Source organism: Microvirga sp. M2, from assembly GCF_047497095.1.
GTDB lineage: Bacteria > Pseudomonadota > Alphaproteobacteria > Rhizobiales > Beijerinckiaceae > Microvirga.
In genome coordinates this window covers 353,186-410,856 of the sequence record NZ_CP134064.1, presented here as the reverse complement: position 1 = coordinate 410,856, position 57,671 = coordinate 353,186, and the positions used below count along the sequence as shown (strand labels likewise).

At 62.1% G+C, this 57,671-nt stretch carries 43 protein-coding genes and 2 pseudogenes (2 of these 45 running past the window's edge); 30 read left to right on the top strand and 15 right to left on the bottom strand.

The window, feature by feature from the left end; all coding sequences use genetic code 11:
* The 5 genes and pseudogenes from istB to RE429_RS21620 form a co-directional block, all read left to right on the top strand.
* A pseudogene (istB, locus tag RE429_RS21640) lies at positions 1 to 211 on the top strand (IS21-like element helper ATPase IstB); it begins 576 nt to the left of the window's first position.
* A 58-nt stretch (positions 212 to 269) separates the two neighbouring features.
* Positions 270 to 905 (top strand): plasmid pRiA4b ORF-3 family protein, encoded by a 636-nt coding sequence (locus tag RE429_RS21635; protein WP_414471407.1) that lies wholly within the window; start codon positions 270 to 272, stop codon positions 903 to 905.
* 23 nt (positions 906 to 928) lie between these two features.
* Positions 929 to 3,508, top strand: a complete 2,580-nt coding sequence (locus RE429_RS21630) for an RHS repeat-associated core domain-containing protein (RefSeq protein ID WP_414475405.1) — start codon at positions 929 to 931, stop codon at positions 3,506 to 3,508.
* Positions 3,509 to 3,526: 18 nt separating this feature from the next.
* The gene (locus RE429_RS21625; RefSeq protein ID WP_414475404.1) at positions 3,527 to 3,748 is read left to right on the top strand and encodes a hypothetical protein; all 222 of its coding nucleotides are present in this window, start codon (positions 3,527 to 3,529) and stop codon (positions 3,746 to 3,748) included.
* Positions 3,749 to 3,780: 32 nt separating this feature from the next.
* Entirely contained in the window at positions 3,781 to 4,047 is a 267-nt protein-coding gene (locus RE429_RS21620) for a hypothetical protein (RefSeq protein ID WP_414475403.1), read from the top strand.
* 141 nt (positions 4,048 to 4,188) lie between these two features.
* Here RE429_RS21620 and RE429_RS21615 read toward each other — a convergent pair whose 3' ends face one another.
* Positions 4,189 to 4,881 (bottom strand): GntR family transcriptional regulator, encoded by a 693-nt coding sequence (locus RE429_RS21615; protein WP_414475402.1) that lies wholly within the window; start codon positions 4,879 to 4,881, stop codon positions 4,189 to 4,191.
* A gap of 280 nt (positions 4,882 to 5,161) precedes the next feature.
* Here RE429_RS21615 and RE429_RS21610 point away from each other — a divergent pair, with 280 nt between their 5' ends.
* From RE429_RS21610 to RE429_RS21565, 10 genes are all read left to right on the top strand, one after another.
* Positions 5,162 to 5,413 carry a LamB/YcsF family protein gene (locus tag RE429_RS21610; RefSeq protein WP_414475401.1) on the top strand — a complete coding sequence of 84 codons (252 nt, stop codon included), beginning with the start codon at positions 5,162 to 5,164 and terminating at the stop codon, positions 5,411 to 5,413.
* Between the two features lie 60 nt (positions 5,414 to 5,473).
* Entirely contained in the window at positions 5,474 to 7,063 is a 1,590-nt protein-coding gene (gene pxpB / locus RE429_RS21605) for a 5-oxoprolinase subunit PxpB (protein ID WP_414475400.1), read from the top strand.
* Entirely contained in the window at positions 7,060 to 8,841 is a 1,782-nt protein-coding gene (locus RE429_RS21600) for an acetyl/propionyl/methylcrotonyl-CoA carboxylase subunit alpha (protein WP_414475399.1), read from the top strand. Before pxpB ends, RE429_RS21600 begins: the two co-directional genes overlap by 4 nt.
* A complete protein-coding gene (locus RE429_RS21595) occupies positions 8,838 to 10,664 on the top strand; it encodes a dipeptide ABC transporter ATP-binding protein (protein ID WP_414475398.1) in 1,827 nt (608 codons plus the stop codon). The genes RE429_RS21600 and RE429_RS21595 overlap by 4 nt, the downstream gene beginning before the upstream one ends.
* A 76-nt stretch (positions 10,665 to 10,740) precedes the next feature.
* Positions 10,741 to 12,240, top strand: coding sequence for an ABC transporter substrate-binding protein (locus RE429_RS21590; protein ID WP_414475397.1), 1,500 nt, complete (start codon positions 10,741 to 10,743; stop codon positions 12,238 to 12,240).
* A 64-nt stretch (positions 12,241 to 12,304) separates the two neighbouring features.
* Positions 12,305 to 13,228 (top strand): ABC transporter permease, encoded by a 924-nt coding sequence (locus RE429_RS21585; RefSeq protein WP_414475396.1) that lies wholly within the window; start codon positions 12,305 to 12,307, stop codon positions 13,226 to 13,228.
* 5 nt (positions 13,229 to 13,233) lie between these two features.
* A complete protein-coding gene (locus tag RE429_RS21580) occupies positions 13,234 to 14,079 on the top strand; it encodes an ABC transporter permease (protein ID WP_414475395.1) in 846 nt (281 codons plus the stop codon).
* 6 nt (positions 14,080 to 14,085) lie between these two features.
* Entirely contained in the window at positions 14,086 to 15,825 is a 1,740-nt protein-coding gene (locus RE429_RS21575) for a M14 family metallopeptidase (protein WP_414475393.1), read from the top strand.
* A gap of 240 nt (positions 15,826 to 16,065) precedes the next feature.
* The gene (locus RE429_RS21570; protein ID WP_414475392.1) at positions 16,066 to 16,524 is read left to right on the top strand and encodes an IS630 transposase-related protein; all 459 of its coding nucleotides are present in this window, start codon (positions 16,066 to 16,068) and stop codon (positions 16,522 to 16,524) included.
* Positions 16,412 to 17,017 (top strand): IS630 family transposase, encoded by a 606-nt coding sequence (locus RE429_RS21565; protein WP_414475878.1) that lies wholly within the window; start codon positions 16,412 to 16,414, stop codon positions 17,015 to 17,017. Before RE429_RS21570 ends, RE429_RS21565 begins: the two co-directional genes overlap by 113 nt.
* A gap of 43 nt (positions 17,018 to 17,060) precedes the next feature.
* Here the strand turns inward: RE429_RS21565 and RE429_RS21560 are convergent, their stop codons facing one another.
* Both RE429_RS21560 and RE429_RS21555 read right to left on the bottom strand, forming a co-directional pair.
* Positions 17,061 to 19,460, bottom strand: coding sequence for an ATP-binding protein (locus tag RE429_RS21560; protein WP_414475391.1), 2,400 nt, complete (start codon positions 19,458 to 19,460; stop codon positions 17,061 to 17,063).
* 47 nt (positions 19,461 to 19,507) lie between these two features.
* Positions 19,508 to 21,682, bottom strand: coding sequence for a putative bifunctional diguanylate cyclase/phosphodiesterase (locus RE429_RS21555; protein WP_414475390.1), 2,175 nt, complete (start codon positions 21,680 to 21,682; stop codon positions 19,508 to 19,510).
* Between the two features lie 550 nt (positions 21,683 to 22,232).
* Between RE429_RS21555 and RE429_RS21550 the strand changes: the two genes are divergently transcribed.
* From RE429_RS21550 to hpnH, 4 genes and pseudogenes are all read left to right on the top strand, one after another.
* Positions 22,233 to 23,231 carry a crotonase/enoyl-CoA hydratase family protein gene (locus RE429_RS21550; RefSeq protein ID WP_414475389.1) on the top strand — a complete coding sequence of 333 codons (999 nt, stop codon included), beginning with the start codon at positions 22,233 to 22,235 and terminating at the stop codon, positions 23,229 to 23,231.
* Positions 23,232 to 23,771: 540 nt separating this feature from the next.
* Positions 23,772 to 25,713, top strand: a pseudogene (dxs, locus tag RE429_RS21545) (1-deoxy-D-xylulose-5-phosphate synthase).
* A gap of 694 nt (positions 25,714 to 26,407) precedes the next feature.
* Complete coding sequence (gene ispH, locus RE429_RS21540) at positions 26,408 to 27,334, top strand: 4-hydroxy-3-methylbut-2-enyl diphosphate reductase (RefSeq protein ID WP_414475388.1); 927 nt, start codon at positions 26,408 to 26,410, stop codon at positions 27,332 to 27,334.
* Between the two features lie 48 nt (positions 27,335 to 27,382).
* Positions 27,383 to 28,531, top strand: a complete 1,149-nt coding sequence (gene hpnH, locus RE429_RS21535; RefSeq protein WP_414475387.1) for an adenosyl-hopene transferase HpnH — start codon at positions 27,383 to 27,385, stop codon at positions 28,529 to 28,531.
* On the opposite strand, the gene RE429_RS21530 is transcribed toward hpnH, so the two are convergent.
* From RE429_RS21530 to RE429_RS21515, 4 genes are all read right to left on the bottom strand, one after another.
* Positions 28,454 to 29,152 (bottom strand): phosphorylase, encoded by a 699-nt coding sequence (locus RE429_RS21530; protein WP_414475386.1) that lies wholly within the window; start codon positions 29,150 to 29,152, stop codon positions 28,454 to 28,456. The genes hpnH and RE429_RS21530 overlap by 78 nt on opposite strands.
* A gap of 8 nt (positions 29,153 to 29,160) precedes the next feature.
* Positions 29,161 to 31,137: a squalene--hopene cyclase gene (gene shc / locus RE429_RS21525; protein ID WP_414475385.1), complete on the bottom strand. Its 1,977-nt coding sequence runs from the start codon at positions 31,135 to 31,137 to the stop codon at positions 29,161 to 29,163.
* Between the two features lie 965 nt (positions 31,138 to 32,102).
* Complete coding sequence (locus tag RE429_RS21520) at positions 32,103 to 33,494, bottom strand: aspartate aminotransferase family protein (RefSeq protein WP_414475384.1); 1,392 nt, start codon at positions 33,492 to 33,494, stop codon at positions 32,103 to 32,105.
* Positions 33,495 to 33,512: 18 nt separating this feature from the next.
* The gene (locus RE429_RS21515) at positions 33,513 to 34,049 is read right to left on the bottom strand and encodes a DUF2147 domain-containing protein (RefSeq protein ID WP_414475383.1); all 537 of its coding nucleotides are present in this window, start codon (positions 34,047 to 34,049) and stop codon (positions 33,513 to 33,515) included.
* 448 nt (positions 34,050 to 34,497) lie between these two features.
* Here RE429_RS21515 and RE429_RS21510 point away from each other — a divergent pair, with 448 nt between their 5' ends.
* Together RE429_RS21510 and RE429_RS21505 are read left to right on the top strand one after the other, a co-directional pair.
* Positions 34,498 to 35,373 (top strand): efflux RND transporter periplasmic adaptor subunit, encoded by an 876-nt coding sequence (locus RE429_RS21510; RefSeq protein ID WP_414475382.1) that lies wholly within the window; start codon positions 34,498 to 34,500, stop codon positions 35,371 to 35,373.
* Positions 35,370 to 38,420 (top strand): efflux RND transporter permease subunit, encoded by a 3,051-nt coding sequence (locus tag RE429_RS21505; protein ID WP_414475381.1) that lies wholly within the window; start codon positions 35,370 to 35,372, stop codon positions 38,418 to 38,420. Before RE429_RS21510 ends, RE429_RS21505 begins: the two co-directional genes overlap by 4 nt.
* A gap of 142 nt (positions 38,421 to 38,562) precedes the next feature.
* On the opposite strand, the gene RE429_RS21500 is transcribed toward RE429_RS21505, so the two are convergent.
* From RE429_RS21500 to RE429_RS21470, 7 genes are all read right to left on the bottom strand, one after another.
* The gene (locus tag RE429_RS21500; RefSeq protein WP_414475379.1) at positions 38,563 to 39,249 is read right to left on the bottom strand and encodes an SURF1 family protein; all 687 of its coding nucleotides are present in this window, start codon (positions 39,247 to 39,249) and stop codon (positions 38,563 to 38,565) included.
* Between the two features lie 53 nt (positions 39,250 to 39,302).
* Entirely contained in the window at positions 39,303 to 39,710 is a 408-nt protein-coding gene (gene cyoD, locus RE429_RS21495; RefSeq protein ID WP_414475378.1) for a cytochrome o ubiquinol oxidase subunit IV, read from the bottom strand.
* Entirely contained in the window at positions 39,707 to 40,333 is a 627-nt protein-coding gene (gene cyoC / locus RE429_RS21490) for a cytochrome o ubiquinol oxidase subunit III (RefSeq protein ID WP_414475377.1), read from the bottom strand. The genes cyoD and cyoC overlap by 4 nt, the downstream gene beginning before the upstream one ends.
* A 4-nt stretch (positions 40,334 to 40,337) precedes the next feature.
* Complete coding sequence (gene cyoB / locus RE429_RS21485; protein ID WP_414475376.1) at positions 40,338 to 42,341, bottom strand: cytochrome o ubiquinol oxidase subunit I; 2,004 nt, start codon at positions 42,339 to 42,341, stop codon at positions 40,338 to 40,340.
* 17 nt (positions 42,342 to 42,358) lie between these two features.
* Complete coding sequence (cyoA, locus tag RE429_RS21480; RefSeq protein ID WP_414475375.1) at positions 42,359 to 43,489, bottom strand: ubiquinol oxidase subunit II; 1,131 nt, start codon at positions 43,487 to 43,489, stop codon at positions 42,359 to 42,361.
* Positions 43,490 to 43,630: 141 nt separating this feature from the next.
* Entirely contained in the window at positions 43,631 to 44,974 is a 1,344-nt protein-coding gene (locus tag RE429_RS21475) for an MFS transporter (RefSeq protein WP_414475374.1), read from the bottom strand.
* 603 nt (positions 44,975 to 45,577) lie between these two features.
* Complete coding sequence (locus RE429_RS21470) at positions 45,578 to 45,850, bottom strand: hypothetical protein (RefSeq protein WP_414475373.1); 273 nt, start codon at positions 45,848 to 45,850, stop codon at positions 45,578 to 45,580.
* 420 nt (positions 45,851 to 46,270) lie between these two features.
* Here RE429_RS21470 and RE429_RS21465 point away from each other — a divergent pair, with 420 nt between their 5' ends.
* The 5 genes from RE429_RS21465 (at position 46,271) to RE429_RS21445 (ending at position 51,556) form a co-directional block, all read left to right on the top strand.
* Positions 46,271 to 47,059, top strand: coding sequence for a class I SAM-dependent methyltransferase (locus tag RE429_RS21465; RefSeq protein ID WP_414475372.1), 789 nt, complete (start codon positions 46,271 to 46,273; stop codon positions 47,057 to 47,059).
* Between the two features lie 69 nt (positions 47,060 to 47,128).
* Entirely contained in the window at positions 47,129 to 48,289 is a 1,161-nt protein-coding gene (locus RE429_RS21460) for an ABC transporter substrate-binding protein (RefSeq protein WP_414475371.1), read from the top strand.
* 57 nt (positions 48,290 to 48,346) lie between these two features.
* Positions 48,347 to 49,408, top strand: coding sequence for a FecCD family ABC transporter permease (locus RE429_RS21455; RefSeq protein WP_414475369.1), 1,062 nt, complete (start codon positions 48,347 to 48,349; stop codon positions 49,406 to 49,408).
* A complete protein-coding gene (locus RE429_RS21450; protein ID WP_414475368.1) occupies positions 49,405 to 50,181 on the top strand; it encodes an ABC transporter ATP-binding protein in 777 nt (258 codons plus the stop codon). Before RE429_RS21455 ends, RE429_RS21450 begins: the two co-directional genes overlap by 4 nt.
* Before the next feature lie 937 nt (positions 50,182 to 51,118).
* Positions 51,119 to 51,556 (top strand): EamA family transporter, encoded by a 438-nt coding sequence (locus tag RE429_RS21445; protein ID WP_414475367.1) that lies wholly within the window; start codon positions 51,119 to 51,121, stop codon positions 51,554 to 51,556.
* Between the two features lie 131 nt (positions 51,557 to 51,687).
* Here the strand turns inward: RE429_RS21445 and RE429_RS21440 are convergent, their stop codons facing one another.
* Positions 51,688 to 52,479, bottom strand: a complete 792-nt coding sequence (locus RE429_RS21440; protein WP_414475366.1) for an AraC family transcriptional regulator — start codon at positions 52,477 to 52,479, stop codon at positions 51,688 to 51,690.
* Between the two features lie 129 nt (positions 52,480 to 52,608).
* On the opposite strand from RE429_RS21440, the gene RE429_RS21435 reads away from it, so the two are divergent.
* From RE429_RS21435 to RE429_RS21420, 4 genes are all read left to right on the top strand, one after another.
* Positions 52,609 to 53,928 (top strand): tetratricopeptide repeat protein, encoded by a 1,320-nt coding sequence (locus RE429_RS21435; RefSeq protein ID WP_414475365.1) that lies wholly within the window; start codon positions 52,609 to 52,611, stop codon positions 53,926 to 53,928.
* A gap of 17 nt (positions 53,929 to 53,945) precedes the next feature.
* Positions 53,946 to 55,160 carry an MFS transporter gene (locus tag RE429_RS21430; RefSeq protein ID WP_414475877.1) on the top strand — a complete coding sequence of 405 codons (1,215 nt, stop codon included), beginning with the start codon at positions 53,946 to 53,948 and terminating at the stop codon, positions 55,158 to 55,160.
* A 227-nt stretch (positions 55,161 to 55,387) separates the two neighbouring features.
* Positions 55,388 to 56,143: a sulfite exporter TauE/SafE family protein gene (locus RE429_RS21425; RefSeq protein WP_414475364.1), complete on the top strand. Its 756-nt coding sequence runs from the start codon at positions 55,388 to 55,390 to the stop codon at positions 56,141 to 56,143.
* 450 nt (positions 56,144 to 56,593) lie between these two features.
* Positions 56,594 to 57,671, top strand: partial view of an ABC transporter ATP-binding protein gene (locus RE429_RS21420; RefSeq protein ID WP_414475876.1) — the 5' portion only. Its footprint extends 740 nt past the window's final position; the window shows 1,078 of its 1,818 coding nt (coding positions 1-1,078); the start codon lies at positions 56,594 to 56,596; its stop codon lies off the right edge, out of view.

The window sequence follows — 57,671 nt, the reverse complement described above, 5'->3', positions numbered from 1 at the left end:
CCTGTTCGAGCTGATCGCCGAGCGTTATGAACGACGCTCTCTGATCACAACCTGCAATCAGCCCTTCAGCACCTGGAATCAGATCTTCCCGGATCCCGCCATGACGGTCGCGGCGATCGACCGTTTGGTCCACCACGCCACCATTCTGGAACTCAACACCGAGAGCTACCGGCGCCGAACCGCGACGGAGGCCAAGAGCGCCGCTGTCTAATTGTCGTCGGACGCGTCCGGCTAGTTGACGCCGCCCCCGGTGACAGGTCCACTGGGGCATGTCCTGGAAAGATCCCAACGCCCTCCAGATCAAGATCACGCTGGCCGAGATCGACCCGCCCGTGTGGCGGCGGCTGGTGGTGCCGTGGACCTGGCACCTGGGGCAGTTGCACCTTGCGATCCAGGCGGCGTTCAACTGGTGGGATTATCACCTGCACGAGTTCCGCATTGGTGGCCTGCGCTATGGCGATCCGGAGCTGCTCGAGGACGGGGCTTTCGAGGATGACGCGCGGGTGTTCGACGAGCGTGAGGTGCGGTTGCGCGACTTCGACCGGGAGCCGGGCACCTGCTTTAGCTATCTCTATGACTTCGGGGACAGCTGGCTGCACACCGTGGAGATCGAGAAGCTGCTGGCTCTCGATGCGCCTCCTCGTTTGGGGGCCTGCATCGCAGGAGCCCGTGCCAGACCGCCGGAGGACGTGGGTGGCGTGAGTAGCTATGAGCGCTTTCTCGCCATCATGGCCGACCCGAACGATCTTGAGCACACTGAGACCCGGATCTGGTGCGGCGGCCACTTCGATCCGGAGTGGTTCGATCTGGCGCTCACCGACAAGGACGTCAGGAACGCCCTCAAGCCCAATGTCCGGCGCCGCCTGCACCAGCCTAAGCCCACACGAAAAAGTCGGTCATCGTAGTTGACGCTACCCGGACATGAAAATTGTCGTTGCACAGCCCGTTGCCGGGACCGGACGATACCGTCACCTACACCTATACGGCCGAAGGCCTGCTCGAGACCGTCACCGATCCGATCGGGCTGAGAACCCGGATCAGCGCCTGGAACGGTCGCGGTCAGCCCACCGCCGCGACCGATCCGAACGGTGTCATGACCGTCTATGCCTATGACGGCCTCGGGCGGCTGACCGGGATCGTGATCGATCCGGGCCCGCAGGAGGAGCGCTGGGCCATGGCCTATACGGCGGCCGGCGATCTCGAGACCGTGTCCGAGCCTGCGGGCCGGACCCTGGCCTTCACCTGGGACGGCGCCCGGCGCCTGGTGGGGATCGCCAACAATGGGGGCGAGCACGTCACGTATGAGCGCGACGCGCTCGGCGGCATCACCCGGCGCACGCAGGCGGGAGCCGACGGGCGCATCGTCTTCGAGGAAACCGGCGCCTTCGACGAACTGGGGCGGCTGATCCGGCAGGTGGGCGGCGAGGCGCGGGCCTGGGCCTTTACCTACGACCGCACGGACAAGCTCACCGGCCTGACCGATCCGCGCGGGCACACGATCGGGCGCGGCTATGACGGGCTCGGACGGCTCCTGTCCGAGCTCGAGCGCGACGGCGGCCGGGTCGTGCACGGCTACAACCGCCGGGGCGAGGCGACGAGCTATGCCGACCCGGGCGGGCTGACCACGGCTTACGTGCGCAACGGCTTCGGCGAGGTTATCCAGGAGGTCTCGCCGGACCGGGGCACGAGCGTGTTCGACTACGACGAGCGCGGGCTTGTGATCCGCAAAGTGGACGGGCGCGGGATCGAGTCCGTCTATGCCTACGACGCGGCGGGGCGGCCGGTGGCGCGCCGCGCCTCCGATGGCTCCCTCGTGAGCTGGAGCTACGACGACAGCCGGTACGGCAATGCCGGGCGGGGGCGGCTGACCGGCATGGCGGATGCCGCCGGCACGAGCGCCTATGCCTATGACGCCAAGGGGCGTGTGGTGCGCGAGACACGCGACATCGCCGGGGCGGTGAGCACCATCGGCTCCGGCTACGACGGGGCCGGGCGGCTTGAGCGGCTGATCTATCCGTCTGGGCGCACCGTGCTCTACGGCTATGACGGGCTCGGGCGCGTGAACGCGATCGGCCTGCAGCGCAGCGCGGGCGGGCCGGTGGAGGAACTCCTGTCCGGGGTGGAATACCTGCCGGAGGGTCCGCTGCGGAGGGCGGTGTTCGGCAACGGCATGGTGCTGGCGCGCGCATACGACCGGGAGTACCGGATCGCCGCCTTGAGCGTGACGCGGGCGGATGGATCGCGGGTGACGGAGCGGGGCTACACGGTCGGCGATGGGCTCAACCTGACCGAGATTGCGACGGACGGGGAGGGCGGGCACGACGTCCTGAGCCTGCGCTACGATCCGGCGCAGCGCCTGGCTATGGCCGGGCGGATCGGGGAGCGCTGGGCGTGGAGCTATGACGCGACCGGCAACCGGCTGGCCGAGGAGCACACGAACTTAAGCGGCCTGACGCGGCGCGCCTATTCTTACGGGCCGGGCACGAACCGGCTGGCCGCGATCGTCCGCGACGGCGCGGTCGAGCGCCGCTTCGCCTATGACGGGGCCGGGAACCTGGCGCAGGAGGATCGCGGCGCGGCCTTGGCGTATGAGTATGACGGCTCCGGTCAGCTGGCGCAGGTGCGGCTGGGGCGGCTCGCCCCGGTGCGGGCGCGCTATACTTACGACGGCCGACACCGCCTGGCGATCCGCGAACTCGTGAACGGGGTGCCGGACGGCACGATCCACCTCGTCTACGACGGCGAGGATCGCCTGATCGCGGAGACGGACGCCGCAGGCGTCACGCTCAAGGAATATGTCTGGCTCGGCGAGCTGCCCGTCGCGGTGCTCGACGGCACGTCGGATCCGGCCCATCCCGGCCTGCTTTTCGTGCAGGCGGACCATTTGGCGCGGCCGGTGCTGCTGGCCGATGCCGCCGGGGCGGTCGTGTGGCGCGCCACCTACGATCCGTTCGGGGCGGTAGCCGAGATCGTGGGCCCGGCGAGCCTGGACCTGCGTTTCCCTGGGCAGTGGTTCCAGCTCGAAACCGGCCTCGCCTACAACTGGCACCGGCACTACGATCCCACCACCGGTCGCTACATCACCCCCGATCCGCTCGGCCTGCACCGGGACCCGCAGCCACCAGGACCAGCATCGTCCGGCGGCACGGTCGGTGAGAGCTTCCGGTCCTGGCTGCAGGAACTCGGCCTGCAGGCCCGACCGGTGCCGGACCAGGGCAGCAGGGTCCCGCGTGACGGGCCCAGCCTCTACGCCTACGCCCATTCAGACCCGCTCCAACGAACCGATCTAAAGGGATTGCTGTCTCCGGGACCAATGACGCCGCGGCCGCCACGTGACAGCTTGGTGCAACGCTGTCTTATGGATCCCTCTTCAGATCGATGTGCATCCATTTTAAGAGGTTGCAAACAAGGTTGCGGAGAAGCATTTGCGGATGGAGTTGTCAGAGGCCTTACAGGTTTGAGGCAGTGTATCCGGGAGTGTATGCTTTCTCATGGCTGCCTTTACTAGAAAGACGCGGAGATAATTATGTTGGATAGGAAAACGGCTAAACTTTTAAAACTCTCGCTCGAAGCACTGCGCGATAGCCTACGTGTTCCACTTGAGATTGGCAGCGATATTGAGGATATGGCCATCCGCAGATTGCTTGGTTCTCTCGGCGCTGAAATCATAGGCACTGTTGAGGTAGAGCTCCTCCCAAGAATTCTGGAGCAACACCCAGATTTGGCATCTACAGACGATCAGGCGTAGTTCAGTCTCTTGACACTGGATTCCACTAGGGAATGACATTGCCGAATGTCGACTTAATGAAAGCTATGCCAAAAGACTTCGCGATTGAAGCAAAATGCCTCACGTTGGAAGCGCTTCAGAAGCTGCATGCCATTGCGGCTCTCGAAACAGACTGGACCTCACAGGACATGCAAGAGCTTCGACGAGCGCTCGGAAAGTTCATAGGTTTGATCGACGCGCAAATCCTCTGCGCGATCTACAAGCAATTTCCTGATCTCAACGACTTGCCCGAGGAAGAGGGCTCGCAAAAGTCATCTTAGAATGAAACGGGCCAGAGCCTAGGATCCGTTCGAGGCGGCGGCCTAGATCGTGGGACTGGCCAGCTTCGACCTGCGTTTCTCCGGCAGTGCGGCAACTCCATCAGGAACGCAGGTCATGAGCCCGTCTAAAGACGAAATGCGCTAAGCGACAACGCGCGTGTAGGCGCCCAGAATAAAGCGCTCTGCTCTCAGCAGGTAGGCTTCGAGCAGCCCGGCGGCGGCTGATGCCCTCCCAGCTTCCAGTTCGCCGACAATCGCGACATTTTGATCGATGAATGGCCCATGCAGAAATTCCGGATCCCGGAGCAGGCCGAAAACGAGTCGTAATTCTAGTGCGATTTGCGCATAGAATGTTGAGAGGCGCGGACTGTCGGCCAGTTCGACGATGGCCGCGTGGAATGCAATATCGGCGCTGCCAACGCCGAGCCAATCCCTCGCCTCGCGGCAGCGGCGCGCATCCTCGACGGCGGCGCGCATGTGTTTTGCTCCCGGATGGCCGGGATGTGCCTGCGCCAGGGCCGGACATTCGATGAAGCGCCGGACGCGGTAGATGTCGATGATCGTCGACAGGCTGGGGATGGACACGAAGACGCCGCGATTGGCTTCGTATCGCAGCAGGCCTTCCTTGGTGAGGAGGCGGAAGACTTCGCGTAATGTATTGCGGGAGACCTGCAATTCGTCGCACAGCATCTGTTCGGAGAGATGGCTGCCCGGCGTGAGCATTCCTGATATTACCTGTTCCCGAATTCGCTCAGCCACGGCTTCCGCGAGAGTCTGCGGCGGTTCGGAGACGCGCGAAGTCCTTGCGGCCCTCATGCCCGCAGAAGCGGTCAATTGTCCCTCCACTCGCTGCGGTTTGCGCGGAGCCAAGCTCATTCCTCCCGTGGAACGGATTTCGACTTCTGGGTAATGCGCTTCGCAAGCCGCAACAAGCGAAGCGAAGCCCACAAACCCGCCAAGGGGCGGATTTGATTGTGCAAAACCCTCGTGGCGTACGAACGATGTGCTTTGAACGTTTTGTAGGACACTCAATAAGTTTTGTTCAACACTATAGACAGTATTGTTCGCCTTTGTTAGCACTAGCTCGGGTTCCAGGCAAGGAAGGAGAGGGCATGTGTTGACGAGCATCGGCCTCAAGAGCGACCTGGGCAAACGTTTGGGTGCCTGGAAGATGGGTGACGATGCGGCCATGTTCGACGTGGTCGGCAGCGCTGACGTCGCCTGTGGTTTTGATGTCGGCGACTCTGCCGGCATCCTGAAGGCACTGCGCGCGGCCGCCGAGCGCATCGTGGCGCTCGCCAAGCGCCTGTGCGCGCGTCCCGAGCAGCCCGGTCCCGCCGCCCTGCCTTTTCCCGTTGGCACGTGAGCCATCATGCCGTCAGCCTTGCTCTCAGCATCTCGCGATAGCTCGATACGCATCCTTCCGGTGCGTGGCGACTGCGTTCTGGTCGAGTTGGCTCATCTCGAAGAGGCGCTGGCGCTGTTCGATGCGCTGGAGAACAACCCGGTTGCCGGCATCCGCGAGGTTATTCCGGCAGCCCGCACGCTGCTCATCGCCTTCGACCCTCATACGCTGTCCAGCGAAGCCCTGGTGGACGCGGTTGCGGCACGAGCGGGCGGCGAGCGCAAGCCGGCTTCGGGTGCGCTCGTTGAAATTCCCGTCCGCTACGACGGCGAAGATCTTGCCGAAGTCGCCGCCATTCTGAACATGAGCGCCGACGAGGTCATACGCCTGCACGCTGAAAGCGAATACGTCGCCGCCTTTACCGGTTTTGCGCCCGGATTCGTTTATCTTTCGGGCGGCGATCCGCGTCTGAACGTACCGCGCCGCAAGTCGCCGCGCACACAAGTGCCGGCGGGAGCCGTCGGTCTTGCCGGTGAATTCAGCGGCGTCTATCCGAAGGCCAGCCCCGGAGGCTGGCAGCTGATCGGTACGACGCCGCTCGCTATGTTCGAGATCGATCGCACACCCGCCTCGCTGCTGCAGCCCGGTGACCGCGTGCGTTTCCGCAACATGGCGGACGGCCATGCCTATGAAGTCAAGGACCAGGAGAAGGTCTCCGCGAAACCCGGAACGGGCGCTGGGCCAGGTCAGGCATCGGCTGCGATCGAAATTCTCTCCATGGGCCTGCCGGTGTTGTTTCAGGATCTCGGCCGCCCCGGTCTGGCGCGCCAAGGCATCAGTGTCTCGGGCGCGGTCGACCGGGTAAGCCTAAAGGCCGCCAATCGCCTTGTCGGCAACCCGGCCAATGCCGCTGCGCTCGAGATCACGCTCGGCGGTTTGAGTTTCCGCATGCGTGGCCGGGGCGTCATGGCTCTGGCGGGTGCCGAAATACCGGTCGCGATTACAGATGCAAGCGGACGGAAGATTGCCGCTCCCCATCACAGCGCCATCGCGCTCGACGATGGTGATGTCGTTTCGCTTGGAAGACCGGCGGCCGGAATGCGCTCCTATCTGGCGTTTCGCGGTGGCTTCGCCGTGACGCCGGTCCTCGGCAGCGCTGCCACCGATACGCTGGCGCAGATTGGCCCGGCGGCACTTGGTGCCGGCGACGTCATCGCCATTCGGACGGCGCCCGTGGGAGCGTTCGTATCGTCGGAACAGCTGGCATTCGCCATGCCGAGCAGTGAAGAGACGGTTGCACTGGACGTGGTCATGGGTCCGCGTACCGATTGGTTCACCGACGAGGCCGTGCAGAGCTTCCTGACACAGGAATGGTCCGTGACCCCCCAGTCGAGCCGCGTCGGCATCCGCCTGAAGGGTCAGGCGCTGGAACGCCGGAACCCCAGTGAGCTGCCGAGCGAGGCCGCCGTTCGCGGGGCCATCCAGGTGCCGGCCAGCGGCCAGCCGGTCCTGTTCCTCGCCGACCATCCGCTCACCGGCGGCTATCCCGTCATCGCCAATCTCGCCGGCCATCATCTCGATCTCGCCGGTCAAATTCCCGTCGGAGCACGCATCCGTTTCAATGCGGTCAACCGTTTCGCTCCCTACATCACTCCCGGAAAACACGCATGAAGAAGGTTCTGATAGCAAACCGCGGCGAGATCGCGGTCAGGATCATCCGAGCCTGCAAGGATTACGGCCTGACCTCCGTCGCCGTCTATGCCGACGCGGATTCCGACGCGCTGTTCGTCGCAATGGCGGACGAGGCTTACGCGTTGAACGGCACAACAGCCAGGGACAGCTATCTCGATATCGGCAAGCTGATTGCCGTCGCCAAGCGCGCCGACGCGGACGCCGTGCATCCAGGTTATGGTTTCCTGTCCGAGCGCGCCGAGTTCGCCGAGGCCGTCATCGGCGCCGGCCTGACATGGATCGGCCCCGATCCGAAGGTTATCGAGGCTCTCGGCGACAAGCTCGAAGCGCGCCGCATCGCCCAGAAGGTCGGCGCTCCGCTGGTCTCCGGCAGCGACGGCGCGATCTCCAGTTCGGCGGAGGCGCTGGCTTTCGCCAGGAATTTCGGCCTGCCGATCGCCATCAAGGCGGCGCACGGAGGCGGCGGTCGCGGCCTGAAGATCGCCCGCCGGCTTGACGAAGTCGAAGATCTGTTCCTATCGGCGACCCGTGAGGCGGTGGCCGCCTTCGGCCGCGGCGAATGCTATGTCGAGCAGTTTCTCGACCGCCCGCGGCATATCGAGGCGCAGGTGCTGGCGGACCGCCTCGGAAATGTTCTGGTCGTCGGAACTCGCGATTGTTCGCTGCAGCGGCGCAACCAGAAGCTCGTCGAGGAGGCACCCGCGCCGTTTCTGTCCGCGGAGCAGCGCGAGACGATCCATAAGGCGGCGCGCGACATCTGCGCCGAGGCGGGTTACACGGGTGCGGGTACCGTCGAGTTTCTGCTGAGCGCCGATGGTGTGATCTCCTTCCTCGAGGTCAACACCCGCCTCCAGGTCGAACACCCCGTGACCGAGGAGACGACCGGTCTCGACCTCGTCGTCGAACAGTTCCGTATTGCGGAAGGTCTGCCGATCAGCGTCACGGAGATGACCGAACCGCGCGGCCACGCGATCGAATTCCGCATCAATATGGAAGATCCGGGACGCGGTTTCCTGCCGTCGGCCGGCGAGATCACCACGTTTGCGGCTCCTGGCGGCCCGGGTGTGCGGCTCGATTCCGGAATCGCTCGCGGTTCCATCATTCCGCCGATGTTCGATTCTCTGGCTGCCAAACTGATTGTCTGGGGCGCGACGCGCGAACAGGCGATCGCCCGGGCACGCCGCGCGCTTGGCGAATTCGAGATCGGCGGCGTGCCATCCGTCCTGCCGTTCCACCGCGCCGTCATCGAGCATCCGGACTTCGCCTCGGATTTCCGCGTCCATACGCGGTGGATCGAGACCGACTTCACCGAGGCGCTGGAAGCGGCCAGCCGGCCCGTGCCGGTGGCCGATGCCGGGCTGTTGCGGGGGCATGTCGAAATCGACGGAAAACGTGTCGAGATCGGCATTCCCGATGCCTTTCTCCGTCTGCTCGGCCCGATGCCGGCATCGTCCGTCCGATCGACGGTGCAAGAGAGCGACGGGATCGATTCGGAGGCCGTGCTGGCGCCTGTGCCCGGCGTGCTTGTTCAATGGAATGTTGCCGATGGCGCTATCGTAAAGACGGGTGACGTATTGGCCGTGATGGAAGTGATGAAGATGGAGACCGCCGTAACCGCGCCGGTCCCCGGTGTTCTCACCATCCTGGCCGAAGCCGGCTCCTCTCAGACCGCCGGCGCGGTCCTCGCCCGTATCGCCGGCGAGAGCGGCGCGGCCAAGACCAGTACAGCGCAGCCCAAGCCGGAGACACGGATATGACGACACCGACGGACAATCGCAAACCGCTTCTGTCGGTCGAAGGTCTCAGCGTCGAATTCGGCGGCAATCGCGTCGTGGACGACCTGTCGTTCACGGTTCAGGCGGGAAAAACGCTCGCGATCGTCGGCGAGTCCGGCTCCGGCAAATCGGTGACTTCGCTTTCGGCCATGCGGCTTGCAGACATGATGGGCGCGAAGTTCGCGGCCGGCCGCATCCTGTTCGACGGGACGGATCTTCTCAAGGCATCTCAGAAGGAGATGCGGTCGATCCGCGGCAAAGAGATCGCCATGATCTTCCAGGAGCCGATGACGTCCCTGAATCCGGTCTTCACCGTCGGCGACCAGATCTGCGAAGTGCTGATGCTGCATGAGAAGATGGGCAAGGCCTCCGCGATGGCCGAGGCCCGCCGCCTGCTCGACATGGTGCGCCTGCCCGATTCCGCAGCGCTTCTCGGCCGCTATCCGCACCAGCTTTCCGGCGGCATGCGGCAGCGCGTCATGATCGCCATGGCGCTCGCTTGCCGGCCGAAGCTCCTGATCGCCGACGAGCCGACCACGGCGCTCGACGTGACGATCCAGGCGCAGATCCTCAACATCATGCGTGATCTCCAGACGACGCTCGGCATGGGCATGGTCTTCATCACTCACGATATGGGCGTGGTCGCCGAGATGGCCGATGACGTGGTCGTCATGTGGAAGGGCCGAAAGGTCGAGGAGGGGGCGGTCAGAGAGATCTTTGCCAATCCGCGCCATCCCTATACGCAGACGCTTCTCTCCGCCGTTCCCCGTCTTGGCAGCATGGCCGGGGAAGAGTTTCCGAAGCGGATGCCGCTGACGGTTCTTCAGAACGGCGAGCCGACGACGGTCGGCGAGGAGCGCGTGCAGAATACGGCGAAATATGACGAAAAGCCTCTCCTGTCCGTCAAGGACCTGTTCGTCCGGTTCGACATGCGCAAGACGATCCTCGGCAAGGTGACCCATCGCCTGAGCGCCGTCTCGAAGGTCGGCTTCGACATTTACCCGGGCGAGACGCTGGCGCTGGTCGGTGAATCCGGGTCCGGCAAATCGACGATCGGTCGCACGATCCAGCAGCTGCAGACGGCCATCTCGGGCGAAATCTCGTTCAATGGAAAGAGCTATTCGTCCATGTCGGCGGCGGAGCGCTTCCGGATGCGACAGGAGGTTCAGTACATCTTTCAGGACCCCTTCGCCTCGCTGGATCCGCGTAAGACGGTCGGTTTCTCGATTGCCGAGCCGATCAACACGCATGGCCTTATGTCGGATCGCAAGGCGGTCCAGCGCCGCGTCCATCAGCTGCTGGAACGCGTGGGTCTGAGCTCCGCGCACGCCGACCGCTATCCGCACGAGTTCTCGGGCGGCCAGCGCCAGCGCGTCTGCATCGCCCGCGCGCTCGCATCCGATCCGAAGCTGATCATCGCGGACGAGGCCCTTTCGGCGCTTGACGTCTCCATTCAGGCGCAGATCATCAATCTGTTCATGGACCTGCAGGCGGAGCGTCAATTGGCCTATCTGTTCATCAGCCATGACATGGCGGTCGTCGAGAAGGTGAGCCACCGCGTCGCCGTTCTCTATCTCGGCCAGATCATGGAAATCGGCACCCGCCGCCAGGTCTTTGAGAAACCGGCGCACGATTATACGCGCCGGCTGCTGTCCGCCGTACCGGTCGCCGATCCGAACGCCGAGCGCAATTCGACGCTGCTCGAAGGCGAGATCCCCAATCCGGTACGCCGCGTCGGCGATGAGCCCACGATCCTCACGCACGAGGAAATCAATCCAGGCCACTTCGTCGCGACGAGTGCCTGAACAACCGCGAAGAATCGCAACTTTCTGAGAGGAACAGGTAATGAATACAATCAAAAGACGACTAGCAGGGTCCTTCATGGCCATCGCCCTTTCCGGCGTGGCGTTCTCGGCTGCCCCCGCCCTCGCTGCGGGCAAGCTCACGGTGTCCTCGCCGCAGGACCCGGGCAGCTGGGATCCGGTCGACACCTTTTTGGTTCAATGGGCGGCGGTCGCCACCAATATCTTCGACGGACTGACCTATCGCGGCCCCGACCTGAAGCTAGTTCCCGGCCTCGCGGAATCCTGGGAAGAGCTGGACCAAGGCAAGCGCATCCGCTTCAAGCTGCGTCAGGGCGTCAAGTTCCACGATGGCGAGGACTTCAATGCCGAGGCCGTCAAGTTCACCTTCGACCGTCTGCTCGGCGAGCAGGGCGCCAAGGGCCCGCAGCGCTCCAACTATACGGCGATCGAAAGCGTCGAGATCGTCGATCCCTTCACGGTCGATATGAAGCTCAAGGCTCCCGATCCGGTTCTGCTGACCAAGCTGGCCGGCTATGGCGCGATGATCGTGCCGCCCAAGTACATCAAGGAAAAGGGCGAGGACAATTTCAACGTCAATCCGGTCGGCACCGGGGCGTTCAAATTCGTGTCCTACACGCCGAAGGTCGACATCAAGCTCGAAGCCAACCCTAACTATTGGGGCGGCGCGCCGAAGCTCTCGGAACTCGAGTACCGCTTTATCACCGAGCCTTCGACCGCTGTCGCCGAACTCCAGGCCGGTCGTGTCGATCTCGTCATCCCGCCGACGATCCCGATCGGCATGATCCCGGTTATCGAAGGGGATTCCAAGCTGCAGATCGTCAGCGTTCCCGGACCAACGGTCGACGCGCTGCGCTTCAACACCCGCGACGGCATTACCGCCGATCCGAAGGTACGCAAGGCGCTCACCATGGCGGTCGATCGGGCGACCATCGTGAAGTCGCTGCTCGCCGGCCAGGCGGCCGAGATCGCTTCGTTCCAAGGCGAGCTTTCGTTCGGTTACGACCCGGCCCTGAAGCCGCTGCCCTTCGACCCCGCAGGCGCGAAGAAGCTGCTCGCGGAAGCCGGCGTCAAGCCGGGCGCAACGGTGCAGATCGACATCCGCGGCAATGACGCGACGATGAACGAAGTCGCGCAGATCGTCGCCAGCTATCTTCAGGCCGTCGGCGTCACCGCCACGATCAAGCCCTACGAAACCAACGTTCTGTTGAATGACATCATCCCGCAAGGCAAGACCGGTGCGATGTTCCAACAGAAGTGGGGCGGCTGGACCTTCGATTACGATAACACCGCCTATTCCATGTACCACTCGGGCGAGCGCTGGAATCCGTATGACAAGGACGACAAGCTGGACAAGCTCCTGGAATCCCAGCGGCCGCTGACCGATCGTGCCGAGCGTGAAAAGATCCTTCGCGAGATCGCGGCTTATGCCGCCGACCGCGCGCTGGAACTGCCGCTCTACAATACCAAGGCGATCTACGGCGTCAGCAAGCGCGTCAAGGGTTTCGTACCGGCGCCTGACAACCGCATGAAGTTCACCGACGTCACGGTGGAATGATCCGAATCCGGCGCCGCCGCCAGGAAGGCGGCGGCGCTCCCTTTTCCGTTTCGGGAACAAAAACGTGGCCGGCTTCCTCATCAAACGCTTGCTTCAGGCGATCTTCATCGTGATCGCCATCACCCTTCTCGTATCCTTCGCCATTCGCCTGACGGGCGATCCGGCCGTGACGATGTTTCAGGGCGGCGGCAGCATGACGGAGGATGACCTCGCGCGCATCCGGCAGGCACTCGGTGTCGATAAGCCGTTCCTCGAACAATACTATCTATTCCTGAAGGGGCTCATGACCCTGGATATGGGGCGCAGCTTCGCCGGCAATGCGCCCGTGACGACGCTGATTGCTCAGGCGCTTCCCGCGACCCTGCTGCTCGCCTTCATCTCGATCACGGTTTCGATCGTGCTCTCCATCCCTCTCGGCATCAAGGCGGCGACGGCGCGCGGGAAGTGGGCGGACCAGGTCGTGCGCATCCTGTCGCTTGTCGGCCTGTCCTTCCCGAACTTCTGGCTTGCCACCATGCTGGTGCTGCTGTTCGCCATCACGCTCAATCTCCTGCCTCCGAGCGGCATGGTCGGCCTTTCGAGCTATATCATGCCGGCCCTCACCATGGGGATCATCCTGACGGCCACGAACGTGCGCCTGGTACGGACCTCGATGCTGGAAACGTTGCAGTCGCAGTACATCATGGTCGCCCGCGCGAAGGGCCTGAGCGAAACCAAGGTCCTTTACAAGCATGCGCTCCGCAACTGCGCCATTCCGCTCATCACCTATTTCGGCATCCAGTTCGGCGGTCTTCTCGGCGGCATCGTCGTCATCGAGCGGGTGTTCAACTGGCCCGGACTCGGCACGCTGGCATTCGATGCCGTCGGGGCGCGGGACTTCCCGGTTCTCCAGGGCGTGATCACCGTTCTTTCGTTGATGATCGTCGGCATCAATCTTCTGGTCGACATCGCCTATGGCTTGATCGATCCCCGCATCCGCACGGAGTAACCGGCATGGCCGCAACCCTGTCCCGTTCGTCACGGTTCATGAGTGTCGAATTCATTCTTGGCGCACTTCTCACCAGCGTCATCTGCCTGGCCGTGCTGTTTTCCGACCTGTTGTTTCCCGGCGGCGCCGATAAGATCGATCTGATGGCACGCCTGGCGAGGCCCTTCACCTCGGCTGCCCACCCCCTTGGCACGGATCCGCTTGGCCGCGACGTGCTGGCGCGTGTCGTGATGGGCGGCAAGATTTCGCTGCTCGTCGGCATCACGTCCGTCGCCGGAGCCGTCGTGTTCGGAGTGATAATGGGCCTTATCGCCGGTTACTACCGTGGCTTTTGGGATATGCTCGTGATGCGCTTCGCGGACATCCAGCTCGCGATGCCGTTTATCCTTCTGGCCATCACCTTCACGGCCATTGTCGGCGGCAGTCTGACCAACACGATCATCCTGCTGATCGTGTCGCAATGGGTGCAATACGCCCGCCTCGTGCGGGGCTCGGTGCTCTCCTTGCGCGAGCGTGAATTCATTCTATCGGCCCGCGCCATCGGCGTGAGGGATTGGCGCATCATCTTCCAGCACCTGCTGCCCAATCTGCTTGGCCCCGTCATCGTGCTGATGACCCTCAATGTCGCGACGAACATCCTGCTCGAGAGCAGCCTGACGTTCCTGGGCATGGGCGTCGATCCCACCATCCCGAGTTGGGGCGGAATGCTGGCCGACGGACGCACCTATCTCCAGATCGCCTGGTGGGTCAGCGTCTTTCCAGGCTTGGCCATCATGCTGACGGTGCTCGGCCTGAACCTGCTTGGGGACTGGCTCCGCGACAGCCTCGATCCAATGGGCAGAACAAGGTAATTCTTGATGAGTGAGATTTTTTCCAAGTCCTTCGAGCGCAGTCTCGAACAGCTCGTGGCGCGCGCGGTTCCGGGACAGTCCTTCGAAGCGTGGACCTTCGACGATACGAGAAGCCGGCGGACAGCAGAAAAAGCGCTGGCGGACAAAGGTGTCACCGCACGTATCCGAAGCGCCTACAAGCCGCTTCTCTTTGCATTTCTCGAGGATATCGATCTCGTCGGCGTCACCGCGATCGAGATTCGCTATCCTGTGCATCCCGCGGCTCCTGCCAATCGATTCCGTCTCGAGGCCTATCCCCTTGCCGCGCTGGTCGGCGAGGCGAAGATCGTGTTCCTGCCCCGCGAGGACAACGAACTCTGTTACGACGTGATCCTCACCCGTGCCGGCTCGCCCGAGATGCTGAAGGTGCTCGTGCCCAACCGCGTTCACTCGGATATCGTCGGCGAAATGAACCTATCGCCGACCGGCTGGCTCCGGTTCGCCGGCGATGAGCAGGGCGAGCGGCTGGAGACCGATTACGAGCGCTTGTTCGAGACCACCGTCCAGGCAATAGCGGGTCACGAATGGGGCAACGAAGAGCCTTACTTCCCTGAGCTCAACATTCGCGTCGTCCATCCGGCGGAAGACCTGCCGCTTCCCGTCGGCGACGAGGTCGTCAGCCTGCGAGAGGCGATGCACGAGGACTTGTACTTCTCGCTGCTGGAATTCTTTCAGAAGAAGTCGGGTCGTCCGCTCGGCGACCGAGGGCTGAAGCCCGGTCAGATCGTCCCGGAGATCGTCAAGAGCGAGAGCGCCATATCGGTTCGCGTCGAGCTACGACCACTCACGACAACCTTCCATGACGGGTTGGACCAATCGGTCGATACCGCAAGCGAACCATTAGCCGCCGGACAGATTACGCGCTTGCTCTCAGATATCGGCGGCGAAGAGTTCGATGCACTTTCGCGTTCGGGCAGGAATCTGTCGGGCCGCTATCTCAAGGGCGGCGATGCCGCGGTGATGATCAGCGGCGGACAACACCCTAACGAGACGACCGGTATCGTCGGCGCTATTCGCGCCGCTCGCCTGCTCAAGCAACGCGCGAATGCGCATTTCACCGTCTCGCCGTTGGAAAACCCCGACGGATATGCACTGCATCAGCGCCTGCGCGTCGACAATCCGCGGCATATGCACCATGCCGCCCGCTACACCGCGCTCGGCGACGATCTGGAGTATCGAACGGAGGAGAACGCGGGCGTCCATCTCAACGAAAAGTTCATCCGCCTCAAGGCGCAGCAACTGAGTGGCGCCGGGTTGCATGTGAACCTTCATGGTTATCCGGCGCATGAGTGGACACGACCGCTTTCCGGCTATGTGCCGCGCAACTTCGCCATGTGGACGCTGCCCAAAGGTTTCTTTCTCGTTATGCGGCATCACGCCGGGTGGGAGGCGGCAGCCGAGGCGGTGTTGGACCATGTGACGCGCCATCTCGGCGCCATTCCGGGCCTCTTGGACTTCAACGATCGCCAGATCGCGCTCTACGAGATCCACGCGGGCGAAACCGGCTTTCGCGTCATCAACGGCTTTCCATGCCTTTCCTCGGTCGACGATCGGCATACGGTGCCGCTGACGCTCATCACCGAGTATCCTGATGAGACGATTTACGGCGACGAGTTTGTAGCAGGGCATACTGCGCAGATGGAAACAGTTCTTTCTGCCTATGAGGCATGGCAGAAACTGCAATCACAAAGCCTTACATCGGTTTGAGCCGCGCCTAGAGCATCGGACCCAAAAGTGGATCTGCACTTTTGGGCTCGATCCGATGCTCTCCTTTTAGATGAGCGCATCGTTTGAGCGGCCCCAGCGGGCCGCGCTAGCGAAAACCGGGTCCACTTTTCCGCACGATGCTCTAGAGCAACGGCAGTTCTGACGGAGTCGTTGGGGCTATGCGGCGTGGCGACTTCGTGATTCACTTGTCTCAGCCCTCTTTCTGGGAGGAGATGAGCGATGACCAAGTCCTACTCGCTGGATCTGCGCCGCCGGGTGGCGCGCTTTGTCGAGGCCAGCCATTCCTGCCATGAGGCGGCCCGCCACTTCGAGGTCTCGGTCGCCTTTGTGGTCCGGCTGATGGCAGCCTATCGGGCCACCGGCAGCTTGGCGCCCAAGCCGGAGGGCGGCTGGCGCTACTCCAAGCTCGATCCGCATCGCGATTTCCTGCTCCAGCGTGTGGCCGAGAAGGGCGACATCACCATGCCCCAACTGGCCGCAGAACTGGCGGCCCGCGGCACGAAGGTCACGCCTGCTTCGATCTCGCACTGGTTCATCCGCCAGGGCTACAGCTTCAAAAAAAACGCTGCGGGCCAGCGAACAAGGACGCGCCGACGTGCGCCGGGCGCGCGAGCACTGGCGCGCCAAGCGACAGCCCCGTATGCGCCAGGAGCCGCATCGGCTCGTCTTTCTCGATGAGACCGGCACCTCCACCAAGATGACGCGTCTGCGCGGCCGCTGTCCCAAGGGGCAGCGCCTGTATGCGAAAGCGCCGTTCGGGCACTGGCTGACCCAGACCTTTGTCGCCGGGCTGCGCTGCTATGGGCTGACAGCTCCGTGGGTGATCGACGGGCCGATGACCCGGCAGATCTTTGAGACCTATGTCGAGACCCAGCTTGCGCCAACGCTGTCGCACGGCGACGTGGTGATCCTCGACAACCTGCCGGCGCACAAGAGTGAGAGGGCGGCGCAGTGTCTGAAGCAACGTGGCGCCTGGTTCCTGTTCCTGCCCCCGTACAGTCCGGACATGAATCCAATTGAGCAACTCTTCGCCAAGATCAAAGCGCACCTGCGCAAAGCCGAAGCCCGCACCTTTGACGCGCTCTGGCGGGCCATCGGAGACGTCTGCGATCGGGTCGAGGCCGAGGAATGCCGCAACTACTTCACTGCTGCCGGATATGGATTCGTCTGAACCGCCGTTGCTCTAGCATGGCCCACCGGGTCCGTACGATGCCCTATGGGCTGGCTGGTTCGAGTAGATACTCCGTTAACAGGCTATGGGTACGCGCGAGTTCGCGCGCCAGGTGTTCAACCTGGTCTGGGCCGTTTGCCGCGAGATCGGTGCTCGTAATGCGTCTCCAGCCGATGCAGATCTCATGCACCGTCTTTGCTCCCACATTCGCGGATGCGCTCTGCAAGCCGTGAGCTTCGACGCGAAACCGGTGCGTGTCGCCCGACGCAGCTGCATTCCGCAACTCGCCGACAAGATGGTTGGCATCGGAGAAAAACTCTTCCACAAGGCCGCGAACGAAATCCCGTCCGCCCAGCTGTTCCAGCTCCCTGAGCACGGCTTCGTCGATAGCGGGGGAGGGGGCGTCCGTCGAGGAAACACGCGCTGGGGCGCTTTCGGCCGGCGTTGACGTGCGCCGGGCGGCGACGTGGTCCTCGATCGCCTTGAGAAGCGTTGCTGGCTGTACGGGCTTTGTCAGGCAGGCATCCATACCTGCGCCGAGTGCCTCGGCAGCGACTTCCGGTGTAACGTCGGCCGTAAGGGCGATGATCGGAGTATGGCTGCCCTGGGGCTCGGAAAATCTGAACAGTTTGGCGGCCTCGATACCGGTCATGACCGGCATGTTGACATCCAGGATGACCAGATCGAACGATTCCTCCTCCAGTGCGCTGAGTGCGTCCTCCCCATTGCGGACGCATCGTGCCGTATGTCCGCCGCGCTCCAGAATCTTCGAGACGACCGTTCGGTTTGTCGCATTATCGTCCGCCACAAGGATCGAGAGAGGACGCGATGCGCAGGGTAGATCGATCCCGCTCGGGTCGCTCCACAACGCCTGAGCCCAAGACGTTTGCGCAGCCGCTGCAACCGAGGCCGCCTGAGCTTCGCTTCGCACGAAGTCGAGCGGCAGGATGCTGCTTGACACATGCATCAGTTCCGACGCCGTGAAGCTCCGGGACGTACCGGGGCGTATGAGAACGGGAGGGACAGGAAGGTTTGCCGTTTCGATTTCTGCGGCAAGGACGTTGTCCGGCAGGTCGCTATAGTAGAACGGCACGACCTGCCGGTTTCTGTTCCGCCAAAGCCATTCGCTTCCCTCGGACAAGGTCTGGGCGACAGGAATGTCTTCTCGGTCTCCGAGTCGGGATGCAATGGCGTGTACGAGGCTGGGCTCGTGGCAGACCAGGAGGGGTTGGATCATCTGCGACGGTTGACCGCCCGCAGCCTCCGGATCCAATGCCCTCATCGGGAGCGTAAACCAAAAGCGACTACCGTGACCTTCCCTGCTTTCAACCCCTATCTTGCCGCTCATGGCATCGACCAGTTGCCGGCAGATGGAAAGCCCGAGCCCAGTTCCGCCAAAACGGTTGATGATGGTTTCATCGGCTTGGGTGAAGCTCTCGAAGATTCGTCCAAGCCCGTGGGGCGCAATACCGATGCCGGTGTCGGATACGAGAAAGCGAACGAAAGTCTGTTTACCCTCGGTGATAGGGTGCGCCGCGAGCGTGACATACCCTTTCTCCGTGAATTTGACGGCGTTGCCAAGGAGGTTCAGTAGAATCTCTGCCAGGTGGTGCTTCGGTCCATGCAGCTGCAGAGGAGTCTCCGGAGCGATATGGATCGTCAATCGAAGCCCTTTCTGTTGAGCTTGGGTCAGAACCATCGCCCGGGCCGTGGAAAGGACTTCGGAAAGATCGAAGTCCACCTGATCGATCGGCATCTTCCCTGCTTCGATGCGGGACAGGTTCAAGATGCCGTTGATTTGCCGGAGCAAGGACTCGCCGGCTGAACCAATCGTTCGAACGATGCCGCGCTGTTCGACGTCGAGAGGTGTTCCCGACATGAGACCCGAAAGACCGATGATTGCGTTCAGCGGAGTTCTCAGCTCATGGCTGACGCTCGCAAGGAATAACGTCTTGGCTCGATTTGCCGCTTCTGCCTGCGCCTTCGCATTGGACAGCTTGCGGATCAGCGTACTTGCATAGAAAGGGAGAATGACGAGGCTCAGCAGTAGGCTTACTGAGAGATAGATGTCATTGTACCATCTCGGCGTTGTATAGATGACGATTGCAAAGCACATAACCGAGACGGCCAGCGCCACATAGAGGAACCGGACGCCAAAACGAAACCCGTTTCCAAGCGTAATCCATAGGTAAAGCGGAAAAAGGACGGCGGATGTCTCGCCAACGTAGTGAAGTTGAATGGATGCGGTGGTAAGATCACTGATAATGGCAATAGTCCGGCGGGCCATCGTTTGGTGGGGCCTGAGGAGAATATGGACGACGATGCCGACCGAGACGAATGCGAAGACAGTTGCGCTGATCAGCGCCTCGCGAGGCACCGAAGGATTGATCCAGTAAGTGTAAGCTGCGATCAGGCCCAGAAAGATGATCCTATTCAGGCTCATCTCGTGCTCGCGATCGGGGCTATACCTAAGGCGCGACAGGATACCGGCTAGCACGCGCTTTGAGTCCTCTTCGGCACACTACTCTGCCTCGATAGATGATACTGAGGATTCTCCTTGAGAAGGTTCTCGAAGACGTCGGACGGTACCGGTCGACTGAACAAGTAACCCTGAGCTTCGTCGCAGTCATGGTTGAGCAGACATGCGAGTTGAGGGCTCGTCTCGACACCCTCGGCAATCACTTTCAGATCAAGGCTTTGGGCCAGGGAGATGATCGTCCTGACGATGGCCTCGTCACGACTCCCGGCGAGGAGATTCGAGATGAACGAGCGGTCGATCTTCAACGTGTCGACTGCAAAGTTCTTCAAATAACTGAGGGAAGAGAAGCCCACTCCGAAGTCATCGATTGCGATCCTCACCCCGAGTTTCTTCAGTCTCCGGAGGATCTGCTTGGTTCGCTCGACGTCCTTGAGAAGACTGCCCTCGGTGAGTTCGAGTTCGAGGCATTGCGGATCCAGACCGGTCACCGTGAGGGTATTTTCGACAAGACCGACAATATCCTGGCGAAGAAACTGCATGGGCGACAGATTGACCGAGATGCGGAGTGGGCAGTACGGCAGGTTTTGCCATGCGGCGGCCTGGGTGCAGGCCTTCTTCAGAACCCATGCGCCGATTTCATTGATCAGCCCTGTCTCTTCCGCAATATCGATGAATGAGGCGGGCGAGGTCAGGCCGAATTCAGGCCTGACCCATCGCAAAAGCGCTTCCGCCCCTACAATCGATCCCGTCTCCAGATCGATCTGAGGCTGGAAGTGGAGCTCGAACTGTTCCCGGGTAATCGCATTACGGAGGTCGACCTCTAAACCGATGTTGTTCCATGAGATTCTGTCCAGCTCGGGCGAGTAGAACCGCAGCGTGTTCCTTCCTTCGGCCTTGGCTCGGTACATCGACAGATCAGCATACCGGAGGAGGTTCTCGGCACTCCGGCCGTCGCGCGGCGCCAGCGTGATGCCGATCGTGCACCCTATTCTGATCTCACTTTCTTCAAGCAGGAAAGGAGCAGACAGGGAATCGATGATCTTGCGCGCGAGCTCTTCCGCATCATCCGGGGACCTGATGTTCGCCTGAACGACGACGAACTCGTCACCGGACATCCTCGCAACGAGGTCGGTGCTCGATACGATTCCGAGGAGGCGGCTTGTCACCAGTTGGAGCATTCGGTCTCCTCCGGCGTGACCGAGAGCATCATTGACCGCTTTGAAGCGGTCGAGGTCGATCAGGAGGACGGCAAACCCTGCTCCTTCACCGGAGAGCTTCTGGCCGATCCACTCGTACAGCATTCTTCTGTTGGGAAGATCGGTCAGCGTGTCGTGCAGTGCAATGTGCCGCAACGTGCTTTCGGCTTGCTTTCGCTCGGTGATGTCGACCGACGTCGTCAGAACGCTTGTTTCGGCCCCCGAAAAGGCGTGCATTGACGTCTTCGTCGTCAGGAACGTCCGCTCGGCCCCGGCGATGTCGAGCAAACTCTCTTCGTAGTTGACGGACGTCTGCTGGTTCCCCCCGACGGCCTTATGAATCTGGCGACTGAACTCCGGCTTGTTGCTGCGGAGGATAGCACTCAGCCGTTTTCCCGTCAGAGCTTCTGGGGTCGAGTTGACGAAATCGGCAAAGTAGGCGTTTACGAAAACAATGCGGTCGTCCTTGTCGGTCGCGCTGATCAATGCCGGCACAGTATCAATGACCTGGGCCAGAGCTTCCCGGCTGCTGCGGACCAGCTCCTCTTGGGAGCGCTCGCTGATACGGAGCTGTTGTTCGAGGGCCTGGGCACGGCCTTTGATCTTCTGCTGCTGGCGCTGCAGCTTAAGCAGATTGCGAGCACGGGTGACGAATTCATAATGATCGACCGGGGATCGCAGAAAGTCCGTCGCTCCCGCTTCCAATGCGCTGAGCCGGAAGGCTCTGTCATCGTAAGCGGTAATTACGATAATCGGAACGTCGATCCCGTTGGAACTGTTCCTGACGTGCCTGGTGAATTCGGCGCCGTCCATGCTGGGCATTCGAAAATCTGTAATGATGAGATCAGGGGTGTTGCCTTCGAGCCATGCAAGAGCTTCCACGGGGGAGGCGAAGGCATGCACCCCTGCGCCATCCTCAATCGTCTGAGCGAGCCGGGAATAGATGTTGCGGTTGGTGCTTTTGTCATCGAGGATCAGAATAGCTGTCATGTGTCATCCTCGGCCATCCCCGGCCTGTCAGCTCGATCCAACCTCTGGTGTCGCTGAGCGTGCCCCATGAGCAACTTGGGCGGTCGACCTACCTCGTTGCTGCCGTTTCACAAGGCATGCCGCGTGTTCAAGCGCGAGCTCCGTTTGTCCCTCTCGAGAAACCCTCTGGTTATGCGCAGATCGCCGATTTCGCATTTCTTGACCCTCCTCCGAAAGCGACATGGCGATTGCCTAGAGCATATTATTCATATCGCGATTACGTAGGGATTGTATCCTGTATACTTCGTCTTCTATGAATTTGGTTAATTCAATTTCCCGTATCGAAATACCGCTGTTCGCGGACGCCAAGAAAAGAGGCTCTCTTTGATGGTTTCGCATGGTCGAAAGCGGTCGATGTTAACCAAGTCGCTCGACAAATCTTCCTAGGTGCTACCCATGCGACCGTTAAAGGATCATTATCCTTAAGGAAGGTTGCCTCCGATAGGTGTGCACCGCTCGACTGCGAGATGACACTCGCCGTTTTGATGAATTCTCTATGATGGAGAGCAGGATGCGATCGCCGTTGGTCAAAGCTGATGACCATCCCGTTTCTGACATTCAGTCCGTTACGGATCTGGAAATACCAACTCCTATCACGCCGGGGCCGATATCCGCGCCCGGCTCGGCACGACCTCACTCAACCAGCCTCTTTCTGCCATACATCGACGTCAAAATTGACTTTGAGCAGATGATCTATTGGGCGGCCATGCGTCCGAGCCAGCAACCGATGATCACGATGGAACTCCTTCGAGACATGATGTGCGTACAGGAATCGGTTCGTGCGATCGTGGAGGAGGGCAATCGCGAACAGCGTGAGCATTTAGAGTACTTCGTCGCCGCATCTCAGACACCCGGCGTCTATAACTTCGGCGGGAACTTGGCCTACTTTGCCGACTGCATCCGGCGCAGGGATCATGAGGGACTGCGGGAGTACGCCTATGCTTGTATCGACGTGGTTTATGGGAATGCGATGGCGTTCCATACGCCTCTGATCACCATTGCACTGGTGCAAGGTGATGCGCTGGGCGGTGGATTCGAATGCGCACTGTCCTTCGATGTTCTTATTGCGGAGAAAAGCGCGAAGATGGGGCTGCCGGAGGTGCTGTTCAATCTTTTCCCTGGGATGGGAGCGTTTAGCCTCTTGTCCCGCAAGATCGGTACGGCCTCTGCCGAGAAGCTCATCATGAGCGGCAATGTCTATTCCGCTGAAGAACTGCACCGGCTCGGTGTCGTCGACGTTCTTGCCGAGGATGGCCAAGGAGAGAACGCAGTCCGGGACTATATTGCGCGCAATAGGCGCAAGCATAACGCCCATAGCGCGATCTACCGCTCGAAGAGGCGGATCAATCCGCTGAAGTATGAGGAACTGCGAGACATTGTCGATATTTGGCTCGAAGCTGCAATGAAACTGGGGGAGCAGGACTTGCGTAAGATGACGCGGCTCGTCGCGGCGCAAGACCGCCGATTGGATCGACGGGAAGAGACCGTCCGACGGGTAACGTCAGGTTAGAGTGTTATGGGATGGAACGGAAGCGCGGGATCTGACGCGATGCCGCTCAGGGCGCGATCACTGAGACTTGCCGTGACCACACCGCTGTCCCAGGCCCTGCGCGGGCGCAATATCCACGCGGTTGAGAGCAGCAGTTCGATCCGGTCTGCGGCCGCGTCTGGAGTCGGTCCCTCGGCCACTACCATCCCGTGCGCGTGCTGTATCGGCGGGACGTCATCAAGGAGTGTAGCCGCTTCATGTGTCGCAGCGCTTTATGGATACAGGCGCTTCAGGCTCTCGAACGAGACCTGTACCAGATCCGGCTGGGAGACTTAGCCATACCGGGCTCTTAACCCACTGACTGCTCTGCTTCGATTATCTGATCGAGACGGCAATCCTGCATCTCAGGGTGAATGGCATGGGTTAAGCCAATCGTGCCGCCATCAGGATCTAGCTAACCTCGGCCGTAATTTACTATTTGCGCGAATTCCGATTCCGGAGCAACCTTAGGATTCTATCGTAGGCTTATTGGGTTTAGAGTCCCCAACAGGAGTCTTGCATATGTCAATGTCGCTCCTGGACACGATCGTGACGCCTGAGGATCTTCGTCAACTCTCGGAAGGGCAGCTGCGGCAGGTTGCGGACGAGTTGCGGGCGGAGACGATCGGCGCGGTGTCGGTGACCGGCGGGCATCTCGGGGCCGGGCTCGGCGTGGTCGAGCTCACGGTCGCGCTGCACTACGTGTTCGACACCCCGCGCGACCGCCTGGTCTGGGATGTCGGCCATCAGGCCTATCCCCACAAGATTCTCACCGGCCGCCGCGCCCGGATCCGCACCCTGCGCCAGCCCGGCGGGCTGTCCGGCTTCACCAAGCGGGCCGAGAGCGAGTACGATCCCTTCGGGGCGGCCCACACCTCGACCTCGATCTCGGCCGGCCTCGGCATGGCCGTGGCGCGCGACCTCGCGGGCGGGACCAACAACGTGATCGCGGTGATCGGCGACGGCCCATGTCGGCCGGCATGGCCTATGAGGCGATGAACAATGCCGGCGCCTTGCATTCGCGCCTGATCGTGATCCTCAACGACAACGACATGTCGATCGCCCCGCCCACCGGCGCGATGTCGTCCTATCTTGCCCGCCTGGTCTCGGGCGGCACCTATCGCGGCATCCGCGAGACCGCCAAGCAGCTCGCCCAGAAGCTGCCGAAATTCCTCTACGAGAAGGCGCAGCGCGCCGAGGAGTTCGCCCGCGGCTTCTGGACCGGCGGCACCCTGTTCGAGGAGCTCGGCTTCTACTATGTCGGCCCGATCGACGGCCACAACCTCGATCACCTGCTGCCGATCCTGAAGAACGTGCGCGATGCCGAGACCGGGCCGATCCTGGTCCATGTGGTGACCCAGAAGGGCAAGGGCTATGCCCCGGCCGAAGCCGCCGCCGACAAGTATCACGGGGTGGCCACCTTCGACGTGGTGACCGGGGCGCAGACCAAGGCCAAGGCCAATGCCCGGCCTACACCAAGGTGTTCGGCGAGAGCCTGATCGCCCAAGCGCGCCGGGACGACAGGATCGTCGCGATCACGGCCGCGATGCCGTCCGGCACCGGGCTCGATCTGTTCGGCAAGGAGTTCCCGGCCCGGACCTTCGATGTCGGCATCGCCGAGCAGCATGCGGTGACCTTTGCGGCCGGCCTGGCGACCGAGGGCTACAAGCCGTTCTGCGCGATCTACTCGACCTTCCTGCAGCGGGCCTATGACCAGGTCGTGCACGATGTCGCGCTCCAGAACCTGCCGGTGCGCTTCGCGCTCGACCGGGCCGGGCTGGTCGGGGCGGACGGGCCGACCCATGCCGGGGCGTTCGACCTCGCCTATCTCGGCTGCCTGCCCAACCTGGTGGTGATGGCGGCCGCCGACGAGGCCGAGCTGGTGCACATGGTGGCCACGGCCGCGGCCCATGATGCCGGCCCGATCGCGTTCCGCTATCCGCGCGGCGAGGGCGTCGGGGTCGATCTGCCGGACGAGGGCGTGCCGCTGGAAATCGGCAAGGGCCGCCTGGTGCGCCAGGGCAGCCGCATCGCCCTGCTGTCGCTCGGCACCCGGCTGGCCGAGGCCCTGAAGGCGGCCGAGGAGCTCGAGGCGCGCGGGCTCTCGACGAGCGTGGCCGATGCCCGCTTTGCCAAGCCGCTCGATACGGCGCTGATCCTCGAGCTGGCCCGCCGGCACGAGGTGCTGGTCACCGTGGAGGAGGGCTCGATGGGCGGCTTCGGGGCTTTCGTGCTGCAGCTGCTCGCCGAGCACGGCGCGCTCGATCGCGGCCGCCTGAAGGTCCGCACCATGGTGCTGCCCGACCTCTACCAGGACCACGACAAGCCCGAGCGCATGTACGCCAAGGCCGGCCTCGACGCCGCAGGGATCGTCACAAAGGTCTTCGAAGCGTTGGGAGAGGCGCAGGAACAGAAGCTCCAGAGTATTGGTCTGGGCGTGAATCGCGGCCGAAAACGAGGGTAGTGATCGACGCGCGAGCATCGAACGCGGGACGTGGGAACCGGTTCTGCGTGAAAAGGTGCTCGAAAACATAGAGCATCTCGGCGATGGGGACGTCTCCTCATCGCCCGTCTCTCGGGGGCGATCAGCAATTGGGACCTTTGCCGCCGTGGCGGATCGTCAAGGAGCGACTTGTCAAGGAGCGACTTGTCTCTTGCAGGCGACTGGACCATGACAATCTCGTCGACCACGGGCACGAATGCAATCCGATCGGTGAAACGATGGCCGCAGCGGTAGAGGCATCACGGAATGCCGTGAACGAAGCAGTAAGCATGCCTGAGTGAGGCTGTTCCATTCTACGTCATCCGCGCAATAGAGATCGAACCGAGCAATCACGAAGTTATGATTGCTGGTGCAAACGGTGCTTTGCTCAAGCGGCGCCATTCAATGGGTACGGGTGCCTTGAACTCGACGATGAGGCGACCATCACAGCCGGATGGATATTGCTTAGGTGTTTCCTCAATGAGCGTGAGGATGTCTCCGGAATAGAAGTTTGAGTGGTAGTAGAATATCTCTCGATTGATGTTACTATCGTTGTGCGAGAACGCCCATTGAATTGAATGCGAGCGCGCTACAATTGACGATAGTTAAAGGGCCACATTCCGAGGTAGAGACTTCAAGGTGGCTTTTGCATAACGTGTGCATAAGAGGATAGGATATGAAAGTTATCCTCGCCCGGCCCCGTGGTTTCTGCGCTGGCGTTATTCGTGCAATCGAAATCGTAGAGCGTGCCCTCGCGAAGTATGGTGCTCCCATCTATGTGCGGCACGAGATCGTTCACAACCGGCATGTGGTTGAAGGCCTGGAAAAGAAGGGCGCGCGCTTTGTTGAAGATCTCAGTGAAGTGCCGGACGGAGCAGTTGTGATCTTCAGTGCGCATGGTGTATCTCGGGCAGTCGTCGCAGAGGCTCACGCGAGAAATCTGCCTGCGCTAAATGCCACATGCCCTCTTGTCACCAAAGTTCATCATCAAGCCCAGCGCTATGTGGCGCAAGGTCGGACGCTCGTGCTCATCGGCCATGCCGGGCATCCGGAAGTCGAAGGCACATTAGGGCAAATTGAAGGCAACGTTCATCTGGTGCAAACCGAGGCGGATGTGGACGCGCTCAATCTGCCGGCTGAGACGCGCATCGCTTATGTGACCCAGACAACCCTCAGCGTGGACGATACCCGGTCAATTATCGCGGCTCTGGAGCGGCGCTTTTACGAGGTGGTCGGGCCTGAGACCCGAGACATTTGCTACGCAACGCAGAACCGCCAAACGGCCGTCCGGCAACTCTGTCGGATGTGCGACCTCCTGTTGGTTGTCGGCGCCCGCAACAGTTCCAATTCCAATCGTCTGCGAGAGATCGGCGAGGAGGCCGGCATCCCGAGTTATCTTATAGGAGACGAAACAGACATTGACGAGAAGTGGCTGATCAACGTCGAGGCTGTCGGGCTGACTGCCGGTGCATCGGCACCTGAGATGCTTATCGATAGGGTCATTGATGCCCTGTCCCGAAGATACCCGGTCGAGATCTCGATGCTTCCAGGCATCGAAGAGAATATCAACTTTCGCTTACCTGCTGAACTCTCAACCATTTGAGATCATTAGGATCGAAGTACCGGACCTCGCCAGAACAAGGATTTACTCGTGGGTATCCCCCTCCGTCAAATTCTTCGCATCGGTGGCTATGTGGTTCGCCAACATCTCGCGGGCCGGAGGCACTATCCGCTCGTGCTGATGCTGGAGCCTCTGTTCCGGTGCAATCTGTCCTGCGCAGGGTGCGGCAAGATCGACTATCCGGATCCGATCCTGAACAGGCGTTTGTCATTGGAAGACTGCCTCGGTGCAATAGACGAATGCGGCGCTCCGGTCGTCGTCCTTGCCGGCGGCGAACCGCTCCTGCATAAAGATCTTCCCCAGATCGTCGAAGGTGCTGTCGCACGGCGCAAATTCGTCATCATCTGCACCAATGCGCTCCTGCTGGAAAAGAAGATTCATCAGTATCGACCAAGCCCGTACTTCACCTGGTCCATTCACTTGGACGGCGACAAGGACATGCACGACAAGTCCGTGTGCCAGTCGGGCGTCTACGATCGTGCTATTGCTGCAATCAAGCTGGCTCGAGCGCGAGGATTCCGGGTAACGATCAACTGCACCCTGTTCAAGGGTGCAGATCCAGAGCGAGTCGCCCGCTTTTTTGATACGGTCATGGAGCTTGGGGTGAATGGGATCACTGTCTCGCCCGGATACGCCTATGAACGAGCCCCTGACCAACAGCATTTTCTCAATCGAAAAGCCACCAAGGAGCTCTTTCGGAGCATCTTCCGCCTTGACCGAGGCAGCAAGCGGTGGGCGTTCAACCAATCGGCGCTCTTCCTCGATTTCCTCGCTGGGAATCAAGCCTATCATTGTACGCCGTGGGGGAATCCCACACGGACGATTTTTGGATGGCAGCGCCCATGCTACCTCCTGGGCGAGGGTTACGCTAAGACCTACCGGGAGTTAGTGGAGGGAACGGATTGGGAGGCCTACGGCACGGGCCACTATGAAAAATGCGCCGACTGCATGGTCCACTCAGGCTACGAGGCATCGGCGGTCAGGGATACGGTTCGGCGGCCATGGAAGGCCGCTCGAGTCGCCTTGCGGGGAGTGACAACGCGAGGCCCGATGGTGCCGGATATCCCGCTGGACCAACAACGTCCGGCGCAATTTACTTACTCACGAAACGTCGCTGAAAGGCTTGGCGAGATTGCCGACCTCAAGATTGGGCCCGAGAAGGGGCCGACAGTGACGTAGGCCCGCCAGAGCCGCCGATGAAGCGAGCGCAAGACGCGCCAGCAATGCGATCTGGATAGGCTGCCGCACAACTCCGCGAAGGATATACTGCCAATCCAGGATCCCGTCGGCATCCAGTGCGTCGCCGACAAAAGGCGGAAGTGAGTGGTTCGCGGCGTCACAGATCACGCGAATTGCTGCAAAAGGAACTCCGCAGACGGCCGCGAATTCGGCTGCGACATGGGACTCCATATCGACCGCGGCGGCTCCTGTGGCGGAGCGAAGCGCCGCTTTCGCGACAGGAGTCCGGACAGTGGCCTCAACCCCCGCAATCTCGGCCTCGACGACATTCCGGCCCTTGACCGACAACCTTTGAGCCCAGTCCTGCGTGAGACCAGGGTGCGAGAGCCATCGCGCTTTTCCATCGACAATCCCTTGAGCGAGAACGACATCGCCGGGCGAGAGGCTTGGATCAAGACCACCGGCGATCCCGAAGCTAACCACAGCCCGATACGCACGGGGATGACGGCGCAGTTTATGGCGGAGCCGTTCCGGCGATCCTCCCGAGCAGATCGTGACGAGGTCGGGTCCTGCGATCAGGCGCGCTTCATAGGCAAGTCCGGTCACGATCAGGAGCGGCATTCTGGAGCTCACATTCCGACCCAGTCGGTTGTATCAGAGAGACCGAGCTTCAGGTTCCGGTAGCGTGCGAGCGCCCAAAGCGGGAAGAGCTTAGGATAACCATGATAACGCAAATAGAAGACCCTTGGGAAACCGGTGGCTGTGAAATGCTCTTCGGGCCAGAATCCGTCTCTCCCTTGCGTGCTGCAGAGATACTCGATGCCGCTCCCGACAGAAGGGTGCGAGGCCTCCCCGGCGGCCATGAGACCTAGGAGCGCCCAAGCCGTCTGCGATGCTCTGCTCGATGCGGGCCGGTGAACGCGGTAATCGGCACGATAGCTTTCGCCGTCTTCACCCCAGCCTCCGTCGGGATTCTGGATTCGTACGAGCCATTCTGCGGCTCTACGGATGGCCTCCGAACGTGGATCCACTTTTGCCGCGCGCAGAGAACAGAGAGCGGACCAGGTCCCGTATATATAGTTCATGCCCCAACGGCCGAACCAGCTCCCATCGTCCTCCTGCTCTGCAAGGAGATACGCGATGCCCCGAGCCAGCGGCGAGCCCCTTTCGGAGTTCTCGCCAAGTTGGGCGAGCATAGAGACACATCGAGCCGTCACGTCGACGGTCGGTGGATCAAGAAGCGCTCCATGGTCGGCAAAGGGAATGTGATTGAGATAACTGTAGGTGTTATCGGCGTCGAAGGCTCCCCATCCGCCATTCTGGCTCTGCAGGCCTATAATCCAATCGCGGCCGCGGGCAATTGGCTCGTCATAGGCGGCGGCGTCCCGCGGAGCGGACCGAGATTGGGCGCGATGCATCGCCATGACGACGACCGCGGTGTCGTCGACATCGGGGTAGTGAGGATTGGTATATTGGAATGCCCAGCCGCCAGGGCGCAGGTCGGGGCGGATCGCCACCCAATCTCCCGCTACATCAAGGATCTGGCGCTGCCTTAACCAGGTAAGACCCTTCTTCGCGCACTGCTCCGCTTCATCGTCTCCAACTTCGAGGAGCGTCTGGCAACATAGTGCGGTGTCCCACACGGGCGAGAGGCATGGCTGGCAATAGGCCTCATCGTCCTTCACGACGAGCAGGGCCTCAACTGCTTTCCGCGCCGCGACGACGTGTGGATGATCTCCTGGATAACCGAGAGCGTCGTACATCATCCGGACATTGACCATCGCCGGGAATATAGCCCCGAACCCGTTAGGGCCGTTCAGACGCTCTTCGACGAACGCTATTGCGGCCTCGATCGCACGCTGGCGCGCGCCTTTCGGAAAGACGGGCTCCACTCTATGGAGGACATCATCCGTCGCTTTGAAGAAGCCCGCCCAGAGCGACTTTTGACGCGGGCTCATCGGCAAGCCGCGCTCGCTATCCGGCGGTGCCGTGAAAAGCTCCTGGACACGGATGCCGCGCGGATTGCGCGCCTTTGGTTTCAAAGCCTGCAGAACCATGAGCGGGACGAGGACCGTGCGTGCCCAATAGGATATCTTTAGGACATGAACAGGAAACCAGTGCGGGAGAAGCATGATCTCAATTGGCATGACCGGGACCGTACGCCAGGGAAGCTCACCATAAAGAGCTAACAATGTCCGCGTGAATACGTTGCTCTGTGCAGCGCCCCCATGAGCGAGAATCACCTCACGAGCCCACCTCATATGCGGAGCAGCTGGCGGGTCTCCAATCATCTTCAGCGCGAAGTATGCCTTAACGCTTGCGCTTAGGTCGAATGATCCGCCATGGTAGAGCGGCCAGCCGCTATTTTGGATCTGTATGCGGCGCAGATATGCGGCAATCTTTTCTTCAAGGCCACTTTCCGCAGGGGTTCCAAGATAATGCCTTAGAAGAATATACTCGGCAGGAATTGTTGCATCGGCCTCAAGCTCAAATCTCCAATGACCATCGGTCTGAGCACATGCGATGAGCGATCGGCTGGCAGCTTTTATGTTCGTTTCGATCGCATCGGTCGATAATTCAATCCGGCTAGGACTAACTTGAGTCATTCGATACTCCATGTCCTTCGAGCAAGAATCATGGCATTCTCAACAGTTGAGCGTGCTGGGATCAAACGCCTGTATCGAGACGAAGTATCGGATGAGGCGGCCAATCAAATGAACCCATATGACAACAATGCTTCTATGAGACGCGAGCGACCAGCGTGGGCAGTCTCCGTTTGAAGATGAACGGCTGCTGCATCGAACGCTTGGACGCGGATGCGCCCGATACCGGAATGGCGTAGGAGCGCTTCGGCCCGAACCTGGAAGGTGTCCGCTTTCCCGGGCGCGCGGCGGGGCGACAGAGTCGGTCGAGGACAGCATCTTTACCGAGATCCCGCCTCGCCCAGGCCCGGATGCCATCAATGATATGCATCATCGTTCCATCGATGACGGTGCGGACATCGTTTGGTCGGAGTGGAAAGGCGCGGACGGAGGCGGCTAGAGCACCGGATCCGAAAGTGGATTCCACTTTTGGGATCAATGCGATGCTCCCCCTATGGAACAGCGCGTCGCTTGCTGCGAAAAACCGGGTCCGCTTTTTCGCACGATGCGCCAGAGCCGAAAGCTGCGCCGGGGGATACCTGTTGAACAGAGAATCGGCGTGCATTGCCTCACGCCGGGAGCGTGGCAGTATTTGCTTGACTGTATAGAATAGGCTGCCGGTAACAATTGGGGAGCCATTCTCGTTCGCCACTATACTGGCCATGCGCCTGCTCCTCCTGAAAGAAGTGCTGGAAGGCATGAACTATACCTTCCATACAACCTTATGTCATATCGATAAAGAGACAGGCGCAAGGACCAGTGACCTCAGGACCTCCCGCAGCGCCTGCGGCGGTTACGAGCCAGAATGTCGAGCCAGCTTTGGGGAGAGGCGGCTCGGAGAACCCGTCAAGATTGAGCGGAGAAGCGTTCGCCTCTCTGCCTCGCTAGCATCATAACGCTGTAGGCAAGTAGGCTGTTCGACCGTGCCCTCACGCGGCGCCGGCCTTCGCCTTCATCGCGTGGCCGGCGAGCGTCTTGCCCAGGGACCATGCGGCACCGGGGACGCGGTGGGAATCGGCGATCACGTCATCGAAGGCGCGCTCGATCCAGGCGCAGTCCCCCTCATCGATAACGAGGGGCGGCAGGAGCTTCACCACATGGCTCGCGTGGCTCGCTACCTGGCACAGGACGCCGTGCTCCTTGAACAGGGGAACCGTAATAAGCTGGCAGAACAGACCTTGGTTCATGGCCTCGAGGGCGCTCCAAGCAGCCTTCAGTTTGAGGGACCGCGGTGGGCCGAACTCGATTCCTATCATGAGCCCCTTGCCGTGCACCTTCTTGACGAATTCGTAACGCTCGGCCATGCGCTCGAAGGCGGCAATCAGACGCCACCCCTTCTCAACTGCATTCTCTATCAGTCGCTCCTCAGCGAGTGCATGCAGCGTTGCAAGCCCTGCGGCCATGGCGAGGTCGTTCTTCGAGAAGGTCGAGCCGTGCACGACTGCTCGGTCCATCCGGTCGAAGATCCTGTCGAAGATCCAGCGGCGGGTCAGCACAGCTCCAACCGGCACGTAGCCGCCGGAGAGCGCTTTCGCCAGGAGCACCATGTCGGGCTCGACGCCCCAATGCTCGATGGCAAGGAATTTTCCCGTACGGCCGAGGCCCGTTTGAATTTCGTCCACGACGAAGAGAGTTCCGTGGAGGCGGCACAGCTCCGCCGCACCCTTCAGATATCCATCGGAGGGCACGTTGACGCCCTTGCCCTGAATCGGCTCGACGATGAAGGCGGCGATGGTCTTCGACGCGAGCGCACGCTCAAGGGCAGCGAGGTCGTCGAAGGGGATCTCGGTGCAGTCCGGCAGGAGCGGCCCGAAGCCCCTTCGGAACATCTCGTCGCCAGTGATCGACAGACTACCGTAGGTGAGACCATGGAAGGCGTGACTAGCGAAGAGGATGCCCGGCCGCCCGGTGGCACTGCGGGCGAATTTGAGTGCGGCCTCGACGGCTTCGGCCCCTGAATTGGCGAAGAACACCTTGTCGAGATAGGGCGTGTGGGACAGAAGCCGCTCGGCGAGAAGGCCCGCGAGGGGCGAGACGTCCATCTGCACGAGGTTCGGAAGCTCTCCATTGATCGCTGAGACGAGTGCCTCGCGAATGCCCCTGTGATTGCGCCCGAGTGCGAAGACGCCCCAGCCGGACAGGAGGTCAAGGTAGCGCCGGTCGTCGCGGTCCCACAGATGAGCGCCCTGTGCCCGGTGGAAGCTTACATCGTAGCCGAGCACCTTGAGTACGCGTACCATCTGCTCGTTGAGATAGCGGCTGTGCAGGTCATAGCGGTCCTCCTCGTGAGCATGGAAGAGTGCAGCGATATCGAGACTCATTGGCGACTCCGGATCCATTTAGCGGGGCTGTACGGCGCGGGGGCGGGTGCCATCGGTGGGCTTCGGCAAAATGGTGCCGCCGGTTTCGACCGCGCGCGTCCAGATTTCGCCGTCACAGAGGAGGCCGCCAAGGATGCAGCCCTCGATCTTGAGAGTGGTCGGGCTCTGCGGTGCCAGAGTGGCGGAATAGGTCTTGCCATTGATGGCGTTGTAAACGCTGCCCTCCCACAAATTCTGCCCCTTAAGTTTCATATCCTTGACGATCTCAAGCCCCAGAAGCGGCTTGCTGCGTTGGGCCGGGTCGGGATTGTTTGAGTCGACGCCCCCCGGTGTCTTTGTCCAGACGAGTGTGCCACAATGAGCTCCGTCGCTGCCGTTGCCGCAGGGTGCGATGCGAATGCGTGCGGTCTGGTCGGCGACGATCCATTCACCGTCGATGGGCGCCGGCTTTTGGGAGGTCGCGGACGTCCTCGGCCTATTCCCGGTCTGGGCCATGGACGACGCGGTGATGAATCCCGCGAGAAAGGTCGCGGCAAGTACCTTCTGGCTGACCATGTTGGTCCCGGACCCCGCGGGTCCGCTCCGGTTGAGCCTGAGCAGATGCACGTCTGCGCAACGAAGCAGCTCTTGACCTTGTTTCTTGTAATCTCAAAGCGGCAAGCATGAGGCATGGATTCGCGTAAGGGCGGACGGAACACGGAACGACCTTGTGGAACCTTTCAGGCTATCACCAGTCATTATGCTGACGAAGCCCAATAGTTCCGGGGGAATTGTGCGGGCGCTCACTCTGTTCACGCGTCTGCAAAAAGTGGCTTGCCGCGGCAAACGGCGGCCGAGCCACGATATCTGCCTCAGCCGTTGCAGGATTGTTTAACGGGACATGAGTGGGTGCGGGATGGAACCTGCCGGTACACGGCTCAACAGGGCCCAGCATAACCGAGGAAGCTCTGCTGTCGATAAGTCCAGCCGCTCGCGCCGTCCCCTCCTGGGGAAATCGGAGCGGATGGTGGCGGCACTTTCCTTCCTATGCAGGTTGGCTCCGGTCGTCCTGACGCTATGGCCGACGCTCGGCAAGGCGCAAGACACGATGCAGGCACCGACCGTCACGGTCGCCACCGCCGCCCAGACCTGCTTCGAGGACCGCATCTTCTTCATCGGTACGCTTGTGTCCCGCGAGGAGGTGCTCGTTATTCCTCTCGTTGAAGGCGCACGGGTCAACGAGGTGCTCGTCGAGGCGGGCGAGCGGGTTCGGAGCGGCCAAGTGCTGGCGCGGCTCAGCCGGCCGGAGACACCGGGCGGCGGGTCGATCGACGTGACTGCACCTGCTGACGGCATTGTCCTGACCCGCAGTGCCCGTGTGGGTCTCATCGTCTCCGCTTCCTCCGTGGAACCCCTGTTTCGCCTCGCCCGCAATGGCGCCATGGACGTGGTGACGGGGCTTCCGGCGGGCCGCCTCGTCAACGTGCAGACCGGTCGCGCTGTGCTCCTCCAGACCCCTGGAGGGGAGATCCGCGGCCAAGTGCACCTCGTCGCGCCGGAGGTGGACCGGCAGAGCCGGCTCGCCCTGGTACGCATCAACTTTGATGGCGACCCGAGGCTGCCCTTCGGCGCGTCCGTGTCCGGCGTCATCGAGACGGGGCAGAGCTGCGGCCTGGGCATCCCGCTTTCGGCTCTCGTCTCCGAGCGCGATCAAACGCTGGTTCGGCGCGTGCGCGATGGTAAAGTAGAGAGTGTCGCGGTGCGGACCGGCCTCATTCAGGGCGATATGGTCGAGGTCGAATCCGGCCTCGCGGCCGGCGATAGCGTCGTCGCCCGCGCGGGCGACTTCCTGCGCGATGGCGATGTCGTGCGCACCGCGCCTGCAGAGGTGCAGCGATGAGGATCCCGATCTCGGCGGCGTCGATCCGCCGGCCGATTCCTGCCATTGTCCTCTTCCTCGTGCTGTTTCTGCTTGGACTGATGAGCTTCCGACAGCTGCCGGTCACCCGTCTTCCTGCGGTCGATCTTCCTATCGTGTCCGTTACCGTGCCGCTGTACGGTGCATCGCCGACGGAGATTGAAACCCAGGTAACGACACCTGTCGAAAACGCAGTGGCGGGCGTGGCCGGCGTGCGTCACATCTCCTCGACCATTACGGATGGCCTCTCGACGACGGTGATCGAGTTTCACCTTGAGAAGGACGCGACCGCTGCGGTCAACGACGTTAGCGATGCGGTGACGCGCATCCGCGCTGAATTACCCCAGGCCGTGCAGGCTCCCATCGTCCAGAGTATCGAAATCGCCGGCCTGCCGATCGTCACCTATGCGGTAAAGTCGAAGGCCCGCGGACCGGAGGAAGTCTCCTGGTTCGTCGACGAGACGGTCAAGCGGGCGCTCCTCGGGCTCCGTGGGATCGCGGGCATCAGGCGCATCGGCGGTTCCGAGCGCGAGATCGCAGTCCATCTCAATCCCCTGAAACTGGCGGATGCAGGCGTCACGGTCGTCGACGTGAACGAGCAGCTGCGTGCGGCAAACGTCAATGTAGGAGGCGGGGGAGTAGAGGTCGGAGGGCGTCGTGCGACGATCCGCACGCTTGCCGGCGTCCGCAGCGTATCAAGCCTTGCCGCCATTCCTATCGCCCTGCCGACGGGCGGCACAGTTCGCCTCGATGATCTGGGTACTGTGACGGATGGCGTGGCTGAGCCGAGGACCTTTGCCCTTCTCGACGGTGAGCCCATCGTCGCCTTCGCAGTCTCCCGGGCCCGTGGCGCGAGCGATGTCGACGTCGCTCGCGGTGTTGCGGATCGCATCGCCGACCTGCAGCGAGCGAACCCCGACTACGAGATTAGCCTCATCGACGCCCCCGTCGACTATACGGTCGGCAACTACAGAGCCACGATGAGCGCGCTCGTCGAGGGCGCGATACTCGCCGTCATCGTCGTGTTTATTTTCCTTTGGGACTGGCGCGCCACCCTGATCGCGGCGATCGCGCTACCGCTCTCAATCATCCCGACCTTCTGGGTGATGGATGTCATGGGCTTTTCGCTCAACCTCGTGACACTCCTTGCCATTACGCTCTCGACCGGCATCCTCGTCGACGACGCCATTGTCGAGGTGGAGAACATTATCCGCCACATGCGGATGGGGAAGGGCGCCTACGAAGCGGCGCTCGAGGCCGCAGACGAGATCGGACTGGCCGTCATCGCCGTGACGGCGACACTGATTGCGATCTTCGTACCCTCAAGCTTCATGGGCGGCGTCGCGGGCCAATTCTTCAGACAATTCGGTGTTACGATTGCAGTGGCGGTGTTTTTCTCACTGCTCGTCGCTCGCCTCATCACGCCGATGATGGCGGCCTATGGCCTGCCTTCCGTACCGGACATCCTCGAACGTGAGGGGCGGGTGCTGCGCGCCTATACGCGGCTCGTCGCCTGGTCGGTCCATCACAGAATCGTTACGGTTCTTATCGGGCTTGCCATCTTCGTTGCTTCAATCGCAAGTGCCATGCTCCTGCCGACGTCGCTTCTGCCTCCGCAGGATACGAGTCGCTCACTCATTGTTGTCGAGCTCCCTCCGGGTGTCGACCTCGCCGACACCCGCCGCACCGCCGATCTCATCACGCATCGTCTCAAGGCGGTGCCGGAGGTGCGCTCCGTTCTGGCTCAGGGCGGGCGTGTGCCGATCGGAACGCCGGAGGCGCGCGATGCCACCTTCGTCGTCAACTATACCCCGCGTTCCGAGCGAAGCCGCACCCAACGCGAGCTCGAAGCCGCCCTTGCGGCAGAACTCGCCAACGTACCCGATATCCGCTCCTATTTCCTCGACCCAAACGGTCTCAGGCCCGTCATGATCATCGTCATGGGCGCCGATGGCGCAAAAGTCTCGGCTGCGGCGGCTGATCTCTCGGCGCAGATGCGCCGCCTTCCCATGCTGGCCAATGTGATCTCCACCGCCTCCCTCGACCGGCTCGAGGTTCGCATCGTCCCCCGGCCTGTCGACGCCGCCGCGCTAGGGCTTCCCGCTGCGGCGCTTGCGCGCGCGATCCGTGTCACGACCGTTGGCGACGTCGAAACGAACCTTCCCCACTTCGACGCCGCCGACCAGCTGGTTCCCATTCGCGTGCGACTTGATCCGGCGACGCTCACGGACCCGCGAGAACTCGATGCCCTACGCCTTTCTCCGCCACAAGGCAGGTCGTCCGGCATGCAGCCGATTCCGCTCGCCGCAGTGGCGGACGTGGGGATCGGCCGCAGCCCGGCCTCGATTGAGCGCCACGATCGCTCCCGCAGCGTGACTGTTGAGGCTGATCTGGTCGGCGGAGCTGCGCTCGGCGACGCCATAAAGGCGATACTCGCGCTGCCCGCTGCTCGCACGCCCCAAGCTGGCGTCACCGTGCGCGAGGCGGGTGACGCCGAGGTCATGACGGATCTGTTCAAGGGCTTCTCTACCGCCATGCTGGCGGGGCTCCTTCTCGTCTACAGCGTATTGGTGCTTCTCTTCGCGAGCTTCCTGCAGCCCTTGACGATTCTCTTCTCGCTGCCGCTCTCCATTGGGGGCGCGATGCTAGGTCTGCTGGCCGTGCGCCAGCCCATCAGCATGCCGGTCTCGATCGGTATCCTGATGCTGCTGGGCATTGTGACGAAGAACGCCATCCTCCTCGTTGATTTTGGACTGGAGGCGCAGTCGCAGGGCATGAGCCCGCAGGACGCCATTGTCGACGCCGGACGCAAGCGCGCCAGACCGATCATCATGACCACGGTCGCCATGGTCGCCGGCATGGTGCCCTCCGCACTGGCCATCGGCGACGGCGGGGAGGCGCGGGCGCCCATAGCGATCGCGGTCATCGGCGGTCTCGTCGTCTCGACCCTCCTCTCGCTCGTCTTCGTTCCAGCAGCTTTCGTGCTGATGGAGGATTTCTCCCGCTTCCTGCGCCGGTTCGTTCGTTGAGCCGCGCGGGCAGCGCCTATGAGTTTGGTCCCTCGGTAGGGAACCCGCAGAAAACCTTGCGACCCGCGATGCCCGGTTCGCCCGCAACGACCTTGCGGGCCCGGCGCCCAGCCGTCGGAACGGAGTGGTATACATGAGGCCACTACTTCGGCTCGCGCGGTCCGAGCCAGCCGGGGTGCAGCCGTTCCAGGTTGACGAAGGCTGCCCCGGCGGCGGCCATCAGCGCCAAGACGCCCCAGGTGAGTGCATAGACGAGGTGATTGTTCGAAAAGGCGATCACCGTCAGCCCGGCGACGGGCAAGCCGCTTTTGCCGGGCGTGCGTTCGGCATCGATGAAGTACGGTGCGACGTTCGCCAAGTTGCGTGACGCGGCGATCGCGGCCACGTCGCGGGAGAACCAGCGGTCCGAAATCGGATCGTTGGCCTGCAAAAAGGCACCACCCGGCTCGGACAGGCGCAGGAGGCCCACCATGGTGATAGGCCCCGGGTCGCGGGGACGCCAGATGGCCGGATCGCGTTCGGTCGCGGGCACGAAGCCTCGGTTGACGAGGATTGTCGTCCCGTCATCGCGGGCCAAAGGCGTCATGACCCAATATCCGCCACCCAGCTCCGTCACCGCCTGGACGAGCGTCGAGCGATCATCAACCCAGGCCCCCGTCACAAGCACGCGGCGGTATTCGTCCGTGCCAGCCGATAGGCCTGCCCAGTCTTCCGGCCCTGGCGCAGGGGTCGGAGCCGCGTGAACCCGCGCCTCCACGCGCGCGATCAGGTCGAGCTTGTAGGCGCGGCGCTGGACCTGCCAGACGGCGAGCGAGGCGAAGCTCACCACAAGCAGAATCGCAGCGATGTCGAATGCGGCCAGCGCAGCGATGCTTCTGCCGGTCAGGGGTTTTGCAACGCCTCGCTCGGCGTCATCGGCATCATGTTCTCGTTCAGGTGGTACATGACCCATATCGAGCCAACTAGCGTGATGACAACAAGAATGAGCGTAAACAGCAGGGCCAGGAAGGTCCAGCCGCCCTCCGACTTGGTGTTCATATGCAGGAAGTAGATCATATGAACAATGATCTGTACCGCCGCCAGCGCCATGATGACGATGCCGGTCATGCGCGTGTCATTCAGGACATCGCCCATGACGAGCCAGAACGGAATGGCGGTGAGGATGACCGACAGGACAAAGCCGGTCATGTAGCTCCTGAACGTGCCCTGCGCGCCATGAGGGTGATGCTCCCCGTGCGCCTCGCTCCGACCTTGCTTCGGACCGAGCCCGGACTCGGCAACCTCACTCATTGCATGGACCCCATCAGGTAAACGAAGGTGAATACGCCGATCCAGACCACGTCGAGGAAGTGCCAGAACATGGACAGGCACATGAGCCGGCGCTGGTTCTCGGCGACGAGCCCGCGCTGGCGGACCTGAACCATCAGCGTCACGAGCCAGACGATGCCGAATGTGACGTGCAGTCCGTGCGTCCCCACCAGCGTGAAGAAGGAGGAAAGAAAGGCGCTGCGCTGAGGGGTGGCGCCCTCGCTGATCAGGTGTGCGAATTCATAAAGCTCGATTCCGAGAAAGGCTGCCCCGAGCAGACCGGTGACCGCGAGCCAGGCGAGGGTTTTGGCAACGCGCTCCTTGTCCATCTCCAGCATGGCGAAGCCATAGGTGATCGATGAAAGGAGAAGGAGACCCGTATTGACGGCGACGAGCCGCAGGTCGAACAGGTCTGCTCCCGACGGACCCGCCGCATAACTGCGGCCGAGCACGCCGAACGTGGCGAACAGGACCGCGAAGATGAGGCTGTCGCCCATCAGGTAGATCCAGAATCCGAACAGCGTGCCTCCCTCGCCGTGGGCGTGCTCTTCCTGCTGGTAGAAGACCGGTGCCGTAGCGCCAGGTGGTGGGGTCATTTCATGCATCGGCTCAGGCCTCTCCTGCGAGCTGCGCCATTCTTCGGCTTTCGATCCGGTCGACGTCCTCCGCCGGGACGTAATAGTCCCGGTTGTAATTGAACGTGTGGATGATGGCGGTCGCGATGAGAGCCACGAAAGACAGGGCGGCGAGCCACCAGATGTACCAGACCAGGGCGAAGCCGAGCACGGTGCTGAGACCGGCCAGGATAACACCTGCGCCGGTGTTCTTGGGCATGTGAATCGGCCTGAAGCCTTCCAATGGATGATCGTGACCGCGCCTCTTCATGTCCCACCAGGCATCGAGATCGTGGACCACCGGCGTGAACGCGAAGTTATAGGGCGGGGGCGGGGAGGATGTCGACCATTCGAGGGTTCGCCCGTCCCACGGGTCGCCTGTCAGGTCGCGCAGCTGCTCGCGCCGGAGATAGCTGACGACGAGCTGAACAAGGAACGCCAGGATCCCGGCCATGATGATGAAGACGCCGATGGCGGCGATCGTCAGGTACGGCTGCACGGCCGGGTCGTCGAAATGCTGCGTCCTGCGTGTCACGCCCATGAGGCCAAGGATGTAGAGCGGTGCGAACACGGTCCAGAAGCCGACCAGCCAGCACCAGAACGACGCCTTGCCCCAGAACGGGTCGAGCTTGTAACCGAACGCTTTGGGGAACCAGTACTGGACGCCCGCCAGGAGCCCAAACACCACGCCGCCGATGATGACGTTGTGGAAGTGGGCGACCAGGAACAGGCTGTTGTGCACCACGAAGTCGGCGGGCGGCACCGCGAGCAGCACGCCCGTCAGCCCACCGATCACGAAGGTCGGGATGAAGCCCACCACCCAGATGAACGGCGTCTCGAACCGGATCTTTCCTCGGTACATGGTGAACAGCCAGTTGAACACCTTCGCGCCCGTGGGGATCGAGATGATCATCGTGGCGATGCCGAAAAAGGCGTTGACGTTGGGGCCCGCCCCCATCGTGAAGAAATGGTGCAGCCAGACGAGCCATGACACGAGGGCAATCACCATCGTGGCGTAGACCATCGACGTATAGCCGAACAGCCGCTTGCTGCAGAAGGTCGATGTGACCTCCGAGAAGATTCCGAAGGCGGGCAGGACGAGAACGTAAACCTCCGGATGGCCCCAGATCCAGATGAGGTTCATGTACAGCATCGGGTTCCCGCCGTAGTCGTTCGTGAAGAAATGCGTTCCCACGTAGCGGTCGAGCGACAGGAGCACCAAGGTCACGGTAAGAACCGGGAAGATCGTGACGATGATGGCGTTACTGGCGAGCGTCGTCCAGCAGAAGACGGGAAGCTTCATCATCGTCATGCCCGGGGCACGCATCTTGACGATCGTGGCGATCAGGTTGATACCCGACAGCGTCGTGCCGACGCCTGCGATCTGGAGGCCCCAGATGTAGTAATCGACGCCGACGCCGGGGCTGTAAGCCGCTCCCGACAGCGGCGGATAGGCGAGCCAGGTGGCCCGTGAGAATTCGCCGACGAACAGGGACAGCATGGTGAGCACTGCGCCACCCGCCGTCATCCAGAAGCTGAAATTGTTCAGAAACGGAAAGGCGACGTCCCGTGCGCCGATCTGCAGCGGCATGATGTAGTTCATGATGCCGGTTACGAACGGCATGGCCATGAAGAAGATCATGATCATGCCATGGGCGCTGAAGACCTGATCGTAATGATGCGGGGGCAGGTAGCCCTCGTTTGCGCCGACCGAAAGCGCCTTCTGGGTGATCATCATGACCGCGTCGGCGAAGCCGCGCAGCAGCATCACGATGGCGAGGATGACGTACATGATGCCGATCTTCTTGTGATCGACGCTCGTGAACCATTCGCGCCACAGGTAGCCCCACTTGCCATACCATGTGATGGCGCCGAGAAGAATTAAGCCGCCGAGAGCCACGACAGCGAAGGTCGCGAGCAGAATGGGCTCATGGTAGGGAATGGCTTCGAGCGTCAGGCGTCCGAAGATGAGTTGCTTGAGATCGAGGTTCGAGAACATGCGGATACTCGTTCCAATCAGTGCTCGTGGCTATCGGTCGGCCGGTTGTTCAATTGGGCCGGCGCAGGCTCCCTGTTCGCGCCCGGAAGAGCGTTGCCCTGTCCCTGGTCGGGCTCGGTCTTGGGAGTGTTGACGCCGCCGCGACTCAAATCTTGATCCCGTGGCATCATGCCCTGGGGCTGGACGGAGCCCTGTGGCGGGCGACCCGAGGCAGGAAACGTCGCTCCGGATGGCTCGTCGCCGCTTTCCAGGCGGCGGTTGTCGTAGTCGAGACGCGCTCGGTTCGCCGCGCTCTCGTCGGCTGCGCCGCCCGTCCTGTCGATATGGTGCATTTCGCTGACGCACATCTGACCCGGCCTGACGCATAAGCCGAGAACGGCATCATAGAGACCGCTATCCACCGACCCGAAATAGCGGACCGGCTCCGCTTCGCTCGGCTTTTCGAGCTTGAGGTAGGCCTCGCGGTCGAGGGGGGTTCCGGTCGACCTCACCTTCGCCACCCACTCGTCGAAGCCGTGCTGGCTGAGGCTGAGGAAGCCGAAGGTCATGCGGGAGAAGCCCGAGCCGCTGTAATGGGCCGATTGGCCGCTGAACTCGCCCTCGTGGTTCATGACGGCGTGGAGATTCGTTTCCATGCCCGGCATGGCATAGATCATGCCTGCCAGGGCGGGAACGTAGAACGTATTCCATACGGAGGAGGACGTGATCTTGAACGTGACCGGCACGTTCGCCGGCGCGGCCATCTCGTTCAGGCTCGCGATCCCGAATTCGGGATAAATGAACAGCCATTTCCAGTCGAGCGCGACGACCTGGACCGTCAGGGGTTTCACATCGGCAGGTACGGGCTTGTTGGGTGCGAGCCGGCTAAGCGGCCTGAAGGGATCGAGCGTGTGCGTGCCGATCCAAGCCATGGCGCCCAACGCAATGATGATGAGCAGGGGCACTGTCCAGATGATCACCTCAAGCTGGGTCGAATGGTGAAAATTGGGATCGTAGGTCGAGTCCGGGTTCGACGCACGATAGCGCCAGGCGAAGATGAAGGTCAGTGCGATCACCGGCAGGATGACAAGCAGCATCAAGGCCGTCGATGCAATGATGAGATTGCGCTGCTGGACCGCGACGTCGCCAGACGGGTTCATGACGACCATGCTGCAGCTGGCGAGCAGCGCCGAGGTGGTGAGCAGAGCCAGGCCCCTTAGGACTTTGCCCTTCAGGGTTCCGCTCGGAGGGTGAGACGCATTCCTACCAAATGGATGCCTACGAAATGGATGAAACGACTTCCGCATGGTTCAAACCTGCCGGATTTCCGAGCGGGACAGGCTAAGCGCCACGAGGGTCGTGACTGCCCCCGACAGCAGATACAGGCCCACGCAGGCAAGTCCGTAACGGGCCGACAGGAACAAGACGATCAATGGTGCAAAGCCTGCCCCGAGCAGCCAGGCGAGGTCGTTGGTGAGCGCTGCGCCAGTGTAGCGGTAGCGCCGATCGAGTTGCGACGTGATGGCGCCGGAGGATTGCCCGTAGGACAGGCCGAGCAGAGTGAAACCGGCATTGACGTAGATCGTCTGACCGATCGCATTCTCCTCGACCACCAGGGGAGCGATGATGCTGCAGATGGCGAAGACAGCGATGAGACCGGCCGAGATCAGGAGGAGCCTCCGGCGGCCGATCTGGTCGGCTATGAGGCCCGAGGCCACAACGGCGCCGGCGCAGATAAAGGCGCCGGAGCATTGAACCATCAGAAACTCGCCTGCCGAACGTTGGGTGAACAGGGTAATCCAGCTGATGGGAAACACTGTGACGAGATGGAACAGGGCAAAGCTCGCCAATGGGATCAGTGCGCCGACAACGAGGACGCGCCCGTGGGTCCGCAGCAGTGGAATGATGGGCGAGGGGTCGAGCCGCCGCTGTTCGAGAAGGCGCGAAAACTCTTCGGTAGCCACCAGCCGCAGCCGCGCGAATATGGCCACAACGTTGATGGTGAACGCGCAGAAGAAGGGATAGCGCCAGCCCCAATCCAGAAAATCGGCTTCTGTCAGGTTGAGCATGAAGAACGAGAACAGGGTGCTGGCGACCATGAAGCCCAGCGGGGCGCCGAGTTGCGGGATGGAGGTGTAGAAGCCGCGTCGCTCGATGGGCGCATTGAGCGCGAGAAGCGAAGCGAGGCCGTCCCAGGCACCGCCCTGCGCGAGCCCCTGGCCGATCCGGAGAATGCCGAGGAGATACAGGGACCAGGCTCCAATCTGCGCATAGCCGGGCAAGAAGGAGATCGCCATGGTGGAGAAGCCGAGCAGGAAGAGCGCGATCGTGAGTTTAACGCCACGGCCGTACCGGCGGTCGACCGCGGTGAAGATCACCGAACCGATCGGCCGGGCGATAAAGGCCAGCGAGAACATGGCAAAGGCGTAGAGCGTCGCCGTCACGGGTTCCACAAAGGGAAAGAACACCTTGGGAAACACCACCACGGAAGCGATCGCGAAAACAAAAAAGTCGAAATACTCCGCGGCTCGGCCGATGACGACACCGATCGCGATCTCGCTCGGCGCAACCCTTTGATCGGCGGACACCAAGCGGGCGTCCCGCTCGAGGGGAGTGGAGGTGGGCTGAGATCCTTGGACCTGATCCATCGTCATCTGGGCGATAGCCTCCAGTGCGAATAGGTCAACCTCGTCGGTAGATCCGGTTCGGGCCTGTGACGACCTGTCCTCCAGTTACTCGATCTGAGGCCTCGCTGCCGTAATCCAGGTTAAGTTAACCGCAGGTTCTAGGGCCGGTGGTCGGTTCAGCAAGCCGCACTCTGAGCATTTTGGTATGCGATAGCGACTTCGAGTGCCGGAACAGGAGCAGATTGGATGGTGCGCGCAACCGTAGCAATGAGATATGGCCCCTGCGGATTGTGTTTCAAGACGATATGGGCCTGACGTGAGAAAACGCGTTTGACGTGGGAACCGGCGTCCCGTCTCCGCTTCGACGCTCTTCTGCCCGGTTGGCTGTACCCGGTCCTGGTCTCTTCCTGCATTCGCGCCGCTACGTGGGTTCCTGCCTTGCAACACACGAATTCACCCATGTTGCCGGCACGGCGCAGGACCCGACTGTGTCCTTGCGCCTGCCCCTAAGCTTGGTCCTTCTGATTGTAGGACCGACTGCATAAGAAGAGGTCATTGTCCAATGGTTCTCTCCACGTGGGATCATGTCAGGTCCTGGGATCATCTCAGGGCAGGCCCTATCGGCACAGGTTAAGGAGCTTTTGGCCCAGGATCTGCCAGGGGAGGGCGGGATAGCGCCCGCTCATGCCGGGCGATCGTATCCAGGATGAGCTGGTGGTGGTCCCGCCAGGCCACCATGGTTTCCTCCAGCAAACGCAGCAGGTCTTTCGCTCTGGCGGTCTCGTAGCCTTGCTCGACCATCCTCTGGATCAGGGCGAGTTGCTCGGCAATGCGCTGCTCGCCTGCCGCAAGATGTCGATCCGCCTGGACCAGGTCCTGGTATTCTCGTTGGAGGTCGTTCATGACGACACTCCTCAGCCATGCAGGCGGGAGCGCACGTCTCTCTCAGCCACCGGTGCCTACAGGTTCGGATCGGCCGGTGATACGGTCAGTATGCACCCCTCCGCTCCCCCGTCCAAGCAGGCTCGCGAAGTGCCTGCCCGTTGTCGAGCCATGCGCGTCATCGCTGGGAAGCCGGTTGTGGAATGAACCTTGCTCGAAAGATGGAGGCTCAGTTCCGGATCGCAGCTCGTTCGAGAACAGATCTTGTGTCGCGCACAAATACTTAGATCCACAGGATAGAACAGATCTAAAGTGAGACAAAGCTGTAATTAGAATAATTATAATCCAGTATTGCAATGTATAAATTTTGATTTACCTAGTGACATCTTTGGGGTGGCCTGTTACGCAACTGCACACGCAAACGCGACATAGAACCATTCGATGGACAAAGCCTCTCTCAATTGGTCCCTCAAGGACGATATCCGTGACTACTGGAGCAGGCGCTCGGAAACGTTCGACCTCTCGCCCGGTCATGAGATCTTCAACGAAGAGGAGCGCAACGGCTGGCTTGCGCTGTTCCGGCAGCATCTCGGTGAAGGGGCGGGCAGGCCCGTTCTGGACCTTGCCAGTGGCACGGGCGTGATCTCGCACCTCCTTCACGACCTCGGCTTTGAGGTGACGGGCCTCGACTTTTCGGACGCCATGCTGGCCAGGGCCCGCGCGAAGGCAGGTCAGCGCAACGCAAGGATTCGCTTCATCGCCGGCGACGCCGAACAGACCTTGGAGGCGGATGAAGCCTATGACGCGGTGGTGACGCGCCACCTGGTCTGGACCCTGGTCGATCCGCCGGAAGCCTTCGCGGAATGGTTCCGCGTCCTGAAGCCGGGTGGAACCCTTCTCGTTGTCGACGCCGACACGGGTGCGCCGAGAACCTTGAAGGCCCGTGCCCTGCGTTCCATGGCCAGGCTGATGGCCAAGATTTCGCCCGCTCCCCCACGGCCCGGGATGGATATGGAAACGCACAACCGCATCCTCAGGCAGGTCTACTTTTCGTCAGGGGCTCGCGCGGACCGGATTGCCGATCTCCTGCGGGCGACGGGGTTCCGGGACGTGGTCATCGACCGGAACCTGTCGGCCATCCATCGCGGCCAGTGGCGTAACATGCCTCTGCGCCAACAACTCGAACGGGCAAGCCAGGACCGCTATGCGATCCAGGCCCGCAAACCCTGAAGCTGACGCCGGCCTCGGGACTTCATTCAACCAAGGGCCTTGAACCCTTCGATTGAGGATACCACACAGATGCCAAACGCATTCCCGTCCAGGCTCGTCCAGCGTGCGATCCTGGCCCTATCACTCGCGTTGATGGCCTTGGGGCTGGCAAGCCCCGGTCGGGCCGCCGATGCGATGATCAAAGTGACCGATCTGGCAGGTCGCACGGTCACGGTGAAGAAAGGAGTCCAGCGCGCGATTCTCGGCGAGGGGCGCCTTTTCTACGCGACGGTCGTCCTCAATAAGGAGCATCCCTTCGCGCAACTGGCGGCCATCGGCGACGATTTGCCGAAATTCGATCCCGATACCTGGAACCAGTATCTGGCGAATGTACCGGATGCGAAGAACGTGACCCTCGTCAGTGCCCTCGCGTCGAGCGATTTCAGCGTCGAAAAGGCGGTCGCGCTCGATGCCGATCTCATCGTCCTGTCACTCGGATTCTACGACAAGGCCAAGGAAACGGGCATTCTCGACAACCTTGAGAAGGCCGGCATTCCGACCATCTTCATCGACTTCCGCGAACGGCCAACACAGAATGCCGTTCCCAGCATGCTGCTCCTGGGCCGTGTCTTCGACCGTCAGGATCAGGCGCAGGAATTCGTCGACTACTACACTCGGCAGATGCGCCGCATCTACAACGTCACGAACCGCCTGAAGCAGAACGAGCGGCCCCTCGTCTTCGCCGAGCAGGCAGCAGGCCTGGAGCCGGATACCTGCTGCCGCTCCTTCGGCAATTTCAATTTCGGCGAATTCGTCTCGGAAGCGGGCGGCCTGAACTGGGGATCCAAGTTCTTCTCCGGCGCGAGCGGCATGGTCAATCCGGAGAAGATCATCGTCGAGGACCCGACCTATCTGCTGATGACCGGCGCGAACTGGTCGAAGTCCAACCCCGGCAATAAAGCCGTCTGGCTCGGTTACGAGGCCCAACCTGAGAAGGCGCAGGAACAGATCCGCGGCCTCGTTCAGCGTCCGGGCTTTGCCGAGCTTTCCGCCGTGAAGAGCAAGAAGGTGATGGCGATTTACCATCAATTCTACCAGAGCCCGTACCACTTCGTCGCCATCCAGGCTTTGGCGAAGTGGATCCATCCGGACAAGTTCGAGAATCTCGATCCCCAGGCAACGTTCCGGGAACTGCACGACAAGTTCCTGCCGATTCCGCTGACTGGAATTTTCTGGACCGAGCTGAAGTAGCATTCATGGCGCGGGACCACAGTTCCGCACCGAATTCTTTCGAAGAGAGCATTCCTCATGATTGAGTTGAGCGTCGGCACGGGAGCAGGGGCGCGCTATCATCGCCGCACCCTGCAACGCTTGGCCTATGTGGCAGGAGCCATTGCCCTCCTGGCCTTGGCACTGGTCATCGATGTGTCCGTCGGCCCGGGCCATTTCTCGCCGGCGGAAGTCGCGGGCACGATCCTCAATCCCGGCTCCTATGGGGACAAGCTCGACGTCATCGTGTGGAACGTGCGCCTGCCGGTGGCCATCATGGCGATCCTCGTCGGCGCCATGCTGGGCATAGCGGGAGCCCAGATGCAGACGATCCTGAACAATCCTCTTGCAGATCCGTTCACCCTCGGCATCTCGTCGGCGGCGAGCTTCGGGGCGGCGCTCGCCATTGCCGTCGGCGTCAGCCTCGTCCCCTTTGCAGGTGCATTTCTGGTGACCGCAAACGCCTTCCTGTTCGCTCTTGCGACATCCGTGATCCTGTTCCTGTTCACGCGCATGCGCGGCGTTACGATCGAAACGTTCGTGCTGGTGGGAATCGCGATGTTCTTCACCTTCAACGCGCTTCTCGCCTTCATTCAGTATCAATCCTCCGAGACGCAGCTCCAGCAGATCATATTCTGGATGATGGGCAGTCTCGCCCGCGCCACCTGGACCAAGATCGCCGTCTGCATCGTCCTCCTGGCGCTCGTGATTCCGATCTGCATGAAACGCAGCTGGATGCTCACGGCACTGACCATGGGAGACGAGCGGGCCTCGAGCTTAGGCGTCCCCGTGGCGCGCCTTCGGCTCGAAATGCTCGCCTGCATCTCTATCCTGGCCTCGACGGCCGTAGCCTTCGTGGGAACGATCGGCTTCATCGGCCTTGTCGGGCCTCACATCGCCCGGATGCTCGTGGGAGAAGATCAGCGCTACTTCCTGCCCGTTTCCGCCGCGTCCGGGGCCATCATCCTGTCGGTCGCCTCGACGCTGTCCAAGGCCATCACGCCCGGCGTGATCTATCCGATCGGCATTATCACGGCACTCGTGGGCGTGCCGTTCTTCCTGAGCCTGATCCTGTCCGTGCGTCGGGAGAGCTGGCGATGAGCCTGACGATCAGAGACTTGAGCTTCGGCTATCGGCACTTGCCGCTGTTTGAAGACATCGAGGCGACGGACATCCGCAGAGGCGAGATTACAGCCGTCGTCGGACCGAACGGGGTCGGCAAGTCCTCCCTGTTTCGCCTGATTGCCGGGCTGCTCAAGCCTCGGACGGGTTCGATCGTCCTGGACGACATCGATCTGGTTCGGCTCAGCAGCGCCCGGCGCCACGAGGCCGTATTCTTCCTGTCTCAGCATGTGGGCATGCGGGCTGCGCTCAGCGTCTTCGACGTGGTGCTGCTCGCCCGTAAGAGCGGTCGGGGAGGGCGTGCGTCCGCCTCCGATCTCATGCGCGTCGAGGACGTTCTCGATCAGCTCGGAATCGGTCTGCTCTCCGATCGGCCGGTGACGGACCTCTCGGGCGGACAGCAACAGCTTGTCGGAGCGGCCCAGGCCTTGGTGCAGGATCCGCAGATCCTGCTGCTTGACGAGCCTACGAGCGCGCTCGATCTGAGGCGGCAGCTCGAAGTGATGGAACTCGTGCAGCGGGTGACGGAAAGCCGGGGCATCGTGACGCTGGTCGCATTGCATGATCTTGGTCTTGCAAGCCGCTTCGCCAAGCGTTTCATGCTGCTGAAGGCCGGTCGGATCGCAGCTGACGGCCCTCCGGACGAGGTCCTGTCCGGAGAAGCCATCGAGGCGGCCTACGGCGTCGGTATTCATGTGGAACGCGCATCGACCGGTACGCTCATGGTCGATGCTTATCTCCGCCGTCCTTAGGGAACCGAGACTCGGCTGAGGGCACCGCGGGCGATGTCCGCGTCACCATTGAAGTCAGTCGATCGTCGCCCAGCACGGATAAGCGGACCCGGTTTTCACGAACGTGGCCCTTCGGGCCCGCTCACAACGATGCGACCTTTCCAAGAAGGGAGCATCGGAGTGGGCATCGTTCAGTGCAGAAGGGTCGGCACGGTTCGCCGAGAGACGGGTGGTACGAGCGGCGGTCCAAGGCTCGCGAGAGTTCCGGCAGCAGCCTTCAAGGCAGCCGCCAAACGTGGAGCGTCGGCCTCCTTCGCAAGGTCCTCCGTTGCGGGTGCGGGAGGAGCCGGGACGGGGCCCCTGGCCTGAGCGAGAGCTCTCAGGAGGCTCATCTCGTCCTGAGTGATGCGACAACAGCTTGCAGGCATGAATTGCCAGGGCCGTTGCCATTCGGCACGCAGCGCCCGAACGACGCCCGCCATCGCAGCGACGAGCCGAGGGCCATCCACATAGCCGAGAGCGTCTTCGGCGCATTGATGACCCGCATCCCAGCAGGCGACATCTTGTGTCATGTAGCCGGCCGCGATAAAGCGCGTGACTGTGAGAGCAAGGATCTCAGCCTGATCCGTGCAAACGTCTGTGATTTTCGGCCGGGGCGCATGTTCATTCCTGTCCATGGGCTCTCTCGCATTGACGGGCATCAGGTTCGTGACGTGCACGGTGTCTGCCTCAGGACAGCCGAGGACGTTATGAATGTCAAGGAATAAGACAATGAAATCATTTACTTAGAAGATATCTAAACTGCCTTTGATTGAAGTGCTTCCAATCTCCGCCACGTTTCTCGTTCATACGCCAAGGCCTTCCTCCTGCGCGGTGAGCGATCATGCCACTTCATGGGGCCCGAAAGGCGGAGGCCGAGCAATACAGGATCCGCCGCCCACCCGTACGAGGTTGCATCATGAGACCAATCTTTCTGTCATGGCAGTTTTGGGCGCTGCTCTCGGCGGCCTTCGCCGCACTGACCGCCATCTTCGCCAAGATCGGGATCGAGAGCATCAACTCCGATTTCGCGACCTTCATCCGCACATGCGTGATCCTCTGCGTTCTGGCGGCAATCCTGATCGGAACGGGGCAGTGGCAGCCGCTCGGATCGGTGTCGGGCCGCAGCTATATCTTCCTTGTGCTATCCGGGCTCGCGACCGGAGCATCGTGGATCTGCTATTTCCGCGCTCTCAAGCTCGGCGACGCCGCGCGCGTGGCTCCATTGGACAAACTGAGTGTCGTCCTGGTTGCCGTCTTCGGCGCCGCCTTCCTGGGCGAGCGGCTCCTGCTGCCGAACTGGATCGGAGTCGCCTTCATCGCTGCTGGCGCGGTCCTCGTCGCCTACAAAGGCTGACGGCATTGCGGTCCTCGACCGGTTCAGCCGCCCGCTCGTCCAAGGTCCTCGCGCTGCGGAACAGCTGAGAGAAATTCCGCATCGCCGCCGGTTCATCTCATCGGAGCGGCCGAGTTCGATCGGTTGCGGTTCTATCGATCTGCCCTATCCCGGCGCATGTAGGCCTGAGGGCTCCATCCCATCCCGGTCCGAAACGCGTACACGAAAGCCGATGTCGAGCCGTAGCCGAGTTCCATGGCCGTGCGGGTCACGTCCAGACCGCCGCCCATGAGCTCGATCGCCTTGAACAGCCGCAGGCGGCGGCGCCATGTCCGCAGGCTCATGCCCACCTCCGCTTCGAAGTGGCGGGCGAGCGTCCGCTCCGACATCCCGAGTTCCGCGGCCCATGTCCTTGGGCCGCGTCGGTCGGCGGGATCCGCGTAGATCGCCTCGCACAGCGCCATCAGGGGCGATCCCCCGGGGGGCCATGCGAGCGCGCCGGGGAGGGGCTGCGCGCGCCGGAGCTGGTCGAGGATCAGGTCCGTCACACGGCCGGCATAGCCGTCATGATCCTCCTCCCCCTCGATGGCGGTGGCCTCCACGATGAGTTCCTTCAGGAGCGGCGTCACGCCGAACACGGTCGGAGCCGTCGGAAGGCCATGCCCGGCCTCATCGGCAATCCAGAGGGAGCGAAACTCCGCCCCGAGCAGAGATCCGACCCGGTGATGCAGGCCGGTCGGCAACCAGACGGCCTGCTCCGGCGAGATCACGAAGGAATGTCCCTCGACCGCCACCGTCAGCACGCCGGAGATCGCGTAGACCATCTGATTCCAGTAATGCGCGTGCTCGGGGAAGGAGTGGCGCGCCGGGATCGACTGCGCCCGCACGGTCATCGGTCGGGGTGGGGCCACGCCGGGTGGCGCCTCGATGGTCTCCCATGCCATGGCAGCCTCCAGATTGGCGGTTATTCTACACGATCTGGCAGTCTGTCAAAAGACGGACGATCAGCGGCCGACTATAGTCGGTTCAACGACGCGCCGATATGCACCCGATCTCAGTCCGAGGACCCTGCCATGACCCGCCGCGACAGCCGTGGCCTGCCCCTCTCGACCATCTTCGACCGCGCGGCCGACCGCTACCGGGAGGGCGTCGACCTGCTCCTCTCGGCCTGGCCCGGCGCTGCGGAGGCCCTGGACGAGGCTATCGCGGCCGACCCGGATTTCGCTCTCGCCTACGCGGCCCGCGCCCGCCTGCACGCTTTCCGGGGCGAACCGGCCAAGGCCAAGGCGCGGATCGCGACGGCGGAAGGGGTCGTTGCCCGGCGGGGAACGGAGCGGGAGCGCAGCCATGTGGCGATCCTGTCGCTCGCCATCAGCGGCAACTCCGCCCAGGCGCTGGAGCGGGCGCTCGCCCATGCCGACGCCTGGCCCCGGGATGTGCTGATCCTGTCGCTGCCTCTCGGCGCTTTCGGGCTCTTCGCCTTCTCCGGAATGGCAGACCACGACCAGGCGCGCGTGGATCTGTGCGAGCGCCACGCCCGGCACTTCGACGCCGACGACTGGTGGTTCCTGACCTACCGGGGCTGGTCTCATGCGGAGAACGGCAACGTCGCGCATGGTCGCGCCCTCACGCAGCGCGGCTTCGACCTGCGGAAAAACAATGCGAACGCGGCGCATGCGCTCTCGCACGCCATGTACGAGGGCGGCGCGCATGACGAGGCGGAGCGGCTGATCGCCGGCTGGCTGCCCGGCTACGACCGTGCCGGTATCCTGCATGGCCACATCGCGTGGCACGCGGCCCTCGGAGCCCTCGAGCGCGGCGATCCCGAGCAGGCGCTGGCGATCTACGCGGATTGCATCCAGCCGTCGGTGACGGCCGGGATGCCGGTCAACGTGGTCAGCGACACCGCTTCCTTCCTGTGGCGGCTGAAGGCCTACGGCCACACGGTGCCGACCGAGCTGTGGCAGGATGCAGCGGCCTATTCGGAAAATTACTTCCAGAAGGCCGGCTTTGCCTTCGCCGACGTCCACATGGCGCTCATCGCGGCGGCGACCGGAGACAAGACCGCCGTCGAGGAGCGCGTAAGGGCCCAGATGGACCTCATCGCGGCGGGCGGCCTGGCCGCAGGGCCGGTGGTGCCGGCGATCTGCCGCGCGGCGCTTTCCTTCGCGGAGGAGGATTATGCGGCCTGCGCCCGTATGCTGGAGCCAGCCGCGGCAGAGGTCGTGCGCATCGGCGGCAGCGGCGCTCAGCGCGAGATGATCGAGGACATGCTGCTCCTCGCCCTGATGCGCAGCCGCGAGACCGTGAAGGCCCGTGAACTGCTCGACCGCCGCCTGCATCGCCGCCCGTCGTCGCGCGACACGCGCTGGCACGGCCTGCTCGCAGCCTGAGGAATCTCATGTCACAGATGAATGCCGATGCCGTGACCGGGGTCGCGCCCGCAATCCGCTCCGGGAACGCCGATGTCTGGCGGCTGGCGATTGCGCAGGCGCTTGGAGGAGCCAACTCGGCGGTGGTGTACGCCACCGGCGCCATCGTCGGCAACATGCTGGCTCCCAGCAAGGCGCTGGCCACGCTGCCGATCTCCATCTTCGTGGTCGGCATGGCGGCCTGCACTCTGCCGGCAGGCGCCATCGCCCGCCGCCACGGCCGCCGCGCCGCGTTCCTGACGGGAACGGGATCCGGTGTGCTCGTCGGACTGCTGGCTTCCCTTGCGGTCGTGCGGGGCTCATTCTGGCTGTTCTGCGCCGCGATGTTCTTCGGCGGGGCCTATGCCGCCGTCGTCCTCTCGTTTCGGTTCGCGGCGGCCGATTGCGTCCCGGCAACGCGTCGCCCGCGGGCCCTGTCCACGGTCATGGCGGGCGGGGTGTTCGCCGGGGTGATCGGCCCCCAGCTCGTCACCTACACCATGGACCTGTGGCAGCCCTACCTGTTCGCGGCGACATATCTGGCGCAAGCGGCTGTCGCGGCCGTGTCCGCCCTCGTCCTGCTCGGCGTCCGGGTTCCGATGCCCACCGCCGCGGAGGCGGCCGGTGGCCGCCCTCTGAGCGCCATCGTGCGCCAGCCCCGCTTCATCACCGCCGTGATCTGCGGGGTCGTCTCCTACACGCTCATGAACTTCATCATGACGGCCGCGCCGCTGGCGATGCGCCTGTGCGGGCTGTCGCAGGAAGCGTCCAATGTCGGCCTGCAATGGCACATCATCGCGATGTATGCCCCGGGGTTCTTCACCGGACGGCTGATCACGCGCTTCGGCGCGCCCCGCGTGGTCGCCGCCGGCCTGGCCCTGACCGCCGCCTCCGCCGCCATCGGACTGACCGGGGTGGATGTGGCGCATTTCTGGCTGACCCTGATCCTGCTCGGCCTCGGCTGGAACTTCGGCTTCGTCGGTGCCTCGGCGCTCGTGCTGGAGTGCCATCGTGCCGAAGAGCGGACGAGGGTGCAGTCCCTGAACGACTTCCTGGTGTTCGGCACGATGGCGGTCGGCTCGTTCTCGTCCGGCAGCCTGCTGACCACCTACGGATGGGACATGGTGCTCCGGGTATCGTTCGTTCCCCTCGTGGTCGCGCTCGCGGCCCTCGTTTCGATGGCGTCATCCCGCGCCGGGCGAGCGGCCGGATAAGATACGCAGCTTATCAGGGCTATGAGCCACCCAATGACAATGGATCGAGTACCTGCTCGAGTGGGGAACGGAAGACGCTCTCCGGTCACGGGGTCATTAAGGTTTCACCCGAAGCAGGCTCTCACGGCCGCTGATCGGACATTCTTTCCTCCAGCCTTCGGAAAGGCCGAAGGCTGGCTATGAAACATCCGCATTGCGCCGCTCACCATCCCATGGGCCAATAGGCCATGTTCGATCTTTCCGTGTGGCATCTTCTCGCGATCGGCCTGACCTTTCTCCTTGCCGGTTTCGTCAAGGGTGTCACCGGCATGGGTTTGCCGACGGTGGCCATGGGTGTGCTGGGGGCAATCATGTCACCGGTCGCCGCGGCGGCGCTGCTGATCATCCCGTCCTTTGTCACAAATGTCTGGCAATTGGTCTGCGGTCCGAGCTTTGCCGCGCTGGTCCGCCGGCTGTGGCTCATGATGCTGGGGATCGTGCTCGGCACGCTGGCGGGATCCTCCATTCTGATGAGCGGACAGACACAATGGACGACCGCAGGCCTCGGGGCGATCCTGATGGTCTATGCCGGTTTTACCCTGGTGGCTCGGCAGATCTCCGTACCGGCCTCTTTCGAGACATGGTTGTCGCCCCTGGTCGGTCTGACGACCGGCGTCATTACCGGAGGCACAGGCGTTTTCGTCATCCCGGCTGTTCCCTATCTTCAGGCTCTTCGGTTGAGCAAAGACGATCTTGTTCAGGGCCTAGGGTTCTCCTTTACGGTGTCGACGATGGCTCTTGCCGCAGGACTGGCATGGCGTGGGGCGTTCCATCTCGACGGTTTGGCCCTATCCTCCCTGGCGATCGCGCCCGCGCTCCTCGGGATGTGGTTGGGACAGGTCGTAAGACTGAAGGTTAGCCCGGAGAGATTCCGGCGCTGGTTTCTCGCCTGCCTGCTGCTTCTCGGGGCCGAACTCATCCTGAAATCGATTCATTCAGCGTGAGGTCCAGGGCAGCCTGCTTCGGGCAACCGAGCTTTCCGCAGACGACAGCATCGGATGTGTGTTCGATTTCATGCCCAAATCCGATGCTGTAAGTCTATGGTCTTGTGTATCTTTTCGCACAGAACCGGTACCCGCTTTTGAGTTCGACGCGCTAACCCTCCATTCGGTGCAGCACGGTCGAAACAATCATGTAGTTGCCAAGTTGACGCAACTGAACTACTGTTCGAGCAGGCTTATTTTCGAGAGGGAGGGCTGCATGGCTGTGAAACGCTTGCTGAACATTCCTCCCGCGTCCGGACGCTAGGTCCGGTTCCGCGGGACATCTGATCCCGCACGCATAAGTTCATCCCCATTTTCACCGAACGTCGGGCAGCTCTCGCGCATCCGTTGGAGCCATTCGTGCTGCTCGTGCACGTATTCAGGAGAGGTGCGTCCCGGCGCAGCCTGTTCATGTCCATGACGAAGCAGACCAAGCGCGGGGATGCGACCCGCGATGTATTGAGATTCACCTTCCAGCACTGGCGGAACGAGCCGCGTTACGTGGCGCTCGTTGTCGGCACGATCATGATTTCCACGCTCGCGGACGTGTTCATGCCGGTTTTCGCGGGCCGTCTGGTGGATGCCCTTGCCGAAAGTGGCGGCAACCGCGAGGAAGCTTTGAATGCAGCGCTTGTCGCCTTCGCGATCATGACGGGCCTCGGCTTCGTCATGATCGTGATGCGGCACCTGTCGTTTTACGGCATTGTGGAGCTGACCCTCCGCATTATGGGACGTGTGGCGCAGGATGCTTTCGCGCGCGTGCAGCGCTTCTCCACAGATTGGCATGCCAACAGCTTCGCGGGCTCGACCGTGCGCAAGATCACGCGTGGCATGTGGGCGCTCGACCTCATGCATGACACGCTTCTTCTGGCGCTGTTGCCCTCGCTCACCGTGCTCGCGGGCTCCATGATCGTGCTCGGTCTGCGCTGGCCCATCATGGGCCTCGTCGTCGGTGTGAGTTCGCTGGCCTATATCGCGATGACGGGTTTTCTCGCCACACGTTATGTGGCTCCGGCGGCGCGGCTCGCGAACGACTGGGACACGCGCATGGGTGGTACGCTGGCGGATGCGCTGAGCTGCAATCCGGTGGTGAAAGCCTTCGGTGCCGAGGCCCGGGAGGATGCGCGCCTCACGCGTGTCGTCGGCAAGTGGCAGAGTCGCACCCGCCGCGTCTGGCAGCGGGGGACGAATAGCGGCACGGTGCAGTTCGTCGCATTGCTCGGCATCCGGGTCGCCATCATCGGCACGGCCATTTGGCTATGGTGGAACAATCGCGCCACACCGGGAGATCTTGCTTATGTGCTCACCACCTACTTCGTGATCCACGGCTACCTGCGCGATGTGGGCATGCACATCAACAATCTGCGCCGCTCCGTGAACGACATGGAGGAGCTTGTCGCGATTACGGGCGAAAAAATCGGTGTGCTCGACCGTCCCGGTGCGCGCGCAATTCGCATCATGCGCGGGGAGGTGGAGTTCAACCACGTCA

Excerpts from the sequence above, each read along its gene's own strand:
- RE429_RS21510 (WP_414475382.1), top strand. The coding sequence starts at position 34,498 with ATGGTGGCGGCACTTTCCTTCCTATGCAGGTTGGCTCCGGTCGTCCTG.
- RE429_RS21460 (WP_414475371.1), top strand. The coding sequence starts at position 47,129 with ATGCCAAACGCATTCCCGTCCAGGCTCGTCCAGCGTGCGATCCTGGCC.
- RE429_RS21470 (WP_414475373.1), bottom strand. The coding sequence starts at position 45,850 with ATGAACGACCTCCAACGAGAATACCAGGACCTGGTCCAGGCGGATCGA.
- RE429_RS21530 (WP_414475386.1), bottom strand. The coding sequence starts at position 29,152 with ATGCCGCTCCTGATCGTGACCGGACTTGCCTATGAAGCGCGCCTGATC.
- cyoB (WP_414475376.1), bottom strand. The coding sequence starts at position 42,341 with ATGTTCTCGAACCTCGATCTCAAGCAACTCATCTTCGGACGCCTGACG.
- RE429_RS21560 (WP_414475391.1), bottom strand. The coding sequence starts at position 19,460 with ATGAGCCTGAATAGGATCATCTTTCTGGGCCTGATCGCAGCTTACACT.
- RE429_RS21570 (WP_414475392.1), top strand. The coding sequence starts at position 16,066 with ATGACCAAGTCCTACTCGCTGGATCTGCGCCGCCGGGTGGCGCGCTTT.
- RE429_RS21435 (WP_414475365.1), top strand. The coding sequence starts at position 52,609 with ATGACCCGCCGCGACAGCCGTGGCCTGCCCCTCTCGACCATCTTCGAC.
- RE429_RS21625 (WP_414475404.1), top strand. The coding sequence starts at position 3,527 with ATGTTGGATAGGAAAACGGCTAAACTTTTAAAACTCTCGCTCGAAGCA.
- RE429_RS21440 (WP_414475366.1), bottom strand. The coding sequence starts at position 52,479 with ATGGCATGGGAGACCATCGAGGCGCCACCCGGCGTGGCCCCACCCCGA.
- RE429_RS21450 (WP_414475368.1), top strand. The coding sequence starts at position 49,405 with ATGAGCCTGACGATCAGAGACTTGAGCTTCGGCTATCGGCACTTGCCG.
- RE429_RS21430 (WP_414475877.1), top strand. The coding sequence starts at position 53,946 with ATGAATGCCGATGCCGTGACCGGGGTCGCGCCCGCAATCCGCTCCGGG.
- RE429_RS21635 (WP_414471407.1), top strand. The coding sequence starts at position 270 with ATGTCCTGGAAAGATCCCAACGCCCTCCAGATCAAGATCACGCTGGCC.
- RE429_RS21600 (WP_414475399.1), top strand. The coding sequence starts at position 7,060 with ATGAAGAAGGTTCTGATAGCAAACCGCGGCGAGATCGCGGTCAGGATC.
- RE429_RS21520 (WP_414475384.1), bottom strand. The coding sequence starts at position 33,494 with ATGAGTCTCGATATCGCTGCACTCTTCCATGCTCACGAGGAGGACCGC.
- RE429_RS21620 (WP_414475403.1), top strand. The coding sequence starts at position 3,781 with ATGACATTGCCGAATGTCGACTTAATGAAAGCTATGCCAAAAGACTTC.
- cyoA (WP_414475375.1), bottom strand. The coding sequence starts at position 43,489 with ATGGTCGTCATGAACCCGTCTGGCGACGTCGCGGTCCAGCAGCGCAAT.
- cyoC (WP_414475377.1), bottom strand. The coding sequence starts at position 40,333 with ATGCATGAAATGACCCCACCACCTGGCGCTACGGCACCGGTCTTCTAC.
- RE429_RS21465 (WP_414475372.1), top strand. The coding sequence starts at position 46,271 with ATGGACAAAGCCTCTCTCAATTGGTCCCTCAAGGACGATATCCGTGAC.
- RE429_RS21580 (WP_414475395.1), top strand. The coding sequence starts at position 13,234 with ATGGCCGCAACCCTGTCCCGTTCGTCACGGTTCATGAGTGTCGAATTC.
- RE429_RS21590 (WP_414475397.1), top strand. The coding sequence starts at position 10,741 with ATGGCCATCGCCCTTTCCGGCGTGGCGTTCTCGGCTGCCCCCGCCCTC.
- RE429_RS21555 (WP_414475390.1), bottom strand. The coding sequence starts at position 21,682 with ATGACAGCTATTCTGATCCTCGATGACAAAAGCACCAACCGCAACATC.
- RE429_RS21455 (WP_414475369.1), top strand. The coding sequence starts at position 48,347 with ATGATTGAGTTGAGCGTCGGCACGGGAGCAGGGGCGCGCTATCATCGC.
- ispH (WP_414475388.1), top strand. The coding sequence starts at position 26,408 with ATGAAAGTTATCCTCGCCCGGCCCCGTGGTTTCTGCGCTGGCGTTATT.
- cyoD (WP_414475378.1), bottom strand. The coding sequence starts at position 39,710 with ATGAGTGAGGTTGCCGAGTCCGGGCTCGGTCCGAAGCAAGGTCGGAGC.
- RE429_RS21575 (WP_414475393.1), top strand. The coding sequence starts at position 14,086 with ATGAGTGAGATTTTTTCCAAGTCCTTCGAGCGCAGTCTCGAACAGCTC.
- RE429_RS21425 (WP_414475364.1), top strand. The coding sequence starts at position 55,388 with ATGTTCGATCTTTCCGTGTGGCATCTTCTCGCGATCGGCCTGACCTTT.
- RE429_RS21445 (WP_414475367.1), top strand. The coding sequence starts at position 51,119 with ATGAGACCAATCTTTCTGTCATGGCAGTTTTGGGCGCTGCTCTCGGCG.
- RE429_RS21515 (WP_414475383.1), bottom strand. The coding sequence starts at position 34,049 with ATGGTCAGCCAGAAGGTACTTGCCGCGACCTTTCTCGCGGGATTCATC.
- RE429_RS21595 (WP_414475398.1), top strand. The coding sequence starts at position 8,838 with ATGACGACACCGACGGACAATCGCAAACCGCTTCTGTCGGTCGAAGGT.
- RE429_RS21550 (WP_414475389.1), top strand. The coding sequence starts at position 22,233 with ATGCGATCGCCGTTGGTCAAAGCTGATGACCATCCCGTTTCTGACATT.
- shc (WP_414475385.1), bottom strand. The coding sequence starts at position 31,137 with ATGACTCAAGTTAGTCCTAGCCGGATTGAATTATCGACCGATGCGATC.
- RE429_RS21475 (WP_414475374.1), bottom strand. The coding sequence starts at position 44,974 with ATGACGATGGATCAGGTCCAAGGATCTCAGCCCACCTCCACTCCCCTC.
- RE429_RS21505 (WP_414475381.1), top strand. The coding sequence starts at position 35,370 with ATGAGGATCCCGATCTCGGCGGCGTCGATCCGCCGGCCGATTCCTGCC.